Annotated in this window: 61 protein-coding genes and 4 tRNA genes (1 of these 65 running past the window's edge); 40 read left to right on the top strand and 25 right to left on the bottom strand. The window is 71.4% G+C overall.

Translation table 11 applies throughout. The features are described from left to right. From ACFV3R_RS06905 to ACFV3R_RS06895, 3 genes are all read left to right on the top strand, one after another. Nucleotides 1-65, top strand: the final stretch of a protein-coding gene (locus ACFV3R_RS06905; RefSeq protein ID WP_385576726.1) for a phage tail protein. Its footprint begins 526 nt before the window's first position; the window shows 65 of its 591 coding nt (coding positions 527-591); its start codon lies off the left edge, out of view; its stop codon occupies nt 63-65. Between the two features lie 124 nt (nt 66-189). After that, on the top strand, nt 190-480 hold the full coding sequence (locus ACFV3R_RS06900) for a hypothetical protein (protein ID WP_385576723.1): 291 nt from the start codon (nt 190-192) through the stop codon (nt 478-480). A gap of 65 nt (nt 481-545) precedes the next feature. Continuing rightward, a complete protein-coding gene (locus tag ACFV3R_RS06895; protein WP_385577480.1) occupies nt 546-908 on the top strand; it encodes a hypothetical protein in 363 nt (120 codons plus the stop codon). A gap of 329 nt (nt 909-1,237) precedes the next feature. On the opposite strand, the gene ACFV3R_RS06890 is transcribed toward ACFV3R_RS06895, so the two are convergent. Beyond that, nucleotides 1,238-1,642, bottom strand: a complete 405-nt coding sequence (locus tag ACFV3R_RS06890) for a DUF3592 domain-containing protein (RefSeq protein ID WP_385576720.1) — start codon at nt 1,640-1,642, stop codon at nt 1,238-1,240. 51 nt (nt 1,643-1,693) lie between these two features. Between ACFV3R_RS06890 and ACFV3R_RS06885 the strand changes: the two genes are divergently transcribed. Continuing rightward, nucleotides 1,694-2,326, top strand: coding sequence for a hypothetical protein (locus tag ACFV3R_RS06885; protein ID WP_385576718.1), 633 nt, complete (start codon nt 1,694-1,696; stop codon nt 2,324-2,326). Between the two features lie 186 nt (nt 2,327-2,512). Here the strand turns inward: ACFV3R_RS06885 and ACFV3R_RS06880 are convergent, their stop codons facing one another. The 3 genes from ACFV3R_RS06880 to ACFV3R_RS06870 form a co-directional block, all read right to left on the bottom strand. Then, a complete protein-coding gene (locus tag ACFV3R_RS06880) occupies nt 2,513-2,887 on the bottom strand; it encodes a hypothetical protein (protein ID WP_385576716.1) in 375 nt (124 codons plus the stop codon). Between the two features lie 121 nt (nt 2,888-3,008). Continuing rightward, nucleotides 3,009-3,689, bottom strand: a complete 681-nt coding sequence (locus ACFV3R_RS06875; RefSeq protein ID WP_385576713.1) for a VWA domain-containing protein — start codon at nt 3,687-3,689, stop codon at nt 3,009-3,011. A 125-nt stretch (nt 3,690-3,814) separates the two neighbouring features. Then, nucleotides 3,815-4,255, bottom strand: a complete 441-nt coding sequence (locus ACFV3R_RS06870; protein ID WP_385576710.1) for a DUF3592 domain-containing protein — start codon at nt 4,253-4,255, stop codon at nt 3,815-3,817. A gap of 267 nt (nt 4,256-4,522) precedes the next feature. Here ACFV3R_RS06870 and ACFV3R_RS06865 point away from each other — a divergent pair, with 267 nt between their 5' ends. The 10 genes from ACFV3R_RS06865 to ACFV3R_RS06820 all read left to right on the top strand — a co-directional run bounded on the left by ACFV3R_RS06865 (nt 4,523) and on the right by ACFV3R_RS06820 (nt 14,611). Then, nucleotides 4,523-5,716 carry a phage tail protein gene (locus ACFV3R_RS06865; RefSeq protein ID WP_385576707.1) on the top strand — a complete coding sequence of 398 codons (1,194 nt, stop codon included), beginning with the start codon at nt 4,523-4,525 and terminating at the stop codon, nt 5,714-5,716. Next, on the top strand, nt 5,713-6,990 hold the full coding sequence (locus tag ACFV3R_RS06860; RefSeq protein WP_385576704.1) for a hypothetical protein: 1,278 nt from the start codon (nt 5,713-5,715) through the stop codon (nt 6,988-6,990). Before ACFV3R_RS06865 ends, ACFV3R_RS06860 begins: the two co-directional genes overlap by 4 nt. A gap of 131 nt (nt 6,991-7,121) precedes the next feature. Further along, nucleotides 7,122-8,057, top strand: a complete 936-nt coding sequence (locus ACFV3R_RS06855) for a phage distal tail protein (protein ID WP_385576701.1) — start codon at nt 7,122-7,124, stop codon at nt 8,055-8,057. A gap of 62 nt (nt 8,058-8,119) precedes the next feature. Next, on the top strand, nt 8,120-9,340 hold the full coding sequence (locus ACFV3R_RS06850) for a hypothetical protein (RefSeq protein WP_385576698.1): 1,221 nt from the start codon (nt 8,120-8,122) through the stop codon (nt 9,338-9,340). A 10-nt stretch (nt 9,341-9,350) separates the two neighbouring features. Further along, complete coding sequence (locus tag ACFV3R_RS06845; protein WP_385576695.1) at nt 9,351-10,475, top strand: hypothetical protein; 1,125 nt, start codon at nt 9,351-9,353, stop codon at nt 10,473-10,475. A gap of 4 nt (nt 10,476-10,479) precedes the next feature. Beyond that, nucleotides 10,480-11,196 carry a hypothetical protein gene (locus ACFV3R_RS06840; RefSeq protein ID WP_385576692.1) on the top strand — a complete coding sequence of 239 codons (717 nt, stop codon included), beginning with the start codon at nt 10,480-10,482 and terminating at the stop codon, nt 11,194-11,196. Between the two features lie 336 nt (nt 11,197-11,532). Then, the gene (locus ACFV3R_RS06835; protein WP_385576689.1) at nt 11,533-12,978 is read left to right on the top strand and encodes a phage tail protein; all 1,446 of its coding nucleotides are present in this window, start codon (nt 11,533-11,535) and stop codon (nt 12,976-12,978) included. 107 nt (nt 12,979-13,085) lie between these two features. Next, nucleotides 13,086-13,970: a peptidoglycan-binding protein gene (locus tag ACFV3R_RS06830; RefSeq protein WP_385576686.1), complete on the top strand. Its 885-nt coding sequence runs from the start codon at nt 13,086-13,088 to the stop codon at nt 13,968-13,970. Between the two features lie 129 nt (nt 13,971-14,099). Continuing rightward, a complete protein-coding gene (locus ACFV3R_RS06825) occupies nt 14,100-14,351 on the top strand; it encodes a hypothetical protein (RefSeq protein ID WP_385576683.1) in 252 nt (83 codons plus the stop codon). Next, nucleotides 14,348-14,611, top strand: a complete 264-nt coding sequence (locus ACFV3R_RS06820; RefSeq protein WP_385576680.1) for a hypothetical protein — start codon at nt 14,348-14,350, stop codon at nt 14,609-14,611. Before ACFV3R_RS06825 ends, ACFV3R_RS06820 begins: the two co-directional genes overlap by 4 nt. A 260-nt stretch (nt 14,612-14,871) precedes the next feature. Here ACFV3R_RS06820 and ACFV3R_RS06815 read toward each other — a convergent pair whose 3' ends face one another. From ACFV3R_RS06815 to ACFV3R_RS06765, 11 genes are all read right to left on the bottom strand, one after another. Next, entirely contained in the window at nt 14,872-15,351 is a 480-nt protein-coding gene (locus tag ACFV3R_RS06815; protein WP_385576677.1) for a DUF1707 and DUF4190 domain-containing protein, read from the bottom strand. A 407-nt stretch (nt 15,352-15,758) separates the two neighbouring features. Next, the gene (locus ACFV3R_RS06810) at nt 15,759-19,673 is read right to left on the bottom strand and encodes a DNA-directed RNA polymerase subunit beta' (RefSeq protein ID WP_385577477.1); all 3,915 of its coding nucleotides are present in this window, start codon (nt 19,671-19,673) and stop codon (nt 15,759-15,761) included. Between the two features lie 158 nt (nt 19,674-19,831). Then, nucleotides 19,832-23,317, bottom strand: coding sequence for a DNA-directed RNA polymerase subunit beta (gene rpoB, locus ACFV3R_RS06805; protein WP_385576674.1), 3,486 nt, complete (start codon nt 23,315-23,317; stop codon nt 19,832-19,834). Nucleotides 23,318-24,038: 721 nt separating this feature from the next. Then, complete coding sequence (gene rplL, locus ACFV3R_RS06800; RefSeq protein WP_385576671.1) at nt 24,039-24,425, bottom strand: 50S ribosomal protein L7/L12; 387 nt, start codon at nt 24,423-24,425, stop codon at nt 24,039-24,041. Between the two features lie 87 nt (nt 24,426-24,512). Then, entirely contained in the window at nt 24,513-25,067 is a 555-nt protein-coding gene (rplJ, locus tag ACFV3R_RS06795; RefSeq protein WP_385576668.1) for a 50S ribosomal protein L10, read from the bottom strand. A 359-nt stretch (nt 25,068-25,426) separates the two neighbouring features. Then, entirely contained in the window at nt 25,427-26,359 is a 933-nt protein-coding gene (locus tag ACFV3R_RS06790) for a hypothetical protein (protein ID WP_385576665.1), read from the bottom strand. A gap of 229 nt (nt 26,360-26,588) precedes the next feature. Next, nucleotides 26,589-27,305 carry a 50S ribosomal protein L1 gene (gene rplA / locus ACFV3R_RS06785; RefSeq protein WP_385576662.1) on the bottom strand — a complete coding sequence of 239 codons (717 nt, stop codon included), beginning with the start codon at nt 27,303-27,305 and terminating at the stop codon, nt 26,589-26,591. 109 nt (nt 27,306-27,414) lie between these two features. Beyond that, entirely contained in the window at nt 27,415-27,849 is a 435-nt protein-coding gene (gene rplK, locus ACFV3R_RS06780) for a 50S ribosomal protein L11 (protein ID WP_385576659.1), read from the bottom strand. A 187-nt stretch (nt 27,850-28,036) separates the two neighbouring features. Then, nucleotides 28,037-28,936: a transcription termination/antitermination protein NusG gene (gene nusG / locus ACFV3R_RS06775; protein ID WP_385576656.1), complete on the bottom strand. Its 900-nt coding sequence runs from the start codon at nt 28,934-28,936 to the stop codon at nt 28,037-28,039. Nucleotides 28,937-29,009: 73 nt separating this feature from the next. Further along, nucleotides 29,010-29,351, bottom strand: a complete 342-nt coding sequence (gene secE, locus ACFV3R_RS06770) for a preprotein translocase subunit SecE (RefSeq protein WP_385576653.1) — start codon at nt 29,349-29,351, stop codon at nt 29,010-29,012. 111 nt (nt 29,352-29,462) lie between these two features. Next, nucleotides 29,463-29,535: transfer RNA gene (locus ACFV3R_RS06765), tRNA-Trp, on the bottom strand. Nucleotides 29,536-29,766: 231 nt separating this feature from the next. Here ACFV3R_RS06765 and ACFV3R_RS06760 point away from each other — a divergent pair. Together ACFV3R_RS06760 and ACFV3R_RS06755 are read left to right on the top strand one after the other, a co-directional pair. After that, nucleotides 29,767-31,026, top strand: a complete 1,260-nt coding sequence (locus ACFV3R_RS06760) for a pyridoxal phosphate-dependent aminotransferase (RefSeq protein ID WP_385576650.1) — start codon at nt 29,767-29,769, stop codon at nt 31,024-31,026. 170 nt (nt 31,027-31,196) lie between these two features. After that, nucleotides 31,197-32,336, top strand: coding sequence for an adenosine deaminase (locus ACFV3R_RS06755; RefSeq protein ID WP_385576647.1), 1,140 nt, complete (start codon nt 31,197-31,199; stop codon nt 32,334-32,336). Between the two features lie 16 nt (nt 32,337-32,352). Here the strand turns inward: ACFV3R_RS06755 and ACFV3R_RS06750 are convergent, their stop codons facing one another. The 6 genes from ACFV3R_RS06750 to ACFV3R_RS06725 all read right to left on the bottom strand — a co-directional run bounded on the left by ACFV3R_RS06750 (nt 32,353) and on the right by ACFV3R_RS06725 (nt 35,151). Next, entirely contained in the window at nt 32,353-33,408 is a 1,056-nt protein-coding gene (locus ACFV3R_RS06750; protein WP_385576644.1) for a UDP-N-acetylmuramate dehydrogenase, read from the bottom strand. Between the two features lie 233 nt (nt 33,409-33,641). Beyond that, nucleotides 33,642-34,073: a MaoC family dehydratase gene (locus ACFV3R_RS06745; protein WP_385576641.1), complete on the bottom strand. Its 432-nt coding sequence runs from the start codon at nt 34,071-34,073 to the stop codon at nt 33,642-33,644. 1 nt (nt 34,074) lies between these two features. Beyond that, nucleotides 34,075-34,530 (bottom strand): MaoC family dehydratase N-terminal domain-containing protein, encoded by a 456-nt coding sequence (locus ACFV3R_RS06740; protein WP_385576638.1) that lies wholly within the window; start codon nt 34,528-34,530, stop codon nt 34,075-34,077. A gap of 178 nt (nt 34,531-34,708) precedes the next feature. Then, on the bottom strand, nt 34,709-34,873 hold the full coding sequence (rpmG, locus tag ACFV3R_RS06735; RefSeq protein ID WP_004571794.1) for a 50S ribosomal protein L33: 165 nt from the start codon (nt 34,871-34,873) through the stop codon (nt 34,709-34,711). An 89-nt stretch (nt 34,874-34,962) separates the two neighbouring features. Then, a tRNA-Met gene (locus ACFV3R_RS06730) sits at nt 34,963-35,035 on the bottom strand. A gap of 43 nt (nt 35,036-35,078) precedes the next feature. After that, a tRNA-Thr gene (locus tag ACFV3R_RS06725) sits at nt 35,079-35,151 on the bottom strand. Nucleotides 35,152-35,444: 293 nt separating this feature from the next. On the opposite strand from ACFV3R_RS06725, the gene ACFV3R_RS06720 reads away from it, so the two are divergent. The 3 genes from ACFV3R_RS06720 (at nt 35,445) to ACFV3R_RS06710 (ending at nt 39,727) form a co-directional block, all read left to right on the top strand. Further along, on the top strand, nt 35,445-36,707 hold the full coding sequence (locus tag ACFV3R_RS06720) for an amidohydrolase family protein (RefSeq protein ID WP_385576635.1): 1,263 nt from the start codon (nt 35,445-35,447) through the stop codon (nt 36,705-36,707). A gap of 96 nt (nt 36,708-36,803) precedes the next feature. Then, nucleotides 36,804-37,469, top strand: coding sequence for an NAD(P)H-binding protein (locus tag ACFV3R_RS06715; RefSeq protein WP_385576632.1), 666 nt, complete (start codon nt 36,804-36,806; stop codon nt 37,467-37,469). 299 nt (nt 37,470-37,768) lie between these two features. Beyond that, complete coding sequence (locus ACFV3R_RS06710; protein ID WP_385576629.1) at nt 37,769-39,727, top strand: SpoIIE family protein phosphatase; 1,959 nt, start codon at nt 37,769-37,771, stop codon at nt 39,725-39,727. 14 nt (nt 39,728-39,741) lie between these two features. Here the strand turns inward: ACFV3R_RS06710 and ACFV3R_RS06705 are convergent, their stop codons facing one another. Next, a complete protein-coding gene (locus ACFV3R_RS06705; RefSeq protein ID WP_385576625.1) occupies nt 39,742-40,653 on the bottom strand; it encodes a DUF3152 domain-containing protein in 912 nt (303 codons plus the stop codon). A gap of 464 nt (nt 40,654-41,117) precedes the next feature. Beyond that, nucleotides 41,118-41,198: transfer RNA gene (locus ACFV3R_RS06700), tRNA-Tyr, on the bottom strand. 220 nt (nt 41,199-41,418) lie between these two features. Between ACFV3R_RS06700 and ACFV3R_RS06695 the strand changes: the two genes are divergently transcribed. Then, complete coding sequence (locus ACFV3R_RS06695) at nt 41,419-41,832, top strand: GntR family transcriptional regulator (protein ID WP_385576622.1); 414 nt, start codon at nt 41,419-41,421, stop codon at nt 41,830-41,832. Nucleotides 41,833-41,836: 4 nt separating this feature from the next. Beyond that, on the top strand, nt 41,837-42,391 hold the full coding sequence (locus ACFV3R_RS06690) for an HD domain-containing protein (protein WP_385576619.1): 555 nt from the start codon (nt 41,837-41,839) through the stop codon (nt 42,389-42,391). On the opposite strand, the gene ACFV3R_RS06685 is transcribed toward ACFV3R_RS06690, so the two are convergent. Further along, nucleotides 42,384-42,854 carry an NUDIX hydrolase gene (locus tag ACFV3R_RS06685; RefSeq protein ID WP_385576616.1) on the bottom strand — a complete coding sequence of 157 codons (471 nt, stop codon included), beginning with the start codon at nt 42,852-42,854 and terminating at the stop codon, nt 42,384-42,386. The two genes, ACFV3R_RS06690 and ACFV3R_RS06685, sit on opposite strands and share 8 nt — an antisense overlap. After that, complete coding sequence (locus ACFV3R_RS06680; protein ID WP_385576613.1) at nt 42,851-43,597, bottom strand: XRE family transcriptional regulator; 747 nt, start codon at nt 43,595-43,597, stop codon at nt 42,851-42,853. Before ACFV3R_RS06680 ends, ACFV3R_RS06685 begins: the two co-directional genes overlap by 4 nt. A gap of 699 nt (nt 43,598-44,296) precedes the next feature. Here ACFV3R_RS06680 and ACFV3R_RS06675 point away from each other — a divergent pair. From ACFV3R_RS06675 to ACFV3R_RS06585, 19 genes are all read left to right on the top strand, one after another. Next, nucleotides 44,297-44,749 (top strand): protein kilB, encoded by a 453-nt coding sequence (locus tag ACFV3R_RS06675; protein ID WP_385576610.1) that lies wholly within the window; start codon nt 44,297-44,299, stop codon nt 44,747-44,749. A gap of 116 nt (nt 44,750-44,865) precedes the next feature. Then, nucleotides 44,866-45,081: a hypothetical protein gene (locus ACFV3R_RS06670; protein WP_385576607.1), complete on the top strand. Its 216-nt coding sequence runs from the start codon at nt 44,866-44,868 to the stop codon at nt 45,079-45,081. A gap of 45 nt (nt 45,082-45,126) precedes the next feature. After that, nucleotides 45,127-45,348 carry a hypothetical protein gene (locus ACFV3R_RS06665; protein ID WP_385576604.1) on the top strand — a complete coding sequence of 74 codons (222 nt, stop codon included), beginning with the start codon at nt 45,127-45,129 and terminating at the stop codon, nt 45,346-45,348. Between the two features lie 144 nt (nt 45,349-45,492). Next, on the top strand, nt 45,493-45,681 hold the full coding sequence (locus tag ACFV3R_RS06660; protein WP_385576601.1) for a hypothetical protein: 189 nt from the start codon (nt 45,493-45,495) through the stop codon (nt 45,679-45,681). Between the two features lie 170 nt (nt 45,682-45,851). Next, nucleotides 45,852-46,115: a DUF6284 family protein gene (locus ACFV3R_RS06655; protein WP_385576598.1), complete on the top strand. Its 264-nt coding sequence runs from the start codon at nt 45,852-45,854 to the stop codon at nt 46,113-46,115. Then, complete coding sequence (locus ACFV3R_RS06650) at nt 46,112-46,750, top strand: hypothetical protein (RefSeq protein ID WP_385576595.1); 639 nt, start codon at nt 46,112-46,114, stop codon at nt 46,748-46,750. The genes ACFV3R_RS06655 and ACFV3R_RS06650 overlap by 4 nt, the downstream gene beginning before the upstream one ends. Next, entirely contained in the window at nt 46,747-46,938 is a 192-nt protein-coding gene (locus tag ACFV3R_RS06645) for a hypothetical protein (RefSeq protein WP_385576592.1), read from the top strand. The genes ACFV3R_RS06650 and ACFV3R_RS06645 overlap by 4 nt, the downstream gene beginning before the upstream one ends. Beyond that, a complete protein-coding gene (locus tag ACFV3R_RS06640) occupies nt 46,935-48,062 on the top strand; it encodes a hypothetical protein (RefSeq protein ID WP_385576589.1) in 1,128 nt (375 codons plus the stop codon). Before ACFV3R_RS06645 ends, ACFV3R_RS06640 begins: the two co-directional genes overlap by 4 nt. A gap of 9 nt (nt 48,063-48,071) precedes the next feature. After that, a complete protein-coding gene (locus ACFV3R_RS06635) occupies nt 48,072-48,266 on the top strand; it encodes a hypothetical protein (protein WP_385576586.1) in 195 nt (64 codons plus the stop codon). Between the two features lie 4 nt (nt 48,267-48,270). Beyond that, nucleotides 48,271-48,459: a hypothetical protein gene (locus ACFV3R_RS06630; protein ID WP_385576583.1), complete on the top strand. Its 189-nt coding sequence runs from the start codon at nt 48,271-48,273 to the stop codon at nt 48,457-48,459. A gap of 103 nt (nt 48,460-48,562) precedes the next feature. Beyond that, nucleotides 48,563-48,964 (top strand): DUF6251 family protein, encoded by a 402-nt coding sequence (locus tag ACFV3R_RS06625; protein ID WP_385576580.1) that lies wholly within the window; start codon nt 48,563-48,565, stop codon nt 48,962-48,964. 79 nt (nt 48,965-49,043) lie between these two features. Next, complete coding sequence (locus tag ACFV3R_RS06620) at nt 49,044-49,226, top strand: DUF6257 family protein (protein ID WP_385576577.1); 183 nt, start codon at nt 49,044-49,046, stop codon at nt 49,224-49,226. Between the two features lie 89 nt (nt 49,227-49,315). Continuing rightward, the gene (locus tag ACFV3R_RS06615) at nt 49,316-51,403 is read left to right on the top strand and encodes a cell division protein FtsK (protein ID WP_385576574.1); all 2,088 of its coding nucleotides are present in this window, start codon (nt 49,316-49,318) and stop codon (nt 51,401-51,403) included. A gap of 150 nt (nt 51,404-51,553) precedes the next feature. Then, entirely contained in the window at nt 51,554-51,832 is a 279-nt protein-coding gene (locus tag ACFV3R_RS06610; RefSeq protein WP_385576571.1) for a hypothetical protein, read from the top strand. Beyond that, nucleotides 51,823-52,011 (top strand): hypothetical protein, encoded by a 189-nt coding sequence (locus ACFV3R_RS06605; protein WP_385576568.1) that lies wholly within the window; start codon nt 51,823-51,825, stop codon nt 52,009-52,011. Before ACFV3R_RS06610 ends, ACFV3R_RS06605 begins: the two co-directional genes overlap by 10 nt. 9 nt (nt 52,012-52,020) lie before the next feature. Continuing rightward, the gene (locus ACFV3R_RS06600; RefSeq protein WP_385576565.1) at nt 52,021-52,695 is read left to right on the top strand and encodes a hypothetical protein; all 675 of its coding nucleotides are present in this window, start codon (nt 52,021-52,023) and stop codon (nt 52,693-52,695) included. 88 nt (nt 52,696-52,783) lie between these two features. Further along, a complete protein-coding gene (locus tag ACFV3R_RS06595; protein ID WP_385576562.1) occupies nt 52,784-53,686 on the top strand; it encodes a DNA primase in 903 nt (300 codons plus the stop codon). Next, nucleotides 53,683-54,018 (top strand): hypothetical protein, encoded by a 336-nt coding sequence (locus ACFV3R_RS06590; protein WP_385576559.1) that lies wholly within the window; start codon nt 53,683-53,685, stop codon nt 54,016-54,018. The genes ACFV3R_RS06595 and ACFV3R_RS06590 overlap by 4 nt, the downstream gene beginning before the upstream one ends. After that, nucleotides 54,015-55,421, top strand: a complete 1,407-nt coding sequence (locus tag ACFV3R_RS06585; protein ID WP_385576556.1) for a phage/plasmid primase, P4 family — start codon at nt 54,015-54,017, stop codon at nt 55,419-55,421. Before ACFV3R_RS06590 ends, ACFV3R_RS06585 begins: the two co-directional genes overlap by 4 nt. Nucleotides 55,422-55,459 lie beyond the last annotated feature (38 nt).

Below are 55,459 nucleotides of genomic sequence, written 5' to 3'. Positions count from 1 at the left end.
CCTCCGGCGACGCCCAGCCGCTGGCGACCTTCGTGATGAAGGACCCGTCGTACGCCACGGCGTGACCACCGGCCGCCGCCGTCCCGCGCGACGGCGGCCACCCGGTGCCGGGGCGGCCCGTCCGCCCCGGCACCGTGCCCTCCCCGCCCCATCCCAGCGCACCACTTCCGATCTCGAAACGGAGTCCCCATGGCCACCTTCGACGTGAACGCCGCCCGCGCCCAGCGCATGGAGGCCCTCGGCCGCGCCTGGTCCTTCACCCTCGACGAGGAGACCTTCGAGCTGCCGACCGAGCTGAGCCGCGCCACCGCCCGGGCACTGCGCGCCCTGGACGACAACGACGTCGACGGACTCCTCGAACTCCTGCTGGGGAAGCGGCAGTTCGCCCGGTTCGCCGCGCTCGACGTCACCATGCAGGACATCGCCGCGATCCTGGAGGCGTACGGCCGGGAGACCGGGCTCGGCCTGGGGGAAGACTGAGCCTCGACGCGTTCGTCGACGAACACGCCGAGGCCCTCGAAGCCGACCTGCTCCGCCACTACGGCCTGGACCTGCTCGACTGGCACCGCGGCCGGCTCACCACCCGCCGGCTCGCGGTGCTCGTCAAACACCTGCCACGGGACAGCGCGACCCTGCGCGAGACCGATGGCGAGGCGGTGGAGTGGGGAGTGAGCGACTACCTGCTGGCCGCGGTGGTGGACCATCTCGCCGCCGCCAACTGGATGTTCTCCGTCGTCAACGGCGACGGGGAGTCCGAACCGCCGGAGCAGCCGGTGCCGGTGCCGCGTCCGGGCGAGCCACGTCCGGACGGGTTCGGTGCGGATCAGGAGCGCGCCCCCTCGCCCGCCTCCGGCGACGCCCCGACCGGGCGGCCCACCGCCGGGGAGCTGATGCGGTTCTTCGGGTGAGCCGCGGGCGGCGGCCGGACGGGGCTCCAGCTCCCGACCCCGGCCGCCGCCGCGCGGGCCGGCTCTCCGTCCGCCGGCCCACCCCCCGGCCGGCACCCTGCCCTCGCCGACGCGGCCCGTCACCGCCGCGAACCGTGGAGCTGCCGTCGCCGGTCCAGCACACAGCTCCCGCGCGGCCACCAGGTCAGCTCGACCACCCGTACCCCCGCGCCATCGCCCCGTGACCACCCCCGTACAGCAGGACGACGGTCCGCCCGGGACGCGACGGCGTGGGCGCCGCCTCGCTGCCGCGGACGGGCCCGCGGCCCCGGACGTTCACCCGCACCCGTTCAGCCTGTGAACAACAGGGCGATCCGCCCCACACCGCAGAGCACGAGAAGCGGCACGGCGGTCCACAACACGGCTCGGGAGAACTTCCCCTCGTTGAGGTGCACCTCCAGCATGGCCCGCTTCGGGTGACGCGAGTCGTAGACCACGGGCAATGAGGTGTCGACCACATACTCCGCTTCTGTCCCGAGCGTCTTGAAACGCACTTCCTCGCCCTCTCCCGTGCGGAACTTCACCTGGTACGTCTTGAAGTTCTCCGAGGTTCGCCACCGGGAAACGACCCACCCCAGCACCCTGACCCCCTTTTCACGCAGCGCCCGCTGCCTGACGTACGACGGGCCGAGCCATACGGACACGACGAAGAAGACCCCCACGGCCCAGTCGAGCACCACAGAGAAATCTGGCATGAACCCCTCCCGAATCGAGTAGCAGCACACCATACCTCCGAAAGGGCCGCCATGGGTACCGAAAGCAGCAGCCAGAAAAACGACATCATGGAAGAGCTGAAGGGCATCCGTGATGCGATACCGGGTGCCGGCTCGACAAAGCTGGCGACCGAGAGTTTCGTACGGCAGGCACTGGGAGGGGCAGGCAAGGGAACACCCGGAAAAGAAAAGAAGGAACCAGAGAAAACTCCGGGATGGACGGATGGAGCGGCCACCCTTGCCGGAATCAAGGACGTCACCGACAAGCTGAAGGAGGTGTCCGGCGGGCTGGGACCGGTCACGATAGCTCTTTCAGCGATGATCGGCACCCTGGGCCTGAAGCTCATACACCTGGACGCGATCCCCAACGCGATTCTGGCACGCTTCAAGAAAAAGATCGGCACGACGAAGAGTGGCGTGCTTCCCAAGGTCGTCGACCTACCCGAAGAAGTCACCAATGCGAACCTCCAGAAAGACATCAAGGCCACCAGAACTTCTGTCAAGGCGGTTCAGCGCACTATCCGCACCCTCAACACCACGTTCGCGCAGGTACGGACTTCCGCCGAGCAGTTCAGCCGCGAGATGCGCAGTGCCGCAACCGAGACGAGCAGCGCCCTGGCAAGGATCGAACAACACGTCTCCCACCTGAGCGCCGAACTGTCGTGACCTGTCGTCCGAGAAGGTCCGTCGCTCCGGAACGTGCCGGCGGCTTCCCTTGCGAAACGTCCGGATGCCGACGGGAAGTGGGGGGCTCCGTGTCAGCCGGTGCCGGTGCCACGGCCGGCCAACCCTGACCCGCCCTCGCTGTTCCGACGGGAGAGTCACCACCGAAACCTGTGCACCCGCTGGGGCTCAGCTCAGCAGCGCCCCGCAGGCAAGCGCGATACCCGCGCCCCCGTACAGCAGGACGACAGGAAGCCTGGGCAGGGCCGGGACGCGTCCCGCTGGGTACATCCGTCTCGGCCACAGCGGGTCGAAGACGACCTCGACGGGCTCCCCCACCCGTACCCCCAACCGCCGTCCCCGCAGCTCGCCGTACAGTGCACGTCCCTCATGCACCAGCGGCGCCAGTGCGTAGACCACCTCACCCGGCAGAAGGCCGGGGGAGCAGCTCCGGCATACGGCGGTGGCCCGCACCTGCCGTGCCCGCCCCCGCACGTCCGACACGAGCAGCACCAGCCCGTAGCCGACCAGCGCGCACGCGGGCAACAGCAGCAAGTAGGGCATGATCCCCCCTCTCCCTCCATCTCTCATGGACACGCGCACAGGCAGCGGCCCGGGTCACCTGCACCCCCTGGTCGACCCCGGTCGGCACCGGGCCGTGAGCACGAGGGGGGCCGGGCACCGCTCACGAGCTGCACCAACGCGTAAAGGCCCGTACGGATCGGCGGGGTTGCACGGCACCTCCCCAGTACATGCGCACGTTCGGGAGCAGCCGGCCCCGCGTCAGTCCCTCGTCGTCCCACATCGAGTGGTCGACGCTCTCGTAGTACGCGAAGAACCGCCAGAAGATCTTCTTGTTGTCGGCCCGCGCGATCTCCCGCACGACCTGGCGGTTGCGCGAGCTTTCGGCCAGGCGGAACAGAACCAGGGTGGGGCGTTCCTCATCGGCCACCTCGTCCAGGACCGCACCTACAGCGACCGGCGCGTGCCCGCCCCTGTCGAACGCCCGGGTGTCAAACGCCTTCTCGACTGCGTTCCGCGGCTGCGGCGCCCGCAACACACCGCCTGCCTGGTTGGGGCTCGACGCCCAGTCCCGCACCCACTCCGCCAGGGACGCCCGCGTCACCACGGACCATACGACCACCGTGTCCAGGCTTCGCCGCCCGGCTCCGTAGAGGAGCACCTCCACGGCCCCCGCCGCAGAAAGCCGCTCGGCGACATCCAGCGCCGCCCGTACCCACCCCGCCAACGACTCCTTGCGTTCCGCCTCGAAAACGCCGGAATCGGAGAGAGCAGCAACGAGGAGCACCCGCATTCCACCCGGCGGCACGACGGTCGGCGCCTCCTCGGGCTGATGTCTGACCACGGATGAACCCACCCCTTCCGAGCACGCGTTTTCGCCGGTGGCAGGCCCTCTCCCGCCCTTGCCGCCACCTGAGCGGAGCCCAGAGAGCGCCCGGTCCGGCACCGAGCGCCCGGAACTCGGCGTGGTCAGCTCAACGGGCCCCACTCGGCACCGAGTACGAGCAGCACGATCGCCGCCACGAGGGTTCCCAGCCCCAGCGCGAACGGCATCGGCATCTTCTTCTTCCACTGCGTGAAGTCGGTCGCCCCTTCGCCGGCGAGCGTGGCATGCCGCGGGCGTCGACGGTCGTAGACGACGCCATGCGTGGTTCCCAGCGGTGGCACGTTCCACTTGTACATCGCGATCAGCCGCTCTGAACCGCCGTCAGGTAGTGGAAACGTCCACTCGACGCGCACCTGGCCGTTATCGGGGACTCCGTGGCCGGTGCAGACACCGACAGCCCTCGCACCATGCCTGCTGAAACGGCGGGCATCCAGGTAAGTGCCGATGGTGATCAGGGCGAACAACAGGAGCACGAAAGAGACCACCAACAGCAGGGATCCCGAAACCAGAAAAAGACTCTCCACAGCCCTCCCCCGATGAATCAGTCGGAGTGTAGCACTGGGAGCAGAACGCATTTGCGCGACAAAACGCTCCAGTGACGACATGTATGGAAAAACGCGGATGACAGATCCCGGGGTTTCTCGAACCGGTAGCTGCTCGCGGAAGCCCAGTCGACCGTCATCTCCCTGAAGCAAGCGATCGACGAACTCAACCGGCGCACCCCGGCCCCGAATGCACCGGCCGCCCCAGCCGGCAGTTTCCTCTGCCTGACCAAGTCGAAGGTGAGAAACATGTCCCTGGTCAGTTCCATGAGAAAGGCAACCGCCGCTCTCCAGGATTTCCGAAAGGTGGCGGCCACCGGTGGCACGTCCGCAAAAAAAATGGCAGACGGCGCTCGGACCGCCGACACCGGCCTGAAGAAGCTCAAGTCCTCCGCCCAGTCCTCCGGAAAGGAGCTCAAGTCCCTCCAGTCCTCCGCCGACAAGGCCGAGAAGTCCCTCACCAGGGCCGGTAAGAGCGGCCAGAGCGCCGGCACCGGCATCGGGAAGTTCAAGTCCGGTGCCGACAAGGCGGACAAGGGCATGAAGGGGCTCAACAAGTCGATGAAGGGCAACCTCATCGGCGTCCTCCTCGGCCTCCTGGCGCCGCTCATCGCCAAGGTCGTCGACATGGCGACGCAGTCCAAGACCATGCAGAAGGTCCTCAAGACCGCCTTCGACGCCATCAAGAAGGTCATCAGCGCGGTCATGAAGGCCGTCGGCCCGGTCATGAAGTCGGCCGGCACCCTGATGAAGACGGTCTGGAACGGCATCCGTTCCGCGGTGACCACGGTGGTGAAGGCCGTTGCCACCGTGATCAAGACCTACTTCACGATCTGGAAGACGGTCATCACCACGGCCATGAACGCCGTGAAGAAGGTCGTCACCTCGGTGTGGAACGGCGTGAAGGCCGTGATCTCGCCGGTGGTCAGCTGGATCAGGAACGTGGTGCCGCAGGCGTTCAGCGCGGTCAAGAGCAAGCTCTCCAGCGCCTGGAACGGTCTGAAGTCGATCGCGAGCAACGCCTTCGGCGCCATCAAAGGTGCGGTCAGCGGACCGATCAACGCCGTCATCGGGCTGATCAACTCGGCGATCGGCAAGCTCAACGGCATCCGCGTCTCGGTGCCGGGCTGGGTCCCGCTGGTGGGCGGCAAGTCCTTCGGCATCCACCTGCCCACCATCCCGCGCCTCGCCGAGGGCGGCATCGTCCAGCCCCGCAACGGCGGGGTGCACGCCATCGTCGCCGAGGCCGGCGAGGCGGAGGCCGTCCTGCCGCTGTCCAAGCTGAGCCGGCTGCTGGGGCACACCACCCGCGTCGGCCAGGTCGGCCCCGGTGCCGCCGCCTCCGACGGGGGTTTCTACATCGAGCAGTACTACGAGGCCCCCACCAGCGACCTGCGCGACACCGCCACCGCCCTGCTGTTCCTGGCCAAGGCCCGCGGATGAGCCCGGCAGCTCCACGCGACCCGCTCGCCGGGGTGGACGGTCCGCTGCGCGCCCTCACCGGCCGGGCCTCCGCAGCCGGCGCCGCCGTCGGGCGCCTGACCGACCAGGTGCGCCGGGCCGCCGGCGCGGCGGACCGGATACGGGCCTCCGCCACCCCCGCGGCCACCGCCCTGCGCGGCGTGCAGTCCCCCGCCACCCGGGCCGCCGCCGGACTGCGCCGCGCCGGCACCTCGGGCGGCTCCGCCGCCACCCGGCTGCGCGCCGGGGCGGGACGCATCCGCGGCCCGCTCGGTGTCCTGGGCTCCCTGCTGGCCGGCGCCGGACTGCTGGACTCCGTCACCGGACTGCTCGGCAAGAACGTCCCGCAGCTCAGCAAAGCCATGACGGTGTTCGGCGCGGCGATGACGGTCGCCTCGATCGCCATGACCGGCGTCAACACCGCCATGCGCGCCAACCCGCTCGGCTTCGTCCTGGGGCTGATCGTCCCCGTCGTCGGCCTGATCGTGGACTACGCGGTCAACTCGCAGACCGGGCAGCGCATCATCCAGGAGGTCTTCGCCGCCGCCCTGGCCGGTTTCGAGGCGGTGGCGAAGTTCGCGCTCCCGCTGATCGAGAGCTTCGGACGCACCGTGGGGGAGGTCTTCACAGCGGTCCGCACAGTCACCCAGACGGTGCTGAAGGGCGTCGGCGCCGCCCTCACCAAGGGCTTCCAGGGCGCGAGCAGCGCGGTCTCCGGCGCGGTCCGGGCCCTCACCGGCATCGTGCGGGGCGCCTGGAACGGGCTGCGCGGCGTCATCCAGCCCGTCATGAACTGGCTGACCGGGAAGCTGCCCGGCGCCTTCACCCGGGTCCGGGACGCCCTGACCCGCACCCTGCGCGGCATCGGCTCGTTCCTGGGCACCGGCATCCAGACGGTGCTCGGGGTCATCACCGGCCCGGTCAAGGGCCTCATCGCCTTCGGCAACGGGGTCATCGACGGCCTGAACCACCTCAGCTTCTCCTTCTTCGGCAAGAAGTTCGGCGTCCACCTGTCGAAGATCCCGCAGCTCGCCCAGGGCGGTGTGGTGCTGCCACCCGCCACCCCGGGCGCCGCCTCCGTCGCCCCGCTCACCGCCCTCGCCCGCCATCTGCCCCCGACCACCGGCCCCGCCGGCGCCTTCGGACCCACCGCGTCCGCCGGCCGCCCGGGCGTCCGCGTCTACCGCGAGCGGTCCGGCAGCAGCCCGCTGACCATCGCCGAGGACCTGCGCTTCCTGCGCCGCGCCGCCGCCTGAGCACCACCCGCCCGCGCCCGCGCGCCGCCTCCCGCTCCTCTGCGGGCCCGCCGCCCTGCCCGCGGGCGGCTCTGCCATGCCCGGAGGCGACTCCGGTCCACCCCCGCCCGAAAGCGAGGTGACGGCCCGCCATGGCCGATACCGCCCCGACACCGACCGACGACTCGGCCCCCGGCTCACTGATCACCCGCGACGGGCAGATCCAGTGGGCCGGCCTGCTGATGGGCACCGGCACCCCCTACCCCGTCGACCGTTCCGGCATCACCGGCTGGGAGGACCTGCCCGAGCTGGACCTGGGCGACGTGCCCCGCCCCGACCAGCACGGCTCCTGGCCCGGCGACCGCTGGGCCCAGCCCCGCCTGGTCGGCGCCACCGTGTGGCTCGCCCCGCCCGCCGGCAGCGACCCGCAGGCCACCGCCGCCGCGTTCCGCGCCGCGACCGGGCCCGACGGCGCCGAGCACTGGCTGGCCGTGCGGCTGCTGGGCGAGACCCTGGCCGTCCGGGCGCGGGTCAGCCGCCGCGTCGTCCCGCAGGACCGCACCTACGCCCTCCAGGGGTTCGCCAAGGTCAGCCTCCAGTGGACGGCGACCGACCCGCGCCGCTACGGCACCACCCTGCGCGAGGCGGCCACCGGGCTGCCGCTTCCGGAGTCCGGACTGCTGTGGGAGGACGCGAGGGGCACCGGGCTGTCCTGGCCGCTGGAGTGGGGCGTGGAGGGGGCCGCCGGCACCCTGGACGTCACCAACGGCGGCGGGGCCGCCGCCCGGCCCGTCGTGGAGTTCCGCGGCCCGGTGCAGCGCCCCTGCCTGACCCGCCTGAGCGACGGCCGGCAGCTCCAGTACGACCTGGCCCTCGGCGACGGCGACGTCCTCACCGTCGACACCGAGGCCGGGACGGTCCTGCTCAACGGCACCGCCTCCCGCCTGTACACCGCCACCCCGGACTCGTCCCCGGAGCAGCTCTTCCAGCTGGAGCCGGGCACCACCGCGCTGGCGTTCCGCTCCGAGGACACCACCCCCGCCGCAGCCGCCTCGGTGACCGTCCGGTGGCGCGACGCCCACTGGTGACGGCACCGGAGCTCCACGCCCGCCCCGTCCCGCACCCACGCCCAGCCCTTCGGAGGTAACCGATGCCCGTGCGCAGCGCATGGCTCGTCAACCGCACCGACACCGAGTCCGGCCAGTCCCGCACCGACACCCGCCTGGCCCCCACCGGCACCATGACGCCCACCGGCGGTCTCGCCACCCGCAGCGGCATCGTGCCGGGCTCGCCCGACGGCCGGTCCCTGATGTCGGCGTTCTACGTCTTCTCCACCACCGCCGGCATGACGGCCACCGTGGCCCCGGGCCGTGCCGTGGTGCAGGGCGGAGAGGCGGCCGGGGCGTACCCGGTCGTCCTCACCGACTACACCACCGTCACCCTCGCCGACGGCGACCCGAACAACCCCCGCACCGACCTGGTCGTCCTGCGGGTCTACGACGCCCAGTTCGACAGCTCCGGGCGCACCGAGGCCGTCCTGGAGGTCGTCCAGGGCACCCCGGCCGGCACCCCGCAGACCCCGCCGACGCCCCCCGCCGCGCTGCCGCTGGCCGCGGTGACCGTACCGGCCGGCGCGTCCGTCGGCACCGGCGGCGTCGACTGGGCCTCGGGCGTGGCCAACCTGCGCACCACCACCGTGGCCGTGGGCGGCATCCTCCCGCTGTACGGCTCCACCGCCGAGCCCGGCGCCTACCCCGGGCAGTACCGGGACGCCGGCAGCCAGCTGCAGCGCTGGGACGGCGGCGGCTGGACGGGCTACCCGCGGCAACTGGGCGGCATCGCCCCGTCCGGCGCGCTCGCCACCGGCGGCTACGTCGGCCAGTACCGCGACGAGGGCGGCCGGCTCCAGCGCTGGGACGGCGCGGTGTGGCAGCCTGCGGTGCCGGGCCCGGCCTTCGCCTACAACAACGACGGCGGCTCCTGCACCGCCACCGCCTGGACGGAGGCCGTCACCGACACCACCGGGCCCACGGTGACCACGACCTTCACCGCCCCCGTCTCCGGCGTGGTGCTGGTGACCCTCGGCTTCCAGGGCTCGCCCTCGCTGACCGGCGGCTGGGGCCGGATGTCGGCCAACATCCGCAAGGACGGCGTGCTGGTGCCCGGCTGGGGCGCCGACGAGCAGCGCTCGGCGACGCAGACCGGTGCCGCCGGCCTCAACTCCTCGGTCAGCACCGTCTTCCGCGTGACGGGGCTGCAGCCCGGTGCGACCTACTCCGCCGTGTCCGCCTACCAGGTCGGCGCACCCAAGGGGTCCAGCAACAAGCACTGGTTCGACAACCGGTTCATCCGCGTCGACCCGGCCCTGTGAGGCGGACGCCTTGACTCCCTCCCCCCGGGCCGCCGACGGCCCCCTCACCCCCGTCTACCGGGCGGTCTTCTGCGACCTGCGCACCGACCAGGTCCTCGACGTGCTGCCGCTCACCGACACCAAGTTCGACGACTACATCGGCAAGTCGGGCTCGCTGTCGGCCACCGTCCCGCTGCCCGACGCCGCCCTGGCCCGCCGGGCACGCGCCGTCCTCGTCCCCGGCCGCACCGCGGTGTGGCTGGAGCGGGGCGGCGACATCTGGTGGGGCGGCCTGCTGTGGACCGTCTCCCCGGCCTGTGACGAACGCGGGCGCGTGCAGGTCCAGTTCCAGGCCGGGACCTTCGACTCCTACCTGGACCACCGGGTGCTGGCGACGAGCCTGTCGGGCACCGCCGTGGACCAGTTCGACCTCGCGCGGCTGCTGGTGGCCCACGCCCAGGAGCAGCCCGGCGGCGACATCGGCATCCGGCTGGGCCACGAGGTGTCCGGAGTGCACCGCGACTACTCCTACGCCTACTCGGCGCTGGCCCGGGTGCGGGAGCTGCTGGACCAGCTCGCGCAGCTCGACGACGGCTTCGAGTGGCGCGTGCACTGCTACCGGGACGCCGAGGGGCGGCGCGCCAAGCGGCTCCAGCTCGGGCACCCGGTCATCGAGACCGGTGCCGCCGAGATCGTCGTCGACCACCCCGGCCAGGTCCTCACCTACAACCTGCCGACCGACTCCACCGTGCAGGCCAACGTCTGGATCGCCCGCGGCGACTCACCCAACACCGACCAGTCCCAGGAGTCGCAGCCGCTGACCGTCAGCGCCGAGGCCCCCCAGGACCTGGCCGACGGCTGGCCACGCCTGGAGTCCTCCTCCGACCACAGCGGCGTCACGGACACCGGGACGCTGTCCTCGCTGGCCCAGGCCCAGCTGGCCCGGCAGCGGGAACCGGAGATGATCCCCGAGGTCACCGTGCGGCTGGACGGAAGCATCACCCCGGCGCTGCTCGGCGCCCGCATCCGGCTGCGCCTGCGCGACCTGTGGCACCAGGACGCGCAGGACCGGCAGTACCGCATCGTCGGGCTGGCCGTGGAGCCCCCGCAGCGCACCAAGGCCGAGACGGCCACCCTCTACCTGGAAGGGCTGTGACGCCGTGGCGACCATCCCGACCGACCTCCTGGACCGCATCCGCGACATCGAGCGCCGCATCCGGGACCTGATGGGCAGTGCCAACAGCAGCCCGCCGATGAACCAGGTCAACGACGGTGACGTCGTCGTCGGCGACGGCGGCCGGCTGCGGGTGCGCACCTCCGACGGGGAGGACCTGCTGCTCGTCGGCCGCATCCTCCCCGACCGCAGCCCCACGCAGACGCAACAGGGCCTGCAACTGCGCCGGGACGACGGGTCGCTGGCCCTGGCGGTCAGCACCGAGTACCCCGAGGGCCTGCCGGTGCAGCCGCTGCGGGTCTACGACCACCGGGGCAACATCGTCTTCGCCACCGACTCCACCCGGCGCGGACTGGCCCGGCCCTACGTCCCCTACCCGCTGCCCGCACCCGCCGACCCGGCCGCCTGGCGGTCCACCGGCGCCACCGACTGGACCACGCTGTACTCGGGGCCCGGCTTCGTCCAGCACCCGAAGGTGTACTGCCGGGTGGCGGTCTCCGGCAGCGCGGACAGCTCGGTGCGACTGCTGGTCGACGGCGTCCCCCTCGGCCCGGAGGGCGGGCCCGGCGCCGGGCTGACCCTCACCGAGGCGCTCGCCGCCGACTTCGGCGACCCGGTCACCTTCGAGGTCCAGGCGAAGGTCGCCCGAAGCGGTGACACCGTGGCCTGCCAGCCGCTGGCGCTGTACGGCGTCCAGTCCTGAGGACGCCTGCTGAAGGGCGCGGGCGGCGGACGCGGGCGTGCCGACAAGGGTCCGAGGCGTACCGACGCGCGCTGAGGACGGGCCCTCAGCGCGAGCGCACCCAGCCTCGAAGGCGCCCCTCGGCAACCCCGGCCCAGCGGGAACCCAGGCCCCTTCGAGGCACCCGGCCCCGCGGGCGCGGCCGGGACGACGGCCCGCCCGCGCCCCGGCCCCGCCCGGGGCAACCCGCACCGGGCCCACCTCCGCGCCGCCCGCTCCCCGCCCGGCCCCCAGGTCACCCGGCCCCCTCATCTCCCCACACCACCCTGCTCCCCTCCCCCCTCAAGGAGACCTTCCGTGCTGCCCGAATCCATCCCCACCGTGCGGGTCACCGCCCACTACCTGGCCCTCGACGGATCCCCGCTCGCCGGCCAGGTGGTGTTCCAGCCGCCCTCCCTGCTCACCCACTCCGCCGCGGACCTGTTCGTCGGCGGACCGACCGCGGTACCCCTCGACGCCGAGGGCCGGCTGGAGGTGGAGCTGCCCGCCACCGACGCCGACGGCTGGAACCCGGCCGGATGGACGTACACCGTCACCGAACGCCTCGCCGGCACGGCCCGGCCCCGCACGTACCAGATCGCACTGGCCGCCGCGGTGCCGCAGATCGACCTGGCGGACATCGCCCCGGCCGACCCCGGCACCCCCCAGTACGTCTCGGTGCCCGGGCCCGCCGGCCCCGCAGGCGAACCCGGCCCGCAGGGCCCGCCCGGACCGGTGCGTTCCGTCAACGGCCGCTCGGAGACCGACGTGGTCCTGACCGCCGGCGACCTGGGGGCCGTCGCCACCACCGACGTCAGCGCGCCGGGCGGGGTGGCCGCACTCGGACCCGACGGCCTGGTGCCCGCCTCCCAGCTGCCGGCCGGCACCGGCGGGGGCGTCTCCTCCGTCAACGGACAGAGCGGCAAGGTGGTGCTCACCGCCGCCGACCTGGGCGCCCTCACCCCCGCCGCGGGCGACGCCCGCTACCTGCCGGTGGACGGCGTCCCGGTCACCAGCGTCAACGGGCGGACCGGGGCGGTGGCGCTGACCGCGGCAGACGTCCAGGCGGTCGACGCCGGGACCGCGGTGCTCCTCACCGGCGACCAGACGGTGGCCGGCGCCAAGTCCTTCGCCACCCCGCCCAGCGCCGCCGCCGACCCCACGGGCGCCGACCAGCTCGCCCGCCGCTCCTACGTGGACCGGGTGGCCGGCGTCGGCTCCTGGAGCCCTGGCGACCTGGGCTTCCTGTCCTGGGCCTTCGACCCGGCCGCCTCGTCCGCCTCCGCCGTCCAGTACTGCCTCAACGGCACGGTGTACCTCAGCGGCGTGGTGCTGACCTCGGACGCCAAGATCAGCAACGTGGTGTTCTACGTCCCCGGCTACGTCGGCGGCACCCTGACCGCCAACTCCTACGCCGGCCTGTACACCGGCTCCGGCGCCCTCGTCGGCACCACGGCCTCCCTCACCAGCCTGAAGGCGACCGAGGGCACCACCGCCGTCCTCCCCCTGACCACCGCCTACAACGCCAAGGCCGGCAGGTACTGGGTGGCGCTCCTGGTGAACGGCCCGTCGGTGAAGACCAACGGGCCGGCGTTCATGGTGGGCGCCAGCATGGGCGACAACCCGGGCGGCGCCGCCCGCATGCCCGGCAACTTCGTCCGCCACTGCCGGCTCGCCACCACCGGACTGACCGCACTGCCCGGGAACTTCACACCCTCCACGGTCGTCGCCGACGCCAACGCCGTCTGGGCCGCCGTCTCCTGACCTGCCCCGCCCCGGCCCTCGCCTGAGCCCCGCCCGCCCCGCGTCGAACCGGGCGGGCGGGGCCACCCGGAGCCCGCCCCGTCCCCGCCTCACCCCCGAGGAGCACCATGGCCACACCCCTGACCGCCGACGCACTGCTGGCCGCCCTCCACGCGGAAGGGGTGCGCACCGCCGAGTACCGCAGCTGGCGCACCCACAACCGCAACACCAGGGGCGCCTGGGGCCCCGTCAACGGCGTCATGATCCACCACACCGTCACCTCCGGCACCGACTCCTCCGTCGCCCTCTGCTACGACGGACGCTCCGACCTGCCCGGCCCGCTGTGCCACGGCGTCATCGACAAGTCGGGCACCGTCCACCTCGTCGGCTCCGGGCGCGCCAACCACGCCGGTCTCGGCGACGACGACGTCCTGGCCGCCGTCGTCGCCGAGCGGGCACTGCCCGCGCCGGGTGAGAACAACACCGACGGCAACGTCCACTTCTACGGCTTCGAGTGCGTCAACCTCGGCGACGGCCGCGACCCCTGGCCCGAGGCCCAGCTCGACGCGATCGCCCGCACCGCCGCCGCGCTCTGCCGCGCCCACGGCTGGCACGCCGCCTCCGTCATCGGCCACAAGGAGTGGACCGACACCAAGATCGACCCGGTCGGCTTCACCATGGCCTCGCTCCGCAACCGGGTCGCCGCCCTGCTGGCCGCCGGCCCGAAGGGACCCGCTGCCGGCACCCCGTCCCCCGCAGCGTCCCACGAACCGTTCCCCGGCGCGGCGTTCTTCACCCGGCGGCCCCGCTCGGCCGTCGTCACCGCCATGGGGCGGCGGCTGGTCGCCGAGGGCTGCTCCCGGTACACCGAGGGCCCCGGCCCCCAGTGGACCGACGCCGACCGCAACTCCTACGCCGCCTGGCAGCGCAAGCTCGGCTTCTCGGGCGCCGACGCCGACGGCTGGCCCGGCCGCACCTCCTGGGACGCCCTGAAGGTGCCCCGCACCTCCTGAAGCCCGCAGCCGCCGCCCGCACCCCGCTCCGGCGCGACCCCCGTCCGGCGTTCCCCCTCGGAAGGCCGGGGCGGGACGTTGCGGGAGGCACCACCGCTCGACCCGCACCGCGTCGAAAGGCCCGACCACATGACCGAGAACACCCGCCGCGTCCTGCGCACCGTGCTGCAGAGCGCCGTCGGCGTCCTGACCGCCCTGCCCGCCCTGGTGGACGCCGGCTCCGTCCCGCGCTCCCTGCCCTGGGTCTGCGGCGCCCTCGCGGTGTCGGCGACCCTGACGCGGCTGATGGCACTGCCCGCCGTCCAGGCCCTGCTCCCGGCCTGGCTGCGCACCGCGGACCGGACCCCGTCCCCGACGACGGAAGGGGGTGGCCGACCGTGACCGACTCCGGGCTGCGCGACCCCGCCGCCGTCGCGCTGGAACTGGAACGCCTGCGCGGCACGGTCGAGGCCGGGTTCATCCGGGTCGACGGCTCGCTGGCCCTCCTGGTGCAGCGCGGCGACCAGACCGACAAGCAACTCGCCGACCACGAGGCCCGCCTGGACTCCCTGGAACGCACCAGGTGGCCGATGGCCAGCATCGCCACCCTCGCCGCGGTCGCCTCGGCGGTCATCACCACCTGGGACCTGGCCGCACGCTGAACCGACGGACCGCACGACCGGAACGGACGACCCGGCCGGGGCGGACAGCACAGCCGGGTCAGCGCCCCGCCGGTCGGACGGCGCGGCCGGATCGGGACGCCCCACCGGGCCGGACGGCACGGCCCGGCCGTCACCAGACCGGCCGTCACCAGCCCGGCCGTGCTCCGGCCTCGCCGCGGCCGCCGGCGGACCACCGGCGAACCACCGGCGGACCGCCCGCGGCCGGGCCGGCCACCGCCCGCCGGCCCGCCGGCCCGCCGTCAGTTGACCACGACGGCCACCATCATCAGCAGCAGGAACAGTCCCCACCCGGCGATGCCGAGGTACCCCAGGATCAGGCCGGCCAGCGCCTGCCCGTCGCCGCGCTCGCCGGTACGCCGGATCTCCGCGCGCGCCTTGTGGCCCATGATCACCGCGGGGATGGCCGTCGCCCCCCAGGTGAAGGGCATCAGCACACCGCAGACCAGCGCCGCGGTGGAGGTCCCGTTCGTCGGGACCACTGGCTGCGCCATGAACGTCGGCGGGACCGCCGGCCGCTGCTGCATCACCGGCGCCGGCGCCAGCGGCGTCATCGGCCCCTGCGGGAGGTCGGAGACGAGCATCTCCAGCTCGCCGTAGGTCTGCGCCGCGTACGCCCGGGCCACCCGCTGCTCGTACTCGTGCTGCGGCAGCCGCCCCTCGGCGAATCCCGCCTTGAGCACGTCCACCGCCCGCTCGCGATCGGTGTGCGCGGCGCGCATGCCCGGCACCGCCGCGCTCGACCCCGACCCCGACACCGGCACGCCGCCGGCCGCCGGCCATGCCGGAGCCGGCTTACCGCCCTGCCACGGTTCATACGCCACCACGGACCTCCCCCAGGAAACTCAGGTGTCCCCATCATCCTCGACGCACGGGCGGAGCGCACCGTTCCCCGGGGGGGAGTTGCCTGTCCTCCTCGGGGCCCAACCGGCTCCCACCGGCCCCGATCCCCCCGGCCACCTCCGGATCCGCCCTCACCGGCCCCACAGGCCCCCGCTCCCCCGGCCCCACCGCCGAGGCCGGAAGGGCGTGCGCCGGGCCCGGAGCAGGGCGCCCCCAACGCCGCAGGGCGGCCACCCCGGAGGATGACCGCCCTGCGCGTGGACCGCGGCCCCGAAGGGCCCGGACCTTACTGGTTGTACGGACCGTAGTCGTAGTCCTCCAGCGGGACCGCCTGGCCGGAACCGGTGCCGAAGGGCGAGTAGTCGATGTCGTCGTAACCGACGGCCGAGTACATCGCGGCCTTGGCCTCCTCGGTGGGCTCGACCCGGATGTTGCGGTAGCGGGACAGGCCCGTACCGGCCGGGATGAGCTTACCGATGATGACGTTCTCCTTGAGGCCGATGAGGCTGTCCGACTTGGCGTTGATCGCCGCGTCGGTCAGGACCCTCGTCGTCTCCTGGAAGGACGCCGCCGACAGCCAGGACTCGGTGGCCAGCGAGGCCTTGGTGATACCCATCAGCTGCGGACGGCCGGAGGCCGGGTGGCCACCCTCCGCCACGACCCGACGGTTCTCACCCTCGAACTTCGAGCGCTCCACCAGCTCGCCCGGCAGCAGCTCCGCGTCGCCGGACTCGATGATCGTCACGCGGCGCAGCATCTGCCGGATGATGATCTCGATGTGCTTGTCGTGGATCGCCACGCCCTGGCTGTTGTAGACCTTCTGGACCTCGCCGACCAGGTGGACCTGGACGGCACGCTGACCCAGGATGCGCAGCACGTCGTGCGGGTTGATGGCACCCACGGTCAGCGGCTGGCCCACGGTCACGTGGTCACCCTCGCCCACCAGCAGACGGGCACGCTTGGAGACGCCGTAGGCGGTCTCGTCGCTGCCGTCGTCGGGGGTCACGACGACCTTCTTGGTCTTCTCGGTCTCCTCGATGCGGACGCGGCCGGCCGCCTCCGAGATCGGGGCGACACCCTTGGGCGTACGGGCCTCGAAGAGCTCGACGACACGCGGCAGACCCAGGGTGATGTCGTCACCGGCCACACCACCGGTGTGGAAGGTACGCATCGTCAGCTGGGTGCCGGGCTCACCGATGGACTGGGCGGCGATGATGCCGACCGCCTCACCGATGTCGACCAGCTTGCCGGTGGCCAGCGAACGGCCGTAGCAGAAGGCGCAGGTGCCGACCGCCGACTCGCAGGTCAGGACCGAACGCGTCTTGACCTCCTCGACGCCGTGCGCGACCAGCTGGTCGATGAGCACGTCACCGAGGTCGACGTTGGCCGGCGCGATGACCTTGCCGTCGACGACGACGTCCTCGGCCAGCATGCGGGCGTAGACGCTGGACTCGACGTTCTCGGCCTTGCGCAGCACGCCGTCCGCGCCCTTGGACGCGATCCGCAGCTTCAGACCGCGCTCGGTGCCGCAGTCCTCCTCACGGATGATGACGTCCTGGGAGACGTCCACCAGACGACGGGTGAGGTAACCCGAGTCGGCGGTACGCAGCGCGGTGTCCGCCAGACCCTTACGGGCACCGTGCGTGGAGATGAAGTACTCCAGCACGGACAGACCCTCGCGGAAGGACGCCTTGATCGGCCGCGGGATGGTCTCGTTCTTGGCGTTGGACACCAGACCACGCATACCGGCGATCTGACGCATCTGCATCATGTTTCCTCGCGCACCGGAGTCCACCATCATGAAGATGGGGTTGGTCCGCGGGAAGTTGTCGTTCATCGCCTCGGCGACCTCGTTGGTCGCCTTGGTCCAGATGGAGATGAGCTCCTGGGTGCGCTCGTCCTTGGTGATCAGACCGCGCTCGTACTGCTTCTGGACCTTCTCGTCCTGGGCCTCGTAGCCCTCGACGATGCCCTTCTTGGCCTCGGGCACCACGATGTCGGAGACCGCGACGGTGACACCGGAACGGGTCGCCCAGTGGAAACCGGCCGCCTTCAGGTTGTCGAGCGTCGCCGCCACGATGACCTTCGGGTAGCGCTCGGCCAGGTCGTTGACGATCGCGGAGAGCTGCTTCTTGCCCACCGAGTAGTCGACGAACGGGTAGTCCTCGGGCAGCAGCTCGTTGAAGAGCGCACGGCCCAGGGTGGTCCGCAGGCGGAAGCCGTCGCCCGGCTGCCACTCCTGCGTCTCGAAGCCGTCCTCACCCTCGGCGGGCGCCTCCGGGGTCCAGCCGCGCGGCGGGATGGTGCCCACCGGGAAGCGGATGTCGACCTTCGCCTGGAGCGAGAGCTCACGGGCGTCGAAGGCCATGATGGCCTCGGCGACCGAGCCGAAGGACCGGCCCTCGCCGATGACCTCGCGCTCCTCCTCGTCGGTGGTGAGGAAGAACAGGCCCAGCACCATGTCCTGGGTCGGCATGGTGACCGGACGGCCGTCGGCCGGCTTGAGGATGTTGTTCGAGGACAGCATCAGGATGCGGGCCTCGGCCTGCGCCTCCGCGGAGAGCGGCAGGTGGACGGCCATCTGGTCACCGTCGAAGTCCGCGTTGAACGCGGTGCAGACGAGCGGGTGGATCTGGATGGCCTTGCCCTCGACCAGCTGCGGCTCGAAGGCCTGGATGCCGAGGCGGTGCAGCGTGGGCGCACGGTTCAGCAGAACCGGGTGCTCCGCGATGACCTCTTCCAGCACGTCGTAGACGACCGTGCGGCCGCGCTCGACCATGCGCTTGGCCGACTTGATGTTCTGCGCGTGGTTGAGGTCCACCAGGCGCTTCATCACGAACGGCTTGAAGAGCTCCAGCGCCATGGCCTTGGGCAGACCGCACTGGTGCAGCTTGAGCTGCGGGCCGACGACGATGACGGAACGCGCCGAGTAGTCGACTCGCTTGCCCAGCAGGTTCTGACGGAAGCGGCCCTGCTTGCCCTTGAGCATGTCGGACAGCGACTTCAGCGGACGGTTGCCGGGGCCCGTGACCGGGCGGCCGCGGCGGCCGTTGTCGAAGAGCGCGTCGACGGCCTCCTGGAGCATGCGCTTCTCGTTGTTCACGATGATCTCGGGCGCACCGAGGTCGAGAAGGCGCTTCAGGCGGTTGTTGCGGTTGATGACGCGGCGGTACAGGTCGTTGAGGTCGGAGGTCGCGAAGCGGCCACCGTCCAGCTGCACCATCGGACGCAGGTCCGGCGGGATGACCGGGATGCAGTCCAGCACCATGCCGTTGGGGCTGTTGCGGGTCTGCAGGAACGCCGAGACGACCTTGAGGCGCTTGAGCGCACGGGTCTTCTTCTGGCCCTTGCCGGTCCGGATGATCTCGCGGAGCTTCTCGGCCTCCTCGTCGAGGTCGAAGGACTCCAGGCGCTTCTGCAGCGCCGCGGCGCCCATGCCGCCCGAGAAGTAGGTGCCGAAGCGGTCGCGCAGCTCGCGGTAGAGCAGCTCGTCGCCCTCGAGGTCCTGGACCTTGAGGTTCTTGAAGCGGTTCCACACCTCGTCGAGGCGGTCGATCTCGCGCTGCGCGCGGTCGCGGAGCTGCTTCATCTCGCGCTCGGCGCCCTCGCGCACCTTGCGGCGCACGTCGGCCTTGGCGCCCTCGGCCTCCAGCTCGGCGAGGTCCGTCTCGAGCTTCTTGGCGCGGGCCTCCAGGTCGGCGTCGCGGCGCTGCTCGACCTGCTGGCGCTCCACGGAGACGTGCGCCTCCAGGGAGGGCAGGTCACGCGTGCGGCGCTCCTCGTCGACCCAGGTGATCATGTAGGCGGCGAAGTAGATGACCTTCTCGAGGTCCTTCGGCGCCAGGTCCAGCAGGTAGCCGAGGCGGCTCGGCACACCCTTGAAGTACCAGATGTGCGTGACGGGCGCGGCGAGCTCGATGTGGCCCATGCGCTCACGGCGCACCTTGGCGCGGGTCACCTCGACGCCGCAGCGCTCGCAGATGATGCCCTTGAAGCGGACGCGCTTGTACTTACCGCAGTAGCACTCCCAGTCCCGGGTGGGGCCGAAGATCTTCTCGCAGAAGAGGCCGTCCTTCTCGGGCTTGAGGGTGCGGTAGTTGATGGTCTCCGGCTTCTTGACCTCACCGTGGGACCACTGACGGATGTCGTCAGCGGTGGCCAGGCCAATCCGCAGCTCGTCGAAGAAGTTGACGTCGAGCACTGTCGTCAATCCCTCTTTCAGGGTTGTGCCCACCCGCCGGAGCGGGCTCGGGCGCTTCATCGTGGTCTGGGGGTCCGGATGGGGGTCTCTCCCCACGGGCTGGGTCGCCCGGGGAGAGGCCGGGGCTCACGCTCGCGCGCGGGCCCCGGCCAGACCCGTCAGACCTCTTCGACGCTGGTCGGCTCGCGCCGGGACAGGTCGATTCCGAGCTCTTCCGCGGCACGGAAGACGTCCTCGTCGGTGTCGCGCATCTCGATGGACATGCCGTCCGAGGACAGCACCTCCACGTTGAGGCAGAGCGACTGCATCTCCTTGATGAGGACCTTGAAGGACTCGGGGATGCCGGGCTCGGGGATGTTCTCGCCCTTGACGATCGCCTCGTAGACCTTCACACGGCCGGTGACGTCGTCGGACTTGATCGTCAGGAGTTCCTGGAGCGCGTAGGCGGCGCCGTACGCCTCCAGCGCCCACACCTCCATCTCACCGAAGCGCTGACCACCGAACTGCGCCTTACCACCCAGCGGCTGCTGCGTGATCATGGAGTACGGGCCGGTCGACCGGGCGTGGAGCTTGTCGTCGACCAGGTGGTGCAGCTTGAGGATGTACATGTACCCGATGGAGATCGGGTCCGGGAACGGCTCACCGGAGCGGCCGTCGAACAGGTTGGCCTTGCCGGACGGCTGGACCATGCGGTCGCCGTCGCGGTTGGGCAGCGTGTTGGAGAGCAGACCGGTCAGCTCGTCCTCACGGGCACCGTCGAAGACCGGCGTCGCCACGTTGGTGCGCGGCTCGACCTGGTCGGCGGCGATGCCCTGCAGACGCTGGGCCCAGTCCTCGCCGAGCTGGGAGACGTCCCAGCCCTGGCTGGCGAGCCAGCCGAGGTGGATCTCCAGGACCTGTCCCGGGTTCATCCGGGACGGGACACCCAGCGGGTTGAGGATGATGTCGACCGGGGTGCCGTCCTCCAGGAACGGCATGTCCTCGACCGGCAGGATCTTGGAGATGACGCCCTTGTTGCCGTGACGGCCGGCGAGCTTGTCACCGTCGGTGATCTTGCGCTTCTGGGCCACGTAGACGCGGACGAGCTGGTTCACGCCCGGGGGCAGCTCGTCGCCCTCCTCGCGGTCGAAGACGCGCACGCCGATGACCTTGCCGGTCTCACCGTGCGGCACCTTCAGGGAGGTGTCGCGGACCTCGCGGGCCTTCTCACCGAAGATCGCGCGCAGCAGGCGCTCCTCCGGGGTCAGCTCGGTCTCGCCCTTGGGCGTGACCTTGCCGCAGAGGATGTCGCCGTCGCGGACCTCGGCACCGATGCGGATGATGCCGCGCTCGTCGAGGTCGGCCAGGACCTCCTCGGAGACGTTCGGGATGTCCCGGGTGATCTCCTCGGGGCCGAGCTTGGTGTCACGGGCGTCGACCTCGTGCTCCTCGATGTGGATCGAGGAGAGGACGTCGTCCTGCACGAGGCGCTGCGACAGGATGATCGCGTCCTCGTAGTTGTGGCCCTCCCACGGCATGAACGCCACGAGGAGGTTCTTGCCGAGCGCCATCTCGCCCTCGTCCGTGGACGGACCGTCGGCGAGCACCTGGCCCACGATCACCCGGGCGCCCTCGTCCACGACAACCTTCTGGTTGAAGGAGGTGCCCTGGTTGGAGCGGGTGAACTTGGCGACCCGGTAGGTGGTGTAGGTGCCGTCGTCGTTGGCGACCGTGACGTAGTCCGCGGAGACCTCCTGGACCACACCGTCCTTCTCGGCCTTGATGACGTCGCCGGCGTCGACCGCGCAGCGGTACTCCATGCCGGTGCCCACCAGCGGCGACTCCGCCTTGATGAGCGGCACGGCCTGGCGCATCATGTTCGATCCCATGAGCGCGCGGTTGGCGTCGTCGTGCTCGAGGAACGGGATCATCGCGGTCGCGGCCGACACCATCTGGCGCGGCGAGACGTCCATGTAGTCCACGTCGCCCTGGGCCGCGAGGTCGACCTCGCCACCACGGCGGCGGCACATCACACGGGCCTCGGCGAACTGCATGTCCTCGGTGAGGGGCGCGTTCGCCTGCGCGATGAGGAAGCGGTCCTCCTCGTCGGCGGTCAGGTAGTCGACCTGCTCGGTGACCCGGCCGTCGACGACCTTGCGGTACGGCGTCTCGATGAAGCCGAAGACGTTGACCCGGCCGTAGGAGGCGAGCGAGCCGATCAGACCGATGTTCGGGCCTTCCGGCGTCTCGATCGGGCACATGCGGCCGTAGTGCGAGGGGTGCACGTCACGGACGTCCAGGCCGGCCCGCTCACGGGAGAGACCACCCGGGCCCAGCGCCGAGAGGCGGCGCTTGTGGGTCAGACCCGACAGCGGGTTGGTCTGGTCCATGAACTGGGACAGCTGGCTGGTGCCGAAGAACTCCTTGATGGAGGCGACGACCGGCCGGATGTTGATCAGCGTCTGGGGCGTGATCGCCTCGACGTCCTGGGTCGTCATGCGCTCGCGCACGACGCGCTCCATCCGGGCCAGACCCGTACGGACCTGGTTCTGGATGAGCTCGCCGACGTTGCGCAGACGACGGTTGCCGAAGTGGTCGATGTCGTCGGTCTCGACGACGATCGTCCGGCCCTCGGGGGTGACCGTCTCGGTCTCACCGGCGTGCAGCTTGACCAGGTACTTGATGGTCGCGATGACGTCCTCGGTGGTGAGCACGCCGGCGTCCAGCGGCTCGTCCCCGCCGAGCTTCTTGTTGACCTTGTAGCGGCCGACCTTGGCCAGGTCGTAGCGCTTGGGGTTGAAGTAGAGGTTCTCCAGCAGCGTCTGCGCGGCCTCGCGCGTGGGCGGCTCGCCCGGACGCAGCTTGCGGTAGATGTCGAGCAGCGCGTCGTCCTGGCCCTGGGTGTGGTCCTTCTCCAGGGTGGCGCGCATGGACTCGTACTCGCCGAACTCCTCAAGGATCTGCTCGGTGGTCCAGCCGAGAGCCTTCAGGAGGACGGTGACGGACTGCTTGCGCTTGCGGTCGATGCGCACACCGACCATGTCGCGCTTGTCGATCTCCATCTCCAGCCAGGCACCCCGGGACGGGATGATCTTGGCGGAGTAGATGTCCTTGTCGGACGTCTTGTCGATCTGGGAGTCGAAGTAGACGCCCGGGGAGCGCACGAGCTGCGAGACGACGACACGCTCGGTGCCGTTGATGACGAAGGTGCCCTTGTTGGTCATGAGCGGGAAGTCGCCCATGAAGACCGTCTGGGACTTGATCTCGCCGGTCTCGTTGTTCGTGAACTCGGCGGTGACGAAGAGCGGGGCCGCGTACGTGAAGTCGCGCTCCTTGCACTCGTCGATGCTGTTCTTCGGGGGCTCGAAGCGGTGGTCGCGGAACGTCAGCGACATCGACCCGGAGAAGTCCTCGATCGGGGAGATCTCTTCGAAGATCTCCTCCAGACCGGACTTGGTGGGGACGTCCTGACCGGACTCCAGCGCAGCCTCGACGCGACCCTTCCATGCGGCGTTGCCGAGCAGCCAGTCGAAGCTTTCGGTTTGCAGCGCGAGAAGGTTGGGAACCCCGAGGGGCTCCTTGATCTTCGCAAAGGAAATGCGCAGCGGGGCGGTGCTGTCGCCGTTGTTCGTATTGGCAGTCGAGGCGTTGCGCGAGGCGGCCAAGAGGGGGTCCTTCCGAGGGCTCGGACTCACTACGCGCGTACCGGTCCCGCATCTGCGCATCGACGGAAGGCCCAGGTCAGGGCGGCGACCATGCGATGTTTGATGTCGGGTATGCCCCTGGTGACGGGCAGGGGGCAGCTAACAGGCAGCGCAAAGGGTCAGTGTAGCCACATGGCCCACTGATGTCCAGCGCATGTCCGAGCGAGAGCTCCGCAGCGTCGTGATGCCGGTCCTCTCCCTCCGCCACTCACCCCCACCCGGGGGCGTGTGGGTGTTCTCGACGCTTCCGCGTCGAGGTGCCCTGTCGAGCCTCTGCCGTACCGCGCCGCGTGCTCCTCGAGACCGCCGCGATCTTCAGCTGTCAACGCCCTCTGCGCCTGTCGCATGCCCTGCGCCCACAGGGGGCGCACCACGATGCTTCCCTGTTCGTCGACGATCCATGCCTCGGAGTGTGAATCGCCTGTGACGCAGCGGATGCCGCGTCCTGAGAATTGCGCGCTGCGTGCGGTTCGTCAAGGGCCCGCTCCCTGGAAGATCACCCTGGAGCGCGCCACCGTCGGGCAACGAAGATCACCCTACCCGCAACGGCGCCCGGTGGACGCATGCGTCACCACCACGCCCAAGGGCGACCACCCGCATGGGTGATCGCCCTTGGTGGTGTCCGGTGTACGCGGCGGTACGCCACGACACGCGGACAGGAAGAGTCAGGAGACTCCTGAGGTCACTTGACCTCGACGGAGGCGCCGGCGCCCTTGAGGGACTCGGCGGCCTTGTCGGCCTGCTCCTTGTTGACCTTCTCCAGGACCGGCTTCGGGGTGCCGTCCACGAGGTCCTTGGCCTCCTTCAGACCCAGGGAGGTCAGCTCACGCACGACCTTGATGACCTGGATCTTCTTGTCGCCCGCACCGGTGAGGATGACGTCGAACTCGTCCTTCTCCTCCTCGGCGGCGGCGGCCGGGGCACCCGGGGCGCCGGCGGCGGCAACGGCGACCGGGGCGGCGGCCTCGACGTCGAACTTCTCCTCGAAGGCCTTCACGAACTCGGAGAGCTCGATGAGGGTCATCTCCTCGAACTGCGCGAGCAGGTCTTCCTGGCTGAGCTTCGCCATGGTGGCGGTCCTTCCACTAATTCGGCTGGTGCCGGGTGTACATGTGTGGCGGGCGTACTTCGGGCCCGCTGGGACGACGGGGAGGTGTTACTCCGCGTCGGCCTCGGCGGGAGCCGGCGTACCGGCACCGCCCTGCTCGACCTTGCTGCGAAGCGCGTCCGCGGTGCGGGCGAACTTCGTGAGCGGGGCCTGGAAGGTCGCCGCGGCCTTGGCCATGGACGCCTTCATGCCACCCGCCAGCTTGGCGAGCAGAACCTCGCGGGACTCGAGGTCCGCAAGCTTCTTGACCTCGTCGGCGGAGAGCGCCTTCCCTTCGAAGACACCCCCCTTGATGACGAGGGCGGGGTTCTCCTTGGCGAAGTCACGAAGACCCTTCGCCGCCTCGACCGGGTCCCCGGTCACGAAGGCGACAGCGGTCGAGCCCTTGAGCTGCTCGTCCAGCTGGATCCCGACCTCGTTGGCCGCGATCTTGGTCAGCGTGTTCTTCACCACACGGTACTGAGCGTTCTCACCGAGCGAACGGCGCAGCTCCTTGAGCTGCGCAACGGTAAGACCGGTGTACGCGGTCACCACAGCAGCGTTGGAGTCACGAAACTTGTTCGTCATCTCCTCGACGGCTGCGACCTTGTCGGGCCTCGCCATGAGCCTCGGCCTCCTTCCGGGTGATGAGGACCGCGCAGAAGGGGCTGGGCAAAACAAACGCCCCGGCGCAGGCGCACGGGGCTCAGCTCAACCAGGCATGGAATGCCGGGGAGTTGTTCCTCAAGACACCTGCGCAGGCCGTCCGCAGCTAGCGGATCCTTCGGCCCCGCCCACCTTGCGGACAGACGAGAGCAACCAGCGGTCTTTGGCTTCGCGCTTACGGTACGGGACCGGACGCCCCGGGAGCAAATCCGGCCCGTCGGTGCGGCCACGGGCCGCCGCAGTCCGGTCCCTCTTCCCCCGAAAGCTGCGAACAGGTGTCGTCCCCGACCACCGGCAGCGGTCGGGGACGACGGATGTCAGGAAGCGCCGTCCATGTGGGCCGGGTCCAGCACCTGGTCGGCGGGCGGCAGAGTCGGGGTGACCGGCTTCTCGCTGTAGTCGGAGTACGTGGCGGTCATGGTCGTGGTGTCCTTCTTGGCCCCCATCACGACCTTCGTCTTCACCGGCAGGTTGTCGGAGTTGAGCCACACATCGACCTTGTAGTCCTTGATCCCGGCCTGCTTCACGGCCTCCAGGACCTTCTTGCGCTGCGCACCGTCGCTGCCACCGAACGCCTTGCTGTCCTTCAGCACCTGCTCCACCGGGATGTCCCCGCGGTAGTGGACCGCCTGCACGCCGTTCACCGTCTCCTCGCCGACCTTCTTGACCTCGGGCGAGTCCACCAGGACGCCGAGCTGCTTGGCGGGGTTCTGGTCGAGGTTGCGGACGGCTCCCGACGAGGCACTGCTGGGCGCCTGGGCGCCCGCCTTGCTGAGGGCGTCGAGGTCGAACTTCATCCACCGCTTGCCGTCGGTCTCCTGCCCGGACTTGGCGCCCAGGTCCATGTACATGACCCCGTCAGCCTCGATCATGCGGCTTCCGGCGGAGTCACCGCCCGCTGCGTCCAGAACACCGCCGGAAGCCTTGAGGTCCATGGCTGCCGGCTGCCAGCCCAGGCTGCCGTCGAGCGTCATGCTCCCGCTCGCGCTGCTGCTGCCACCGGTGGACACCGTCATGTGGACGTGCGCCGACTTCACCTTGTTGACGGCGGTGTAGGCGGCGCGCACCGCCTGGCCCCCGTCCTGCTCCTGCTGCGCTGAGGCGGACGGCTTCCCGGCGCCCTTGTCGGCGTGCGCCTTGCCGTCGTCGCACGCGGAGACCCCTGCGGCGAGCAGTGCCGCGGTGAGCACCGCACCGCCCCCTCGGATGCCCCGGCGTACCCGCGACGGCATGGTCCGGTTCGTCCTCATGTCCCCACCCCTGGTGTCCGTGGCCGCTGCTTCGGCGGCTCCCCGTTACGACGTGGGTCGCCAACCGGCCTCGGTGGACCGGGCCGTGGCGACCTGCTCAACGATTCCGACACTAACGCACGGTTCGGCGGCCTCCGTGCAAAGACCCCGGCCCCACCACCCTCCGGGGAGGGTGGTGGGGCCGGGGTCCGTACCGCTTCCGGCGCTCAGCGCACCGTCGGCCGTCCGATCAGACGGTCTCGTCCTCGACGAGGAGGTTGCGGGTGCGGTTGGCGTCCAGGGGGATGCCGGGGCCCATCGTGGTGGTGATGGTGGCCTTCTTGATGTACCGGCCCTTCGCCGCGGACGGCTTCAGACGGGAGATCTCCTCCAGCGCCGCCGCGTAGTTCTCCACCAGCTTGGTCTCGTCGAAGGAGACCTTGCCGATGATGAAGTGCAGGTTCGCGTGCTTGTCGACACGGAACTCGATCTTGCCGCCCTTGATGTCGGTGACGGCCTTGGCGACGTCGGGGGTGACGGTGCCGGTCTTCGGGTTCGGCATCAGACCACGCGGGCCGAGCACGCGGCCGAGGCGGCCGACCTTGCCCATGAGGTCCGGGGTGGCGACGACGGCGTCGAAGTCCAGCCGGCCCTTGGAGACCTCGTCGATCAGTTCGTCCGCACCGACGATGTCGGCGCCGGCGGCTTCCGCGGCCGCGGCACGGTCACCGGTCGCGAAGACCAGGACCCGGGCGGTCTTACCGGTGCCGTGCGGGAGGTTCACGGTGCCGCGGACCATCTGGTCGGCCTTGCGCGGGTCGACGCCCAGACGCATGGCGACCTCGACGGTCGCGTCGAACTTGACGGACGCGGTGTCCTTGGCGAGACGGACGGCCTCGAGGGGGGCGTACAGACGCTCCCGGTCGACCTTCGCGTCAGCGTTGCGAAGAGTCTTGCTGCGCTTCACTTCTGCTCCTGAGCAGTTCGTGTCCGCACGGGCGCACCGCGCGGAGAGTTCGGAGTCGTGGTGCGGGCCAGCGCCTGGCCCTGCCACGGGTGCCTGAGGGGCGGGAGCCTCAGCCCTCGACGGTGATGCCCATGGAACGGGCGGTGCCGGAGATGATCTTCTCGGCGGCGTCGAGGTCGTTGGCGTTCAGGTCGGGCATCTTGGTCGTGGCGATCTCACGGACCTGGTCGCGCGTGATCTTGGCGACCTTGGTCTTGTGCGGCTCGCCGGAGCCCTTGTCCACGCCCGCGGCCTTCAGGATGAGCTTCGCGGCCGGCGGCGTCTTGGTCACGAAGGTGAAGGAGCGGTCCTCGTAGACCGTGATCTCCACCGGCACGACCATGCCGCGCTGCGACTCGGTCGCGGCGTTGTAGGCCTTGCAGAACTCCATGATGTTCACGCCGTGCTGACCCAGCGCGGGGCCGACCGGCGGGGCCGGGTTGGCGGCGCCGGCCTGGATCTGGAGCTTGATGAGCCCCGTGACCTTCTTCTTCTTGGGAGGCATGCTCTCTCCGGGTCCTAGTGAGAGGTGTTGCGCCTGCCGTCCTGAAATTGGACGCAGGCATACCGCACAACGATAACGGGTATGGCTGTACGACCAAAAACCAACAGGTCAGCCCGGCCGCGAGGACCGGACCGACCTGTTGGAAGCGGCGGTGGGCCGACGGCCGGAGTCCGGCCGCCGAAGCCGGCTAGTTCTTCTGGATCTGGTCGAAGCTCAGCTCGACCGGCGTCTCCCGACCGAAGATCTCCACGAGCCCCTTGACCTTCTTGGAGTCCGGGTTGATCTCGTTGATGGTGGCCTGGAGCGTGGCGAAGGGACCGTCGGTGACGGTGACCGAGTCGCCGACCTCGAAGTCGAGGACCTGGACCTCCAGCTTGCGCGCCGGCGCCGGCTTGCCCTCGGCCTCGGCCGCCTCCTTGGCCGCCTTCTCCTCGGCCTCGGGGGCGAGCATCTTGACGATCTCGTCCAGGGTCAGCGGGTAGGGGTCGTAGGCGTTGCCGACGAAGCCGGTGACACCCGGCGTGTTGCGCACGACGCCCCAGGACTCGTTGGTGAGGTCCATGCGGACGAGGACGTAACCGGGCAGCTTGTTCTGCCGGACGTTCTTCCGCTCCCCGTTCTTGATCTGGACGATCTCTTCCTCGGGGACCTCGGCCTGGTAGATGAACTCCTCGACGTTCAGCGAGACGGCACGCTGCTCGAGGTTGGCCTTCACGCGCTTCTCGTAGCCCGCGTAGGTGTGGATCACGTACCACTCGCCGGGCAGGGTGCGCAGCTCCTCGCGGAGCGCGGCGATCGGGTCGACCGCCTCTTCCTCTTCCTCGGCCTCGGGCGCAGCGTCCTCAGCGGTCTCGGCGCCGGCCTCGACGTCGGACTCCACGGTGAGCGCCGCCTCCTCGGCGGGCTCCCCGGCCTCGGCGTCCTCGGCCGCCGGGCCCTCGGAGTCGCCGCCTTCGGTGGCGTCGGCGTTCTCGACGATCTCCTGAGCGGTGTCGTCGCCCTCGACCTCGGCCGAGACGGCCGCGTCCACGTCGGCCTCTTCGGCCGCGACGGGCTCGGCGGCGTCGTTCAGGTTCGGGTCAGACACGTGGCTGCTTCTTCCTGGCTACAAGGGGTTGAACATGCGAAAGAGTGCCCTCGCGGGGCACTCTCCGCGGGGATCACCCGAAGACGTACTTGACGACCTCGTTGATTCCCAAGTCAATCACGGTTACGAGACCGATGACGACGGCGACGAAGACGATCACCACGGTCGTGTAGGTGGTCAGCTGTCCCCGCGTAGGCCAGACGACCTTCCGCAGCTCCGCGATGATCTGCCGGTAGAAGAGCCCGAGACGGGCGAGCGGGCCTTTCTTGGCGCGCTTCCCACCCTTGCGGGACTTCTTGGTCTCGGCTTCGGTGGACTCGTCGGTCCCGACGTTGTCAGAGCTCACGGGCTTCTCAGGCTCACTCTCCGAGCGACCACGCTCAGGCATGTCGATGGAGCCCAGGGCGTCCGTCACTCGTCCTCACCTGAATCCGGGGTCGTGGCCGTGCCGCGCCCGGTGGTGCCGCACGGCGGGGGTGCATTGCTGTACGTACGCGTGCACGCACCCCGGGTGAGGTGCGTGTAGCAGGGCCGGAGGGACTTGAACCCCCAACCGCCGGTTTTGGAGACCGGTGCTCTACCAATTGAGCTACGACCCTTTGTGACGACCAACCTACCGTATGCGACGGAGTGCTTCGTGTCTGCCGCTCTGCGGTCGGTGGGTGCCGACGGTCGATGAGTGTACGTGTTTCCAGCGCGGGCGTCGAACGAACATCACCGCCCGTCCCTCCCGGAAGGGGCGCGGTGGCGGTGGAGAACGGCACGGGGCTGCCCGCCTGCTCCCGGAAACCGGTGTGTCGGGCGGGTTGCCGTTCTGCGACGATGCAGGCATGAGCGCTGCAACTTCCCCCGAAGGTTCCCCCGAGCCGCCCGTGCAGTCCCCGACCCAGCGCCGGGTGTCCGCCCGCGTCGGTTCGATCTCGGAGTCCGCCACCCTCGCGGTCGACGCCAAGGCCAAGGCCCTCAAGGCCGCCGGGCGTCCGGTGATCGGTTTCGGCGCCGGCGAGCCCGACTTCCCCACCCCCGGTTACATCGTCGACGCCGCCGCCGAGGCGTGCCGGGACTCGAAGTACCACCGCTACACGCCCGCCGGCGGCCTCCCCGAGCTGAAGGCGGCCATCGTCGCCAAGACCCGGCGCGACTCCGGCTACGAGATCGAGCCGGCCAACGTGCTGGTGACCAACGGCGGCAAGCAGGCCATCTACGAGGCGTTCGCCGCCATGCTGGACCCGGGCGACGAGGTCATCGTCCCCGCCCCGTACTGGACCACCTACCCCGAGTCGATCCGGCTGGCCGGCGGTGTGCCGGTGCCGGTCGTCGCCGACGAGACCACCGGATACCGCGTGGACGTCGAGCAGTTGGAGGCGGCCCGCACCGAGCACACCAAGGTCCTGCTGTTCGTCTCGCCGTCCAACCCGACGGGTGCGGTCTACAGCCGCGAGCAGATCGAGCGCATCGGCCGCTGGGCCGCCGAGCACGGCCTGTGGGTGATGACCGACGAGATCTACGAGCACCTGGTCTACGGGGACGCCGAGCACCACTCGCTGCCCGTGGTGGTGCCCGAGCTGCGCGACCGCTGCGTGGTCGTCAACGGCGTGGCCAAGACGTACGCCATGACGGGCTGGCGGGTCGGCTGGGTGGTGGGGCCGAAGGACGTCGTCAAGGCGGCCACCAACCTCCAGTCGCACGCCACCTCCAACGTCGCCAACGTCTCGCAGGCCGCCGCGGTCGCGGCGCTCACCGGTGACCTGACGGCGGTGGACGAGATGAAGACCGCGTTCGACCGGCGCCGCCGCACGATCGTGCGCATGCTGAACGAGATCGACGGCGTGGTCTGCCCGGAGCCGGAGGGTGCCTTCTACGCGTACCCGTCGGTGAAGGGCGTGCTGGGCAAGGAGATCCGCGGACGCCGGCCGGCGACCAGCGTGGAGCTGGCGGAGGTGATCCTGGAGGAGGCCGAGGTCGCCGTCGTCCCGGGCGAGGCCTTCGGCACCCCCGGCTACCTGCGGCTGTCCTACGCACTGGGCGACGAGGACCTCACCGAGGGCATCTCGCGCGTCCAGAAGCTGCTGGCCGAGGCGCGCGACTGAGCCGCGCCGCAGCCGCCTGAACGGGCCGTGCCCCCGCTGCCGTGCGGGGCGCGGCCCGTCACCGTCCTGCGCTCCCCGTGGTGGCGGCCAGCCGTTCGAGCCGCTCCCCGATGGGAGGCGTTCCGGGGCGGCCCTACCGGTCGGGGCCGTACGTGCGGCAGTATCGGTCAATGGACAGCGTGCACCTCTCCGACCGCAGCACCACGGACACCCGGAAGCCCTCGGGCGTCGTCGGCGGTGCGTCCCCGTCCCGCCCGGTCCGCGAGGCCGCCCGCCCCGGCGGCGCTCCGCGCACTGCCCCGCGTGACCTGCGGCGCCTGCCCAAGGCCCATCTGCACCTGCACTTCACGGGGTCGATGCGGCCGGGCACGCTGCTGGAGCTGGCCGACAAGTACGGCGTCCACCTGCCGGAGGCGCTGCGGGGCGGTGAGCCGCCGAAGCTGCGGGCCACGGACGAGCGCGGCTGGTTCCGCTTCCAGCGCCTCTACGACGCCGCCCGCTCCTGCCTGCGGTCCCCCGAGGACGTGCAGCGGCTGGTGCGTGAGGCGGCCGAGGAGGACGTGGCCGACGGCGGGCGGTGGCTGGAGATCCAGGTGGACCCGACCTCGTACGCACCGCGGCTGGGCGGTCTGACCCCGGCTCTGGAGATCATCCTGGACGCCGTGGACAGCGCCTCCCGTGAGACGGGGCTCGGCATGCGCGTGGTGATCGCCGCGAACCGGATGAAGGACCCCCTGGAGGCGCGGACGCTGGCCCGGCTGGCGGTGCGCAACCGGGACCGCGGCGTCGTCGGTTTCGGCCTCTCCAACGACGAACGGCGCGGTTTCGCAAGGGACTTCGACCGGGCCTTCGCCATCGCCCGGCAGGGCGGGCTGATCGCGGCGCCGCACGGCGGGGAGCTCGCGGGGGCGGCGAGCGTCCGCGACTGCCTGGACGACCTGGACGCGCGCCGGGTGGGTCACGGGGTGCGCGCCGCGGAGGACCCGCGACTGCTGGCGCGGCTGGCCGAGCGCGGGGTGACCTGCGAGGTCTGCCCCGCCTCCAACGTGGCTCTGGGCGTCTACGACAAGCCGCAGGACGTGCCGCTGCGGACGCTGTGGGAGGCCGGGGTGCCGATGGCGTTGGGCGCGGACGACCCCCTGCTCTTCGGTTCCCGGCTCGCGGCCCAGTACGAGGGGGCCCGGGAGGTCCACGGCTTCACCGACGAGGAGGTGGCCGAGCTGGCCCGGCAGTCGGTCCGGGCGTCGGTGATGCCCGACGAGGTCCGCGCACAGGTGCTGGCGGACATCGACGCGTGGCTGGTGCAGTAACGCGGCGGGCCGCCCCTCAGAGCGCGCAGCCCACCGTCACCGGTTCGTTGACGAGGGTGATGCCGAAGGCCGCGTGGACGCCGTCGCGCACCTCGCGGGCGAGGGCCAGCAGGTCCTCGGTGGTGGCGTGGCCCCGGTTGGTGAGAGCCAGGGTGTGCTTGGAGGAGATGCGGGCCGGGCCGTCCCCGTAGCCCTTGGCGAAGCCTGCGCGGTCGATGAGCCAGGCCGCCGAGGTCTTCACCCGGCCGTCGCCCGCCGGGAAAGCAGGGGGCGCCACGTCGGCGCCGAGGCGGGTGCGGACCCGCTCCAGGAAGTCCTGGTGGGCCTCGGGGCTGAGGATCGGGTTGGTGAAGAACGAGCCGGCCGACCAGGTGTCGTGGTCCTCGGGGTCCAACACCATGCCCTTGCCGGCGCGCAGTTTCAGCACGGTCTCGCGGGCGGTGGCGACCGGGACGCGCTGTCCGGCCTCGACGCCGAGGACGCGGGCGGTCTCGGCGTAGGCGATGGGGGCGGAGAGCCCGTCGGCGTCCTCCAGCGCGAAGCGGACGCGCAGGACGACGTAGCGGTCGGGGTCCTCCTTGAAGCGGCTGCTGCGGTAGGAGAAGCGGCACTCGGCGCCGGAGAGGGTGACCCGTTCGCCGGAGCGGCGGTCGTAGGCGACCACCTCGGAGATGGTGCTGGACACCTCCTGGCCGTACGCCCCGACGTTCTGGATGGGGGTGGCGCCCGCGGAGCCGGGGATTCCGGCCAGGCACTCGACACCTGCCAGACCGGCTTCCACGGTGCGGGCGACGGCCTCGGACCAGTTCTCGCCGGCGGCCAGCTCCAGGTGGGTGCCCTCCAGCCGGAAGCCGGCGGTGGCGATGCGTACGGCGGTGCCCTCGAAGCCCTTGTCCCCGATGACGAGGTTGCTGCCGCCGCCGATCAGGAGCAGCGGGGTGCCCGCCGCGTCCGCCTCGCGGACGGCTGCCACCACCTCCTCGTCGGTGGTCGCGGTCACCAGGCGGTGGGCCGGGCCGCCGAGCCGGAAGGTGGTGAACGGGGCGAGGGGGGCGTCGTGGGTCTCCTGCACGCGGACCAGCGTAACCGTCCCGGGCGCGGGCGCCTCCTGACCGGGACGGCGACCCGCCTCCGCCCGGGGCGCGGCCCGCACCTCAGGCGGCGGCGGGCGGACCCGGCGCGTGGCCGGCCGGGTGAGGCGAGGTGGAGCGCCCCGCCTCACCCGAACCGGTGGAACCGTGGCGGAGGCAGGCGGCGTGCCGCTCGTCACCGGGAGGCTGCGGGCCGGGCCCGCAGCCCTCGGAGTCAGGCCAGGCGGACGGTGGCGCGGGACATGCCCAGCACCTTCTCGCCGCCGCTGGTGGCGGTGAGGTCGACGCGGACGGTGCGCGCCTCGTCGTCCTTGGCCGCGACCTTGCCGCTGACCTCGACGGTCACACCCGTGTCGTCGTCGGGGACCGCGACCGGCCGGGTGAAGCGCACGCCGTACTCGACGACCGAGCCGGGGTCGCCCGCCCAGTCGGTCACCACGCGGGCGGCCTCGGCCATGGTGAACATGCCGTGGGCGATGACGCCGTCCAGCCCGACCTGCTGGGCGATGCGCTCGCTCCAGTGGATCGGGTTGAAGTCGCCGGAGGCACCGGCGTAGCGCACCAGGGTGTCGCGCCGGACGGGGAAGGTCTGCGCCGGCAGCTCGGTGCCGACCTCGACGTCCTCGTAGGAGACCTGGGCGGCCATCTCAGCTCCCTTCCCCGGAGGCCGGGGCCACCAGCTTGGTGTACGCCGAGACGACGTGTTCGCCCAGCGCGTCGTGGACGTCGCCGCGGACGTCGATGATGTCGTTGCCCGCCATGGTGCGGGCGGACTCGACGGTGGAGGTCACCGTCAGCCGGTCGCCGGCGCGCACCGGACGGGTGTAGACGAACCGCTGGCCGCCGTGGACGAGGCGGGTGTGGTCGAAGCCGAACTCGGGGTCGGTGACGACCTGTGCCACGGCGCGGTAGCTGAGGGTGAAGGCGAAGGTGGGCGGGGCGACCAGGTCAGGGTGGCCCAGGGCCTTCGCCGCCTCGACGTCGGTGTAGGCGGGGTTCTCGTCGCCGATCGCCGCGGCGAACTCGCGGATCTTCTCCCGGCCCACCTCGTAGGGTTCGGTGGGCGGGTAGGTCCGTCCGACAAAGGACTGGTCGAGCGCCATCCGCTCGCAACCTCCAATATCTGCGGGGCGGCGCCGTCCGGCTCCGGACGGCGCCGTGGCCGGGTGTCCCTGCCGCCCGGCGGTGGACGGTGCGCCCCGGGGGCGGACCGGACCGGCCGGCGTCAGGAACGACGCGAGGCCGCCCCCAGAGTGGGGACGGCCTCGACGACGAGCCTTTTCAGCGCGTTTCGCGGTGCGCGGTGTGCGCGTTGCAGCGCGGGCAGTGCTTCTTCATCTCCAGGCGGTCCGGGTCGTTACGCCGGTTCTTCTTGGTGATGTAGTTCCGCTCCTTGCACTCCACGCAGGCCAGCGTGATCTTCGGGCGGACGTCAGTGGCAGCCACGTGAGTGCTCCTCGACGGACGGGTTGATGATATGAACGCAGAATAGAGTAGCCGATTGAAGGACTGAGCCCGCAATCGGCTACCGTCAGTAGCGGTGACCGGACTTGAACCGGTGACACAGCGATTATGAGCCGCTTGCTCTACCGACTGAGCTACACCGCTGCGATGCCTCGAACCCCGTCTTGCGACGGGAGTCGTGCACCAGAGCCCCAATACGGAATCGAACCGTAGACCTTCTCCTTACCATGGAGACGCTCTGCCGACTGAGCTATTGGGGCGAGCGATGAAGACATTACACGGCCCGCCGCGAAACGTGAAATCCGTATCCGCGGCGTCCCGGGGGCCGCGCCGCCCCTCGACCAGGGCACCCCTCCCGGCCGCCCCGGCGGTCCCCACCCGGCCCAGACTCCGCACCCGTCCCAGGTCAGCGCTGCGGAGGGCTGCGTTCCGCCGCTCGGGCGCTCCGGCGCACCACGCCGGTACGACAAATGCCTCCTGCGCCGGGCGCCACTGTGCGCGCCCTACTCTTCGAGACGCTGCGTGATCACGCCCGGCACTGAGTAGGAGCACGATGTCCGACAGCAGTCAGCCGCAGCCGAAGAACCCCGACGGTGGCTCAGGACAGGCCTCCGGTGCCGCCCGGTCCGACGGATCGTCGCTGGTGCTGTGCGGCGCCCGCCTGGCCGACGGCCGCACCGTCGACGTCACACTGGGCCACGGCCGCATCGAGGCGGTGGGCACCGCCGGCAGCCTCGCCTCCCGGGGCGCCCGGGTGGACCTGGCCGGGTACCTGCTCCTGCCCGCACCGGCGGAACCCCACGCCCACTGCGACACCGCGCTGACGGCCGGCGACGACTCCCCGGGCACCTCGCTCGCCGAGGTCCGCCGCCGCACCACCGAGGCGGCGCTGCTCCACCTGGGCCACGGGGCGACGGCGGTCCGCTCCCACGTGCGGATCGGGGACGTGACGGGCCTGCTCTCGCTCCAGGCCGTGATCCAGGCCCGGCGCTCCCTGCACGGCCTGGTGGACCTCACCCCGGTCGCCGTGCCCAGGCTGCTCACCGGCTCGGCCGGCGCCGAGGGGCTGGCGCTGCTGCGCGACGCGGTGGAGATGGGGGCGAGCGTCGTGGGCGGCTGTCCCGACCTCGACCCCGACCCGATCGGGTACGTGGAGGCGGTCCTCCAGGTGGCCGCCGAGCACGGTTGCGCCGTGGACCTGCACACCGACGCGGCCGACCCGGTGCGCCTGACCCGCATCGCCGCCATGGCGGGAGGGCTGCGGCCGGGCGTGGCCCTCGGGCCGGGCGGCGGCCTGGCCCGGCTGCCGGAGGCGGTGGCCGGGCGTACCGCTGAGCAGCTGGCGGCGGCCGGCATCACGGTGGTCTGCCTGCCCCAGGGGGACTGCTCGGGGCTGGAGGGCGGAGCCCGGCCGGCCCGGAGCGCCCCCGTCCGGTTGCTGCGTGCGGCCGGGGTGCGGGTGGCGGCGGGCAGCGGCGCACTGCGGGACGCCGCCAACCCGGTCGGCCGCGGGGACCCGTTGGAGGCGGCCTACCTGCTGGCCTCCCTCGGCGAGGCCTCCCCGGAGGAGGCGTTCGGCATGGTCTGCTCTCAGGCACGGGCGGCGATGGGGCTGCCGGAGGTCCGGGTCGAGGCCGGCTTCCCCGCGGAACTGCTGGCCGTCCGGGGCGACCGGCTGAGCTCCGCGCTGTCCCTGGCGTACAGCCGCGTGGTGGTCCACCAGGGCCGGGTGGTCGCCCGTACCAGCGCGGTGCGGGAGTACTGCGACTCCGCCACCACCGCGGCGCTGGACCTGCCGCGCCAGTCCCAGCGCTGAGGCGGGCCGCTCCCCCGGCCCGTCAGCGCACCCGCGAGCTGCCGGGCGGGGCGCACGGCGCGCGCCCGGTGCCGGGGCAGGCGTACGGTCGGGATCATGCGCATCGTGATCGCAGGAGGACATGGTCAGATCGCGCTCCGGCTGGAGCGGTTGCTCGCCGGGCGCGGTGACGAGGTGGCGGGGGTGGTCCGCCGCCCCGAGCAGGCGGGCGATCTGCTGTCCGCCGGTGCCGAACCGGTGGTGTGCGACCTGGAGACGGCGACCGCCGGTGACCTCACCCGGCACCTGGAGGGCGCCGACGCCGCGGTGTTCGCCGCCGGCGCCGGACCCGGCAGCGGCGTGGAGCGCAAGGAGACCGTCGACCGGGCGGCGGCCGCCCTCTTCGCGGATGCGGCCGAGGCGGCCGGCGTGCGGCGCTTCCTTGTCGTCTCGGCGATGGGCACCGACCGCGAGCCGCCGGAGGGCACCGATCCGGTCTTCGCCGCCTACCTGCGCGCCAAGGCCGCGGCCGACGAGGACGTCCGGTCCCGGTCCGGCCTGGACTGGACGATCCTGCGCCCCGGCCGCCTCACCGACGAGCCCGGCACCGGGCGGGTGCGCCTCGCGCGCTCGACCGGGCGCTCGGACGTCACCCGTGACGACGTGGCGGCCGTGCTCCTCGCGCTGCTGGACGAGCCGCGCACGGCCGGTATGACGCTGGAGCTGGTCGGCGGCGAGGTACCGGTGACCGAGGCGGTGCGGACGGTCGTGGCGGCGGGCTGAGCCGGAGAACGTGACCTGGCGGCGGCCCCGGTTCCGGACGGCCGCGCCGCCGACCGGAGCAGCCCGGCGCAAGGAGCGGCCCCGGCGGGGTACTCCTCCCCGGGGAGCCGGTCGCCCGGGGCCGTGCACGCTCCCCCGCGTTGCGGCGGACGGACCACGCGGTGGAGGCCGGAGGAGTGATGTCGCGGGAAGAGGCGGACGGGCGGCGGTGTCCCGGCGGGGCCGGGCCTGGGGCCGGGGGCCCCGGTGACGGGCCCCTGCCGGGAGCCGGGGCGTGGCCGGGTCCGCCTCCGCCGGAGGTGCCGGCGGAGGCCGACCGGGCCCTGGTGCCGCCGGGCGCCGAGCGGGCCGTCGCGCTGAACGACGCGGAACGGCTGGCGGCGCTGCACGAGGCGGGCCTGTCGGCGAGTCCCGACCCGGGCATGGACCGCTTCACGCGGCTGGTGTCGCGGATCCTGGGCACCCCGGTGGCCCTGGTGTCGATGGTGGAGCGGGACCACCAGGTCTTCCCCGGCATGGTGGGCCTGGCCGAGCCGTGGGCCTCCACCCGTACCACGCCGCTGAGCCACTCCCTGTGCATGCACGTCACCGCCTCCGGGCGGCCTCTGGTCCTGCCCGACGTCCGGGAGGACGCCAGGACCCGTCTCAGCGAGGCCATCCACGACCTCGGTGTGGTGGCCTACGCCGGCGTGCCGCTGACCGACCCGCGCGGCCACACCCTCGGCTCCCTGTGCGCCATCGACACCAAACCCCGGCAGTGGACGGAGCAGGAGCTCAGCGACCTCTGCGACCTGGCGGCGGCGTGCAGCGCCGAACTGCACCTGCGCATCGCCACGCTCCACTCCGGTCGCTCCGAGCTGCTGGCCGCCGAGGCGCGGGAGCGGGCCGAGCACTCCCAGGCGACGGCCGAGACCGCCCTGCGGCGTTCGGAACTGCTGCTGCGGGCGGCGGCCGAGCTGGGGGACGCGGCGGGGCTCCAGGACGTGCGCCGGGCACTGCGGGACGTGGTGAGCGGGGGCCTGAACCCCAGTTACGTCGGCCTGGCGCTGACGGAGGACACCCGGCTGGTCCGCGTCGGCGACCCGGACCAGGCGTTCCCGCTGGAGACCGACCACCCGACGTACACGCTGGAGTCGGGCTGGCCCACGGCCGAGGCGGTCCGTACCCGGCGCATGGTGGTGGTGCCCGACCGCAGGACGCTGGTGGACGGGTACGGGGCGGAGGCCGTGGCGGGGTTCGACTCGCTCGGCCTCGAAGCGGCTGTCGGCGTGCCGCTGCTGGGCACCCGGGGAACGCTGGGCTGCCTGGTGCTGGGCTGGGACAGTCCCCACCCGGTCGATGTCCAGGAGCGGGCGGTGCTCTCGTCCGTCGCCGGCTACACCGCCCAGGCGGTGGAACGCGCGCAGTACGTCGAGGACCGGATCAGTGTCTCGCGCCGGCTGCAGGAGGCGATGCTCACCGAGTTGCCGGAGGTCGAGGGCCTGGAGCTGGCGGCCGTCTACCGCCCGGCCGCCCGGGAGGAGATGGTCGGCGGCGACTGGTACGACGCCTACCGCGTGCACGGCCCGCAGTCCGCGCCTGCGGCCGAGCCCACGGACGCGGACACGGCCAGCGACACCCAACTCGCGGTTACCGTCGGCGACATCACCGGCCACGACCTGCACGCGGCCACCGTCATGGGGCAGTTGCGCAGCATGCTTCGCCAGGCCGACGTCGACCACGGCGGGTTGAGCCCGGCCCGTGCCCTGGACGCGCTGGAGTCCGCCTGCGCCACCCTCCCGCTGTCGGCCAGCGGTTCGCTGGTCCACGCGCACCTGGCGACGGTGGCCGACGGCTGGCGTCTGACCTACACCAACGCCGGGCACCCGCCGCCACTGCTGTCGCTGCCGGACGGCCGGGTCGAGCGCCTGCTGCCGCACGACCGGCTCCTCCACCCGGACCTGCCGCCGACCTCACGCACCGCACGGCAACGGCTGCTGCCCTTCGGCTCCACCCTGCTGCTCTACACCGACGGCCTCGTCGAGCGCCCCGGCGGTGACATCGACGAGAGCATCGACCGCGCCGCCACGCTCCTGGGCCGTGCGAGGGCTCTGCCGCTGACGGAGCTGGTCACCCACCTGGCGGACGAGCTGGCCGGGCACGAGGCCGGGGACGACGTGGTGCTGCTGGCGCTGCGGGTTCCGGAGCCTCCCGCCGCCCACCGCGGCCGGGCCCGCGCCGGGGCACCGGACGACACGCCGGACCACGGCCGCGGGTGAGCGGTCGGACCGGGTCACACGGGCGGCCCGGTGACGAAGTCACCGTTCTTGTCGTAGGGCCAGGCGTTGGCGACGCACCCGTGCAGGCCCTTGATCTGCTGCATCATCACGGGAGCCAGTTGTCCGGGGCCGGGGCAGGTCACGTGCGAGTGGCCGAGGAAGTGCCCCATCTCGTGGTTGATGATCAGCGCCCGGTAGTCGTGGATCGGTCCGTCGAAGGTCGGCGAGCCCTCGACCCAGCGCTTGAGGTTCACCACCACCCCGCCGGGGACCTCGCAGTTGTACTCGCCTCCGGTGTCCTGGTGGATGCCCGCCCAGCACAGGGAGTCCGCCGTCCCCGCTGTCGCGATCTTCACCGTGAGGTCGTGCGGCGCTCCCGCGCTCACCAGTTGGAACGCGTGGTCCGGATCGTGGGTCCAGCCCCGCGGCGCGGCGAGTATCCCGGCGATCTCCTGCGCCGCCTGGGACGGCGAGACCTCCAGGCCGGCCTCGACCTCCACGACGTAGCGCAGCGGATGGGAGCCGCTGCCCACTGTCGCGCCACTGGCCTTCGCGGTGACGAACGTCCCGCTGCCCGTAGGCGGAACATCGATCTTGGGCTTGGTCTCGGTCCTGGTCCGGCTCGGGGCGGGAGTGGGCGACTGTGTCGGGGTGGGTGTGGCCGCGGGGCTGGGTGACGTGAGGGGCGTGGGGGCGAGGTGCGCGCTCGGCCGGCGCGGTGCGCCGCTGACGGCGACGCTGCGTCCGCCTCCCAGGAAGTACGTCGCCAGACCCAGCAGGCCGACGGTCACCAGCGTGCCGAGCAGCAGGCTCCGGCGGCGCGGACGTCCCCGGCGGTGGGAGGACCGGCGCCGGCGGCCGCCGCGGCGAACGGCCGCGGTGCTGCCGGTGGGGAGTGCGGAGGACCGCTGTCGTGCCGAGTGCATGGCAACTCAACCTGGTCGCTCCAGATGACCACCATGAGCCCGGACTGTCACGAAGGAGTAACTGCACAGGGTTCGCGGACGGTTTGCAGGTGGATTGCGGGCGGTTTGCGGGCGTCGGCTCACTACGCGGACCGCGCCACCCGCGCCTCCCGCCCCGTTGCGATCGTCTGTGTGACGGCCCCGAGGCGGGCTCTCCGTACGGCACCCCCACCTCGGCCCGAACCGCCGGCCCCTGTCTCCAAGGCCACGCCGACCCTCTCACCGAGGCGCCTGTGACGCCGACGGGCTGAGGGAACAGCGGGGGCGCACCTGGGGGAGGCACCGGCCCCGCGATCTTCTCCGTGCCGGGACAAGGAGGCATAGGACGCACTTTTCGCCCGGGCCCCGTAAGCGCTGCCCGGGAAGAGCGAGAAACCCCTCCCTACCCGCTGTTTCAGCAGGGAGGAAGGGGTTTCCACATCCTGTGGCGGCGCCAGGATTCGAACCTGGGAAGGCTGAGCCGGCAGATTTACAGTCCCCGCCATGCGGTCGCCAGAACCCCAGCCTGACCAGCGCGGGAGCACCAGCAGAAGACCCGCGACGCTCCTGCCGTCCACAGGTCGTCCACGGGCCCCCGGGACGGCCGCGACCGCGCGGCTGACCCGACAAGAGGAACAGGCACGGGAGGTACCCACATCAGGTGCAAAACTGAACTGGACGCGGAACCACAAGACGGCAGAGGAGTTGTCGGTGCCACGATCCAGTCCACGCGGAACCTACCTTCAGGTGGCCCAAGCTCTGAGGGAGCGCATCACGAACGGGGTCATCACCGAGCGACTCCCCTCCGAGGCGGCCATTGCGGAAGAGTTCACCATCGCGCGGACGACGGTCCGGCGCGCCCTCGCAGCACTGGAGTCAGAAGGGCTGATCGAGTCCGCGCCGGGGATCGGCCGGAGGGTCGTCGCCGGCACACCGCCGGGAGCACCCTACGAGCGGATCCGCAACGACATCGCCGAGCAGATCCGCGACGGCCGACTGAGCATCGGGGACCGCTTGCCCTCTGAGAATCAGCTCGCAGAACAGCACGGGGTGTCTCGGGGCACCGTGCAACGGGCCCTTGCCACCCTCGAAGCGGCTGGCCACGTTGAGTCTCGCCAGGGCGTGGGCAGAGTCGTACGAGCGGCACCAGACGAGAGGTGACTTCATGGACCTGATCACGTGGGCCTACGGCCTGGCCGAGGGACTGCTTGCCGAGAGCCTGCCGACGCGCTGGGCCCACTCACAGCAGGTCTACCGGACCGCCGTGAGCCTCGCTCCCATCTTGGGGGAAGACGCTGACCTGTTGGCGGCGGCCGCCATCGCCCACGACGTGGGCTATGCGGAGGCGGCGATCGACACTCGGCAACACATGATCGATGGAGGCCTCTACCTTCAGAGCGTCGGCGCCGAGGCCCGCCTGTGCACGATCGTCGCCCTGCACACCTCCTCTCCATGGGAGGCGGCGGAACTCGGCCTATCTGACCGCCTGAACGCCTTCGTACCCGTCTCCGGGGCCCTGGTGGACGCCATCACCTACTGCGACTTGAGCAGCAGCCCGGACGGCCACCCGGTGGACCCGGAGGACCGCCTTGACGAGGTACTAAAGCGATACGGCCCGGAGCACGTGGTGTTCCGGGCCGTATCGACTGCTCGACCCCATCTCCTAGACATGGTAGCGCGAGTTCGGGAACGCCTCTCAACGCTCTCGCAAGCTAGCTGATGACGGGGAGCGCCGACGATTTAATCCCCTCCATGAGGCGGCGGTAGGTCGTCGGCGAGACGTCAAGGTTCAGCAGTTCTTCCGGAGTGATCCATCGCACCTCAAGCGATTCACTGCTGACCGACACCTCTCCGGACAGCGGACGGGCCCGGAAGCAGAGAGAGAATTCCTGACGAACTTCCCCGTCCGCGAATTCAATGACATGCCCAGGGTCGGTAAAAATGCCAACGAGGCCCGTCACTTCGACCTTGATGCCCGTCTCCTCGGCCACTTCCCGGACGACGGTCTCACTGATGTTCTCGCCGATTTCCTGCACCCCGCCGGGCATACCCCAGCGACCGTTGTCGGACCGCCGCTCCATCAGGACTCGGCCCGCCTCGTCCTGCACGAACGCCGTAACGGCCGGCACGATCCGTGTCGCAGTCGGGGCGGCAGGGTCATCGAAATAGTCCTTGCGGCTCACACTCTTCCCTCCAACGGAACCGCCCCTTCCCATACCCTCTCGAAGCTCTGCGCATAGGTGGAAGCGAGTTGAGCACCGGCCACCTTCCGCAGATGCAAGACTGGCGTGTACGGGGCGCTTACACCATAGACCTGTGTATTGACAAGCCATTCATCGTCGGCCCGGTAAAGCGAGTTGTGCAACGTCGACCGGTGAAGCCGGAAGTCGACACCTTCGACGCCATACAAAGGCCGGTAAAGCTTCATCACTTCACGCACCTTGTAGGCGACACCCTCCCCGATCTCTTCCTCTTTCCCTCTTCGGGCGATCTCAGGGCTATCGGGATCCCCGAGAAGGATGCGCGCCTTGACGCCTGTCGCAGACTTCATTCGTAGGAGTTGAATCCACCTCGGATTCTCGGCCAGGAAGACACCCGCGTGCACCAGAACGCCAATCTCGCGTTCAGCCCGACCGAAGAGCTCCAACCACAGTCCGGGCGGAACGTAGCTCCGGTGCGGGTAGACCTTCAGAACCTCCGCGTCCGCGGCATCCTTGCGCTGCCCATCCGGCAGGCCGTCCGGCCACAGGTAGCCCTCGTCCTCCCGCAGTAGCGCCGCAACCTTCAGGCGGTGGCGCCGATAGGGCGCGCGCCCACTGGTGATCCATCGCTCGGCAGTCTTCGGGTCTACGCCGCACTGTTCGGCCAGGCCACTCGCATCAATCCCCTTGCTCAGCATGGCCGAGCGAAGGCGTTCATTCGCCATCCCACCCCCAGGGACGTCTAGGGACGTAGTCACCACTCGTGACCGTACTCAGGACGTCCCAAGTCGTCCAGGGACGTGGTCACTTCGTCCCGCCCCTCCACCGCATGCTGAAGCCACATCAGGGCGACGCGCTCAACTTCGAGGGAGAGCTTGACACCTCGCAAGAAGCACGTCATCTTGAGATACATGCTCAGCATGTATCGCTGAGCAGGCGGGGACTTCCAGCCTCCGTACCGCCTTGTCAACGGCAAGGCGGCAACAACACACAGGTCACCCGGACCGGAAAACGGGAGGTCAGGCAGGGACATCCAGGCCCTGGACCTACGCAGATGGGGGTCACATCCCGGACGCCGGCGAACCGCTGTCACGAGCGGAGGAGGCACCAGCCTCGAACTTCTGGAGAGCGGCACCGCCCCACGGGGGCCAGTGCCGTCGGGTCACCGCCACCTGGACCAACGGCGGTCCTGCTCTTTCGTCAGGAGGAGACGTGCACCGACGCCATATCGGGGCGTTGCCCGTACCGGACCGGTACGCGTGACGACGCCCGCCTGTGTCATCCGCCGCCCAACACGCTTCCGGCCTGGCGGCGGCCGGCTGCCTCTCCCGCCCGTCCGGCCCGGCTTCGACCGGCGCCGTACGGACGGGAGCGCGGGGAGCCGGAGCACCGGATCTGACCCGCCTTCCGAAAGGACCATCGTCATGCTCAGCAGCATCATCGCTGTGATCGGCACTCTCGCCGGCGCCGCCCTCTCCTACTTACTCCAGCACCGCGCCGCCCGCGCTGAGCGGGCCGAAGCTCGCGCCGAGACCCGTCGGAGCGAACAGCTCGCCGCCGTCACCGCCCTGGTCTCCGCTCTGGCCGATCACCGCCGGGCGATGTGGGTGCGCGAAGACCTGGCCCTGAACGGCCCCAGCGACGCCTACACCGCGGCCCGGGCCGCCAGTCACGAGACGCGTTCGGCACTGACCGCGCCGCTGCTGACCGTGACCCTCCTCATTCCGGCCCTGGCCGCCACTGCGCAGGCCGCGGCGCAGGCCACCTACGACATGCGCCGCGCTGAGACCGCCCGTGCTCTGGCCGACCAGCGCGACGCCGCCCTGGTCGCCGCCGACCGCCTGGTCACTGAGGCCGCCACCGCGCTGGCCGCCTGACCTTCGAACCTCACCTGTGCTTCCGCCCCGGCGACCAGCCGCGAGGGCGCCGGATCGACTCCGGCCCGGGGCACTGCGGCCACTACCGGGCCGCCTCACCCAAGGAGCAGACAGACATGGGCAAGCGCATCACCGTCACCGGCAACTACAGCGGCGACATCGGGACCGTCATCTCCGACTCCCAGGGACCCATCGCCCTGAACGGCGACATCCACGACGGCGACACCACCTCGGGCCGCCAGGACACCGGCCGCCGCACCTTCACCGGCAAGGGCATGACCGTCATCGAGGGCGACCACCACGGCGGCATCTCCCGCGACTTCCGCAAGTGAGCCACCCCGCCCCCTCCTGCACTGACCACCGAACGGAGTCCTGACATGGGCATCTGGCCGCGCGACCACTACAGGGGCAGCACCCCGATCAGCGAGGACAACGCCCGCACCGTCGCCTCCCAGGCACAGGCGAAGGCCAATGACGCCCAGGCCGCCGGTAACCAGGTCAAGGCCGACTACATGCGCCAGGCCGTCGACCGAGAACTGGACACCCTCAACGACATCCGCCGGCTGAAGGCCCACGGCTTCAAGCAGCCCAAGCACTGACCACACACACGAACACACGGGCCCGACGCTCCAAACGCCGGGCCCGACCTGCACCTGATCTGAGCTGTTCGCAACAACGGCCACGGCCCCGGGGTGCATCCCGGGGCCGCTGCTCAGCCGTTGCATCCGTGAGAGGACCCCGCCATGTTCGGCAAGACCAAGCGCAAGGCCGCGACCACTCCCACCGCACAGACCGACCAGTACCGCCTCAAGGACGGCCGACGGGTCACCGTCCTTGAGCACCTCAGCTGCGGTGACGTCCGTATCGCCATGGACAGCGGCCACATCACACGCGACCACATCGTCAGCGCCCGCGACATCACGCCCGCCTGACCCGGTATTCAGCCCTCGTCCAGCCGTCCCGGCGCCGGATCGCATTGTGCCCGGGGCACCGGCCGCAGCCCTACCTGTTCTGACCTGAACCGTTTCCGGAACGGCGCAACCCCCGGTGGATCTAGCACCGGGGGTTGCTTGTTGGGCCGTTCCTCGCTGAAGGGGACCCAATGAAGACCATCGCCACCCACCTCCGCTCCGTTACGGTCGCCCCGGCCGACGAGGAGCCCACCGCCGCTCAGCTCGACGCGATCGAGGTGGAGCTGCCGCTCATCCTCGCCGAGGTCGACCTGCTCGACGCCCAGATCACCGCCCTGGACCGCGTCCCGAATGAGGTCGACGCCCGGCGCCTGCGCCGGGCCCGCCGCCGGGTGCTGGCCGAGCGCCGCGACCTGGCCACCCGCACCGCTGCCCAGTCGGGGGGCGCCGCATGAGGACCGATACGCCCTCCCCGGAGTACCTGGCCGACCACACCGGCCGCCCGCGGGCCGTACTGCGCATGCCGCTCGCCTACGAGCAGGCCCGGATGGGCCTGGCCTTCCACGAAGCCGGCCACACGGTGCTGCTGATGAGCTACGGCATGCACGTCCTCCACAGCGAGGTCACCGCCTGGACCGAGGGCGACGACTGGTTCGTCACGGGCAACACCCAGTGGGGAGTCCCGGACGGCGCCGAGGTCTCTCCCTGGCACATCGCCGCCCAGGCCGCCGCCGGGGAGATCGCCCACTGCCACTACCTCATGACGCACGGACTGTGGACGCCGGAGCGGGCCGCCGCCTGCGCCTCCGACCACGACCGCGAACAAGCCGTCGACCTGCTGGCCAGTGCGGGCTACCGCCTGGGACGCGACCACGTCCCCGACGGCGGCAAGTCCTGGGGACAGGCCCAGGGCATGGCCCGCCGCAAGGTCGTCCGCCTGTGGCCGCAGATCTCCACCGTGGCCCGCGCGATGACCGCCCAGGGCCGCCTCACCGGCGCCGAGATCGCCACACTCACCGGACTCCCCGGGGAGCAGGCCTCCCGCCGCAGGCTGGTCAACCACCCGGGTGGCGCGGGGGAGGCGGCATGAACCACACCCCAATCCCCTCGGGGCCCGCGCTGCTGCTGATCGTGGTCGGCTCCCTGCTCCTGCTGCTGGGCACCGGCCTGCGCCTGCTGAGCGACGGGGCCGTCTGGCGGGCCCTGCTCCTCATCGGCGCCGTCACCCAGTTCGCCGGGTGGCTGCTGCACACCCAGCAGATGCGGAGGCAGTCGTGAGTACCTACCGTCAGGAACTGCGGGCCGACCGCGCCGCTGAGGCCGAGCAGCGGCGTCAGGACGCCGCGGCGGCCGAGGAGCGGCGCGCGGAGCGGCAGCGCGCCGCCGACGAACGCCGCGCCCGCCTGCGGGACCAGGAGCGGGCCGACCGTGCTGCGGAGCGGGAGGCGAAGCAGCAGCGGCGGGCGGAGCGGGCCGAGCGGCGCGCTCAGGCGTTGACGCCGGAGCGGATCTACCGCAACGGCACCCTCGCCCTGGTCACCACCTCCGGCCTGGCGTCCCTGCCCGCGCAGGTCATGCACTTCGTGGCCATCTCCCCCATCCTGCTGCCCCTCCCGCTGGCGTTGGAGGGGGCGGCGTGGGTGATGGCCGCCGGTGTCGCCTTCGCTGACGCCCGCCAGGCTCCCGCCTGGGTGCGGTGGTTGCTGCGGGCCCTGGTCGCCGCGTGCGCCGCCTTCGCCGCGTCCATCAACTACGGCTACGGCCTCTCCCTGGCCGACGGCCCGCACGGCCTGTCGGCGTCCAGTGCGCACGCGGCCGGGTGGGGGCTGGCCGCGGTGACGGTGCTGGGCCCGCTGGTCTTCGAGATCCGGCAGTGGGTGACCACCCTGGCCGCCCACGACGAAGATGCCCGGGACCGCCGCCGGCACACCGCCCGGCGCCGCCGCCACCACCGCGCGGTCGCGCGGGTCGCGCGTCGTCTGGTCTCCGCTGCCCCCTACGGCTCGCTGAGCGCCGAGCAGGCGTGGACGCGTGCGTGGGAGGTCGTCCACGGCGCCCCCGAACCGGGCCTGACCGCCCGCCTGGAACGCCGCGCAGGGGCCGCATCCACACGGCTGGCTGAGGCGCGCACCTTCGACGCCGAAGCCATCGCCCGACGTATCCGCGCAGGGCTCCCCAGCCGCCAATGGGTGCTTCCCGACGCCGGGAACGTCGTGCCGCTGCGGCGGGAAAAGCCGCAGGTCGCGACCCAAGTCCCCCCTGCCGACGACAAGGCGAAGAAGGGCCTGCGGAAGAAGCCCGTCCCGCCCCGTCGGCGCAAGGGCGACACCCCGCGCTTCCACTCCGCAGCGAAGGTCGCCGCCGCCGAGACCGCCCGCCACACCGTCAACGCCGCCCTCTGAGGAGACCGCATGTTCAACGCCAACGACGAGGTGCTCATCACCTCCTGCCAGGACGACCCGCGTGCGGCCGGCCGCACCGGCCGGATCGTCGACGAGGTCCCGCCCGGCCCCCTGACCGAGGGCCGCTGGACGGTCCGCGCCGTCGGCTGGCTGATCGGCCCCGTCCTGTGCCACACCCACGAGCTGCAGAAGACGGGGAGGTGACCCCGTGTTCCGCCGCCGCGAGACACGAGACGACGACTTCGACCGGACCGTGCGGCTCCTGGAGGCCCTGGAGGACCGGCCCGACCCCGACACCCGCGACGACTTTGAGGACGTGATCCTCACGGGCTGCGTGAGGTCCGCGCACGGCTTCCCGTATCCGCCCGACGGCCACACCTACCCCCGCCGCGGCTGACGGCCCCGCGTGCCGCCCCGACCCACCCGGGCCGGGGCGGTGCCCAGGACCGGACCAACCCGACCACCGCCGGTTGCTTCTGTGACTGCCACGAGAGGACGTCATGACCACGCCTCGCCGCTACCAGTTCGACAACACCCGCCTCCCGACTCCCATACCGCCGACCACGCAGGCACCCGTCTACCGGCCCGAACCCCTGCCGCCCGCCTACCCGGGCGAGCAGGGCCCGGTCGTCGTCCAGCACATCCACCAGGCGCCGCCGGACCGGACCGTGCAGCGCGTCGCCCTCGGCTCCGGTGTCGGGGCCGGGGCGGTGGCCGCCGGGGTGTACTTCGGTCCGCTGCTGGTCGCCGCCCTCACCACCGTGACCATCTCCCTGGCCGTGATCGCCCTCATCGTCGTGAGCATCGCTTGGGCCGTCCACCACGTGGTGCGCTCGGTCGGCGGGCCCGACGGGGAGGCCGCCGCCAAGACGCTCACCCGCTCCCGCCGCCGGCGGGGCTGACCGGTTGCCTGTGACCCCGTGACGCTGCACGTCGCGGGGTTGCAGGGAGCCGGGACAGCCCCGGCCCGGAAAGGCACCCGTGGCCCAGCACACCCCGCCCCTGACCGCCGCCGAGAAGGCCCGTATCGCCGTCCTCGTCGGCCGAATGGCCAAGCGCTCCGTCGCCGGTGAGCAGGTCGACTGCTCTGACCTGGAACGCGCCATGGACCGCATCCTCGCCGCCGCCCGCGCACGCGCTGAAAAGGCCACCCGCGCCGCCTGACTTCGCCCCGGACCGGCCGCACCCCGGCCAAGGAAGCCGGCCGGTCCGGGCCCGCACCGCCCACTTCGAGACGTGCAGGAGAGACCAGCATGACTGACACCGAGCCGGCCCGCCTGCGACCGGTCCCCAACCCGCCCACCGACGAGCGCGACGCCGACGAGGCGCCCGCGGCGCCGGTCGCGGTCGACAACCCGAACCTGCCCGACCCCAAGGTCCGCACCGAGCGCCGCAAGCCGGTGCTTGCCGGGTGGCTGACCAACCGCCGCGACTTCCTGGCCACCGTCCGCCACGCCGGTGCCAACGCCGGGTACGCGGCCCTCTTCCACGGCGTGCGCACCCCCGTCTACGCCGCCCGCCTGGCCTCCATGGCGCCTCGCGGGGCCTGCCGCTTCATCGCCGCTACGGGGCGGTGGGTGTGGGACCGGGAGGCTGCCCCGCTGCGCGACCACGCCGTGCGCAACGAGGACGTCGAGGAGTACATGCGCCTGGCCCGCCTGCGCGCCGGCCGCGTGCGGCTGCGGGGACTGGTGACGCTGGTCGCGGCTGTCTTCGGCACAGGCTTCGCCCTGTGGCTCTACGTCCTGGCCCCGGGCCTGCTGTACGCGTTCGCAGCCGGTGGCGTCCTTCTACTGGGCATGGGCGGGCAGCAGAAGGATGCCCCCGTCATCGGCCCGGCCGTGCTGAAGACCGAGGTGCAAAAGCTCACCGGGTCGATCGTGCTGCGCGGGCTGGACTCGATCGGCAACGCCAAGATCTCCGCCGCCATCAAGAAGGGCGGGGACATGAACGGCCTGCGCTTCACCAGCGAGATCACCCGCGACGGCCCCGGTTACCGCGCCGACCTCGACCTCCCGTTCGGCGTGACGCCGGAAGACATCATGGAGGCCCGCAAGCCCCTGGCCTCCGGCCTGCGCCGCAAGGTCGGGTGCGTCTGGCCGGCCCCCGACCCGAGTGAGCACGAGGGTCGGCTGGTGCTGTGGGTGGGGGACAAGCCGATGAACGAGACGACGAAGCCGGCCTGGCCGCTGCTGAAATCCGGGCAGGTCGACCTGTTCCGCCCGGTCGTCTTCGGCAACGACCAGCGCATGCGCGACGTCGCCGTCACGCTGATGTTCGCTTCCGTTGTCGTCGGCTCCATCCCGCGCATGGGCAAGACGTTCCTCATGCGGCTCTTCCTGCTCATCGCCGCGCTCGACCCCCGCGCTGAGGTGCACGCTTTCGACTTCAAGGGCACCGGCGACTTCGGGGCCCTGGAACCGGTCTGCCACCGCTACCGGGCCGGTGAGGAGAGCGAGGACATCGAGTACGTTCTGGCCGCGCTGCGGGAGCTGAAGGAGGAGCTGCGGCGCCGGGCGAAGGTCATCAAGGGCCTGCCGCGCTCACGCTGCCCGGAGTCGAAGGTCACCGCCGAACTCGCCTCCGACAAGACGCTGGGACTCCATCCGATCGTCGCCGGGTTCGATGAGTGCCAGGTGCCCTTCGAGCACGAGGAGCACGGCAAGGAGATCGAGGCAATCTGCACCGACCTCGTCAAGCGCGGCCCCGCGCTGGGCATCGTCACCCTCTTCGGCACCCAGCGCCCGGACGCGAAGTCCCTGCCCACCGGCATCAGCGCCAACGCGGTGCTGCGCTTCTGCCTGAAGGTCATGGGGCAGCCCGCCAACGACATGGTGCTGGGCACCTCGATGTACAAGGCCGGCTACCGCGCCACCATGTTCTCCCGCTCCGACCGCGGCATCTGCTGGATGGCCGGCGAAGGGGACGACCCCCGCATCGTCGCCTCCGCGTTCGTGGACGCCGTGGCCGCCGAACAGGTCGTCGCCCGGGCCCGGAAGATGCGCGAGGACTACGGCAACGTCACCGGCCACGCCATCGGAGCGGGCCCCGAGAAGGCCGACGGGGCCGACATCCTCGCCGACGTCCTCGACGTCATCGCCGCGACCGAGAAGTCCGTGTGGTGCGAGCGCATCGCCACCCGCCTGACCGCCCTGCGCCCCGAGGTCTACGGCGGGTGGAAGGGCGAGAACGTCACCGCCGCCCTGAAGCCCTGGGGCATCAAGACGGGCCAGGTGTGGGGCACCACCGACGACGGCGAGGGCAAGAACCGACGCGGCGTCGTCCGCGCCGACATCACCGCCGCCATCACACGGCGTAACGCCGATCGGGCCGCCGCCTGACCCCAGCAGAGCCGCTAGACCTAGCACCCCACGCTGCTAGGTCTAGCACCCCTGCTAGCACCCCGCAGGGGCGTTGACCAGCCAACTAGTACCTAGCGGCCCACCTGCGACAACACCCGAAAACCGCCCTGACGCAAGGGAAGGGACCCTGTGCTCACCGCTAGCACCCTCCTCATCCTCCTGGCCGCCGCCGGTTACGCACTGTTGTGTGCCGCGCGGCCCTTCGCCCTGTGCCGCCGCTGCTCCGGCACCGGCATACGCACCACCCGCAGCATCCTGCGACGCGAGCAGGTCAAGCTCTGCCGCCGCTGCCGCGGCAAGCGCTACCGCCTGCGCATCGGCCGGCGCCTGACCAACCACGCCCGCCGCCTCCACACCGCCGGCACCCGCCCCACCCCCACCCACGAGGAGACCCTGCCGTGGCAGTGACCCTCTCCCTCGTCCTCCTCTTCGGCGTCCTCCTGCTCCTGCTCCTGCGCTTCAAAGCCCTGGGCATCGGCGCCGCCGTCGTCGCCGTCCTCTTCGGCTTCTACCTCGCGGACACCGACGCCCACCACACCATCACCGACCTCATCGACGCCGTCACCAACGCCATCCCCCACCCCTGAAGGAGCCCCGTGACCACCCGTACCCTTCCCTGGTTCGAGACGCTGACCGACAGCGTCTACGCCCTCGGTGCTGCCGCCCGTGAAGCACAGCGCGCCTACCGCTCGGCGCTCATCGCGTGCGACCAGTACGCCCTGGAACGCCTCCGCCCCATCGACGGCGCGGTCACCCTCACCGGCGAGCCGTCCAGCACCCTGCCGTACCGGCCGCACGACCACGCCCTGTTCGCCATCGGCGACGTCCTCGCTGGACAGCGCGACCGCCTGCGGACCCTGTACAGCCGGACCGCCCACAGCTACGCCTACGGCACCACCTGGGCCCTCCTCCGCGTCCTGGACGGCGACCAGCCGCCTCACGTCGCCATCCAGCGCACCGCCGACGGATACGACGTCATCCCCCACGAGCTGTGCCCCATTCCGCCCGCCATGCCCCGGCTGGAGCGCTGGGTCGGCCACGGGCGTCTGGAGAGCGCCCGGCAGCGCATGCTGCGCTGCGACGAGGCAGGCGACTTCGCCGACGACCTCAGCGACCAGCCCGAACTCTCCGACCACGACGCCGGCCTCTTCCACGACGCCCTCGACGTGGCCGGCGGACTGCCGGACGCCGCCTACGCCTACGGCGAGCAGGCCGAGAACGCCCTCCACTTCGCCCTGCTCGAACCCCGCACCCAGCACCGCACCCAGTAGGTACGCCCGGGGCGACCGCCCGCTCTCGCCAAAGATGCGCGGTCGCCCCGGCCTCCCCGCCCATACCTGACCAGGAGGTCACCCCAGCATGACCCAACCCACCCCCACCCGGCGAGCAACCGGCCTCGACCCGCTGCGCGCCGCCCTCGACCTGGCCGCGACCGGGCTTCCCGCACTGCCCCTCTCCCGAGGCAAGCGGCCTTTCCGCAACTGCCGGGCCTGCGCCGCCCTGGCGTGCGGCGGCCGGCCGAACATGCTGGACGCCGGACCCTGCCAGTGCCCCCGCCCCTGCCACGGCTGGGCCGCCGCCACCACCGACCCCGACCTCATCACCTCCCCGGCCTGGGTCGCGGCGTGGGAACGGGCCGCGACGGTGGCCTACCACCCCGGCGGTGCCGGCCTGACCGTCGTCGACCTCGACAACCCGGCCGCTGTCACCTGGGCCCGCGCCATTCTGCCCCCGACCCGCACCGTGGCCTCCACCCGCGGGGAGCACTGGATCTACCGCGGCACCACCCGCTCCTCCAACCGCGTGCGGCCCGGCACGGACATCAAGTCGCTCATGGCCTACGCCCGCTACCTCGGCCCCGGCCACGGCACCCTCGCGCCCCTGCCCGACGCCGTCCGCGCGCTCGTGACCAGGGAAGAAGCCACCCCGCCCCGCGCGCCGGTGGCCTCTTCCCTCCCCGGACGCGAGTGGGACCGGAAGGTGGCCACGGGCTGCCGCCACACCACCACCTACGTCCGGGCCGGACTCGACCGCGGCCTGGCGAAGATCCGGGCGTGCGTCGAGCAGGGGGCGGGATCGCAGGCGTTCGGCGTGGCCCGATTCCTGGCCGCCCAGCACCATGCCTGCCCCGGACCCTGCGACCTGCCCACCATCGGCCACCAGATCACCGCCGCGGCCGTGGCCGTTGGCGTCCCGGAGCCCTACGCAGCCCGGGCGGTCGCCCGCGGCTTCCGTGAAGCCCTCGGACGGGAGGCAGCATGACCACCCGCCCCTACCCCGGCCACGGCCCGCAGGACGCCGAACAGGGCCCGCCCCGGGCCAGCGTGGGCGGCCGAAGGGTCGTCGCCGAAGGCGTCCTTTCAGCTCTACGCCCGAACCCGCACACGCCCACCGTGGCCGGCATCACGCCCGGGCTGACCGTGCGCGGCCTGGACCGCGGACAGTTCCCCGCAGCCGACTGGCTCTGTGCCTGCGGCCACCACGAACGCGCCCGCGGCCGGCGTGCCGTCGCCGACCTCACCACCCGCGTCGCCGTCGGCCACTGCCCCCACCAACACACCACGCCAGCCGTCGAAAGGAGGGCCGCCGCGTGAGCACCCCCGAGAAGCACGGCGAGATGCTGCCGGCACCCACCAACCCGATGGCCGTCGCCCGCCGCCTGCTGCCCGACTGGCAAACCCAGGACGGACAGCTCATCTACCGGCGCTGGCGCGCTTCCTGGATGCGCTGGAACGGCTCCTGCTGGCGCGAGGTGGACGACGCCCAGATCCGTGCCCACATGTACGAGCGCTTGGAGCACGCCGTCTATGAGGTGCCCGGCAAGGACGGGGAGACCGAAGAGCGGGACTGGGCCCCCACCAAACAGAAGATCAGCAACCTCCTCGACGCCCTGGGCGCCATCACCCTGCTGCCGACCGACACCGACGCCCCCGCGTGGCTCGACGGCAGCGACGACGGGGGGCCGATCGTGGCGTGCGAAAACGGCCTCCTCAGGATCGGCGACCGCGCGCTCCTGCCGCACACCCCCGGCTTCTTCAACCTCGTCTCCGTCCCCTTCGCCTACGACCCCACCGCCACCGCACCGACCTGGGAACACTTCCTGTCCCAGATCTGGCCCGACGACCCCGACGCCATCACCGCACTCCAGGAGTGGTTCGGCTACGTCCTCTCCGGCCGCACCGACCTCCAGAAGATCCTGCTCATCGTGGGGCCCTCCCGCTCCGGCAAGGGCACCATTGCCCGGGTGCTCAAGGCCCTGGTGGGCAAAGAGAACCTGGCCGGGCCGACCCTGGCCGGCCTGGGCACGAACTTCGGGCTCTCCACCCTGGTCGGCAAGTCCCTGGCGGTCATCTCCGACGCCCGCCTGGCCGGCAACGACAACACCCAGGTCGTGGAGCGCCTGCTGACCATCTCCGGTGACGACACCATCGACGTGGACCGCAAGTACCGCGAGCAGTGGACCGGCAAACTGCCCTCCCGGCTGATGATCCTGTCCAACGAGCTGCCGCACTTCGGCGACTCGTCCGGGGTCATCGCCAACCGGTTCGTCCTGCTCAGCATGCGGGTGTCCTGGCTCGGCAAGGAAGACCCCACCCTCACCGACCGCCTGACCGACGAGATGCCCGGCATCCTCAACTGGGCCCTTGACGGTCTCGCCCGCATCCAGCGCACCCGCCGCATCACCGAACCCGCATCCAGCCGTGACGCGATCACCACCATGCGCGACACCGCCTCCCCCACGTCCGCGTTCGTCCGCGAACGCTGCACCACCGGGCCCGCCTGCTCGGTTCCCGTGGACACCCTGTGGGAGGTCTGGCGCGAGTGGGCCGAGGACAACGGCGTGAAGCCCGGCACCAAGCAGGTCTTCGGCCGCAACCTCCTCTCCGTCATCCCCCAGCTCAACCGCACCCGCCCCCGCGACGCCTACGGCCGACAGGTCGCCACCTACCACGGCGTCGCCCTCAACCAGTTGGCTCCACATCTGCCTGAGTCGTGACTCATCGCGACTCAAGCCCCTTCCGAACGGCTCTGAGT

Source organism: Streptomyces sp. NPDC059740 (assembly GCF_042733155.1).
Lineage (GTDB): Bacteria > Actinomycetota > Actinomycetes > Streptomycetales > Streptomycetaceae > Streptomyces.
Note: the sequence above shows the minus strand (reverse complement) of the source record. Positions and strands in the feature narration are given on the sequence as shown.

Bases quoted from the DNA above. Each gene is read 5' to 3' on its own strand.
- rplL (WP_385576671.1), bottom strand. From the start codon at position 24,425: ATGGCGAAGCTCAGCCAGGAAGACCTGCTCGCGCAGTTCGAGGAGATG.
- ACFV3R_RS06690 (WP_385576619.1), top strand. From the start codon at position 41,837: ATGGACCTGATCACGTGGGCCTACGGCCTGGCCGAGGGACTGCTTGCC.
- ACFV3R_RS06675 (WP_385576610.1), top strand. From the start codon at position 44,297: ATGCTCAGCAGCATCATCGCTGTGATCGGCACTCTCGCCGGCGCCGCC.
- ACFV3R_RS06760 (WP_385576650.1), top strand. From the start codon at position 29,767: ATGAGCGCTGCAACTTCCCCCGAAGGTTCCCCCGAGCCGCCCGTGCAG.
- ACFV3R_RS06830 (WP_385576686.1), top strand. From the start codon at position 13,086: ATGGCCACACCCCTGACCGCCGACGCACTGCTGGCCGCCCTCCACGCG.
- ACFV3R_RS06660 (WP_385576601.1), top strand. From the start codon at position 45,493: ATGTTCGGCAAGACCAAGCGCAAGGCCGCGACCACTCCCACCGCACAG.
- ACFV3R_RS06740 (WP_385576638.1), bottom strand. From the start codon at position 34,530: ATGGCGCTCGACCAGTCCTTTGTCGGACGGACCTACCCGCCCACCGAA.
- ACFV3R_RS06880 (WP_385576716.1), bottom strand. From the start codon at position 2,887: ATGCCCTACTTGCTGCTGTTGCCCGCGTGCGCGCTGGTCGGCTACGGG.
- ACFV3R_RS06670 (WP_385576607.1), top strand. From the start codon at position 44,866: ATGGGCAAGCGCATCACCGTCACCGGCAACTACAGCGGCGACATCGGG.
- ACFV3R_RS06615 (WP_385576574.1), top strand. From the start codon at position 49,316: ATGACTGACACCGAGCCGGCCCGCCTGCGACCGGTCCCCAACCCGCCC.
- ACFV3R_RS06650 (WP_385576595.1), top strand. From the start codon at position 46,112: ATGAGGACCGATACGCCCTCCCCGGAGTACCTGGCCGACCACACCGGC.
- ACFV3R_RS06850 (WP_385576698.1), top strand. From the start codon at position 8,120: ATGCCCGTGCGCAGCGCATGGCTCGTCAACCGCACCGACACCGAGTCC.
- ACFV3R_RS06885 (WP_385576718.1), top strand. From the start codon at position 1,694: ATGGGTACCGAAAGCAGCAGCCAGAAAAACGACATCATGGAAGAGCTG.
- ACFV3R_RS06745 (WP_385576641.1), bottom strand. From the start codon at position 34,073: ATGGCCGCCCAGGTCTCCTACGAGGACGTCGAGGTCGGCACCGAGCTG.
- ACFV3R_RS06595 (WP_385576562.1), top strand. From the start codon at position 52,784: ATGACCCAACCCACCCCCACCCGGCGAGCAACCGGCCTCGACCCGCTG.
- ACFV3R_RS06680 (WP_385576613.1), bottom strand. From the start codon at position 43,597: ATGGCGAATGAACGCCTTCGCTCGGCCATGCTGAGCAAGGGGATTGAT.
- rplK (WP_385576659.1), bottom strand. From the start codon at position 27,849: ATGCCTCCCAAGAAGAAGAAGGTCACGGGGCTCATCAAGCTCCAGATC.
- ACFV3R_RS06590 (WP_385576559.1), top strand. From the start codon at position 53,683: ATGACCACCCGCCCCTACCCCGGCCACGGCCCGCAGGACGCCGAACAG.
- ACFV3R_RS06705 (WP_385576625.1), bottom strand. From the start codon at position 40,653: ATGCACTCGGCACGACAGCGGTCCTCCGCACTCCCCACCGGCAGCACC.
- ACFV3R_RS06900 (WP_385576723.1), top strand. From the start codon at position 190: ATGGCCACCTTCGACGTGAACGCCGCCCGCGCCCAGCGCATGGAGGCC.
- ACFV3R_RS06855 (WP_385576701.1), top strand. From the start codon at position 7,122: ATGGCCGATACCGCCCCGACACCGACCGACGACTCGGCCCCCGGCTCA.
- ACFV3R_RS06865 (WP_385576707.1), top strand. From the start codon at position 4,523: ATGTCCCTGGTCAGTTCCATGAGAAAGGCAACCGCCGCTCTCCAGGAT.
- ACFV3R_RS06860 (WP_385576704.1), top strand. From the start codon at position 5,713: ATGAGCCCGGCAGCTCCACGCGACCCGCTCGCCGGGGTGGACGGTCCG.
- rplJ (WP_385576668.1), bottom strand. From the start codon at position 25,067: ATGGCGAGGCCCGACAAGGTCGCAGCCGTCGAGGAGATGACGAACAAG.
- ACFV3R_RS06635 (WP_385576586.1), top strand. From the start codon at position 48,072: ATGTTCAACGCCAACGACGAGGTGCTCATCACCTCCTGCCAGGACGAC.
- ACFV3R_RS06655 (WP_385576598.1), top strand. From the start codon at position 45,852: ATGAAGACCATCGCCACCCACCTCCGCTCCGTTACGGTCGCCCCGGCC.
- ACFV3R_RS06755 (WP_385576647.1), top strand. From the start codon at position 31,197: ATGGACAGCGTGCACCTCTCCGACCGCAGCACCACGGACACCCGGAAG.
- ACFV3R_RS06665 (WP_385576604.1), top strand. From the start codon at position 45,127: ATGGGCATCTGGCCGCGCGACCACTACAGGGGCAGCACCCCGATCAGC.
- ACFV3R_RS06825 (WP_385576683.1), top strand. From the start codon at position 14,100: ATGACCGAGAACACCCGCCGCGTCCTGCGCACCGTGCTGCAGAGCGCC.
- ACFV3R_RS06790 (WP_385576665.1), bottom strand. From the start codon at position 26,359: ATGAGGACGAACCGGACCATGCCGTCGCGGGTACGCCGGGGCATCCGA.
- ACFV3R_RS06625 (WP_385576580.1), top strand. From the start codon at position 48,563: ATGACCACGCCTCGCCGCTACCAGTTCGACAACACCCGCCTCCCGACT.
- ACFV3R_RS06715 (WP_385576632.1), top strand. From the start codon at position 36,804: ATGCGCATCGTGATCGCAGGAGGACATGGTCAGATCGCGCTCCGGCTG.
- ACFV3R_RS06890 (WP_385576720.1), bottom strand. From the start codon at position 1,642: ATGCCAGATTTCTCTGTGGTGCTCGACTGGGCCGTGGGGGTCTTCTTC.
- ACFV3R_RS06815 (WP_385576677.1), bottom strand. From the start codon at position 15,351: ATGCGCGCCGCGCACACCGATCGCGAGCGGGCGGTGGACGTGCTCAAG.
- ACFV3R_RS06720 (WP_385576635.1), top strand. From the start codon at position 35,445: ATGTCCGACAGCAGTCAGCCGCAGCCGAAGAACCCCGACGGTGGCTCA.
- ACFV3R_RS06645 (WP_385576592.1), top strand. From the start codon at position 46,747: ATGAACCACACCCCAATCCCCTCGGGGCCCGCGCTGCTGCTGATCGTG.